Origin of the sequence: Streptomyces sp. NPDC088246, assembly GCF_044741025.1 — a bacterium.
GTDB lineage: Bacteria > Actinomycetota > Actinomycetes > Streptomycetales > Streptomycetaceae > Streptomyces.
Genome location: NZ_JBIURV010000021.1, coordinates 1 through 55,181 on the forward strand (window position 1 = coordinate 1; position 55,181 = coordinate 55,181).

Annotated in this window: 53 protein-coding genes and 6 pseudogenes; 34 read left to right on the plus strand and 25 right to left on the minus strand. The window is 69.4% G+C overall.

The features are described 5' to 3' along the window. Window positions 1-281: 281 nt before the first annotated feature. The 6 genes and pseudogenes from ACIPEK_RS26620 to ACIPEK_RS26645 form a co-directional block, all read left to right on the plus strand. Window positions 282-2,801, plus strand: coding sequence for a DUF4118 domain-containing protein (locus ACIPEK_RS26620; RefSeq protein ID WP_402000748.1), 2,520 nt, complete (start codon window positions 282-284; stop codon window positions 2,799-2,801). Between the two features lie 250 nt (window positions 2,802-3,051). Beyond that, on the plus strand, window positions 3,052-3,141 hold the full coding sequence (gene kdpF, locus ACIPEK_RS26625; RefSeq protein WP_093898595.1) for a K(+)-transporting ATPase subunit F: 90 nt from the start codon (window positions 3,052-3,054) through the stop codon (window positions 3,139-3,141). A gap of 12 nt (window positions 3,142-3,153) precedes the next feature. Further along, complete coding sequence (gene kdpA / locus ACIPEK_RS26630; RefSeq protein ID WP_402000751.1) at window positions 3,154-4,818, plus strand: potassium-transporting ATPase subunit KdpA; 1,665 nt, start codon at window positions 3,154-3,156, stop codon at window positions 4,816-4,818. Further along, window positions 4,818-6,947: a potassium-transporting ATPase subunit KdpB gene (kdpB, locus tag ACIPEK_RS26635; protein WP_402000754.1), complete on the plus strand. Its 2,130-nt coding sequence runs from the start codon at window positions 4,818-4,820 to the stop codon at window positions 6,945-6,947. Before kdpA ends, kdpB begins: the two co-directional genes overlap by 1 nt. 35 nt (window positions 6,948-6,982) lie before the next feature. Then, window positions 6,983-7,612 carry a potassium-transporting ATPase subunit KdpC gene (kdpC, locus tag ACIPEK_RS26640; protein WP_402000757.1) on the plus strand — a complete coding sequence of 210 codons (630 nt, stop codon included), beginning with the start codon at window positions 6,983-6,985 and terminating at the stop codon, window positions 7,610-7,612. Between the two features lie 120 nt (window positions 7,613-7,732). Then, window positions 7,733-7,903: pseudogene (locus ACIPEK_RS26645) on the plus strand (diaminopimelate decarboxylase); the annotation flags it as partial. Between the two features lie 164 nt (window positions 7,904-8,067). Here the strand turns inward: ACIPEK_RS26645 and ACIPEK_RS26650 are convergent. The 12 genes from ACIPEK_RS26650 to ACIPEK_RS26705 all read right to left on the minus strand — a co-directional run bounded on the left by ACIPEK_RS26650 (window position 8,068) and on the right by ACIPEK_RS26705 (window position 20,919). Then, window positions 8,068-8,694, minus strand: a complete 627-nt coding sequence (locus ACIPEK_RS26650) for a glyoxalase (RefSeq protein WP_402000760.1) — start codon at window positions 8,692-8,694, stop codon at window positions 8,068-8,070. A 5-nt stretch (window positions 8,695-8,699) separates the two neighbouring features. Next, window positions 8,700-9,164, minus strand: a complete 465-nt coding sequence (locus ACIPEK_RS26655) for a helix-turn-helix transcriptional regulator (RefSeq protein WP_402000763.1) — start codon at window positions 9,162-9,164, stop codon at window positions 8,700-8,702. Between the two features lie 336 nt (window positions 9,165-9,500). Continuing rightward, window positions 9,501-9,911, minus strand: a complete 411-nt coding sequence (locus ACIPEK_RS26660) for a VOC family protein (RefSeq protein ID WP_402000765.1) — start codon at window positions 9,909-9,911, stop codon at window positions 9,501-9,503. 189 nt (window positions 9,912-10,100) lie between these two features. Beyond that, window positions 10,101-11,777, minus strand: a complete 1,677-nt coding sequence (locus ACIPEK_RS26665; protein ID WP_402000768.1) for an IPT/TIG domain-containing protein — start codon at window positions 11,775-11,777, stop codon at window positions 10,101-10,103. 785 nt (window positions 11,778-12,562) lie between these two features. Beyond that, window positions 12,563-13,924 carry an aldehyde dehydrogenase family protein gene (locus ACIPEK_RS26670; RefSeq protein WP_402000771.1) on the minus strand — a complete coding sequence of 454 codons (1,362 nt, stop codon included), beginning with the start codon at window positions 13,922-13,924 and terminating at the stop codon, window positions 12,563-12,565. Window positions 13,925-13,961: 37 nt separating this feature from the next. Further along, window positions 13,962-15,737, minus strand: a complete 1,776-nt coding sequence (locus ACIPEK_RS26675) for an asparagine synthetase B family protein (RefSeq protein ID WP_402000774.1) — start codon at window positions 15,735-15,737, stop codon at window positions 13,962-13,964. A gap of 82 nt (window positions 15,738-15,819) precedes the next feature. Further along, on the minus strand, window positions 15,820-16,362 hold the full coding sequence (locus tag ACIPEK_RS26680; protein WP_402000777.1) for a hypothetical protein: 543 nt from the start codon (window positions 16,360-16,362) through the stop codon (window positions 15,820-15,822). A 99-nt stretch (window positions 16,363-16,461) separates the two neighbouring features. Continuing rightward, entirely contained in the window at window positions 16,462-17,373 is a 912-nt protein-coding gene (locus ACIPEK_RS26685; RefSeq protein WP_402000780.1) for a hypothetical protein, read from the minus strand. Then, entirely contained in the window at window positions 17,370-17,792 is a 423-nt protein-coding gene (locus tag ACIPEK_RS26690) for a hypothetical protein (protein ID WP_402000783.1), read from the minus strand. The genes ACIPEK_RS26685 and ACIPEK_RS26690 overlap by 4 nt, the downstream gene beginning before the upstream one ends. After that, window positions 17,789-18,853, minus strand: a complete 1,065-nt coding sequence (locus tag ACIPEK_RS26695; protein WP_402000786.1) for a hypothetical protein — start codon at window positions 18,851-18,853, stop codon at window positions 17,789-17,791. Before ACIPEK_RS26695 ends, ACIPEK_RS26690 begins: the two co-directional genes overlap by 4 nt. Continuing rightward, window positions 18,850-19,569: a cupin domain-containing protein gene (locus ACIPEK_RS26700; protein ID WP_402000789.1), complete on the minus strand. Its 720-nt coding sequence runs from the start codon at window positions 19,567-19,569 to the stop codon at window positions 18,850-18,852. The genes ACIPEK_RS26695 and ACIPEK_RS26700 overlap by 4 nt, the downstream gene beginning before the upstream one ends. Before the next feature lie 660 nt (window positions 19,570-20,229). Then, window positions 20,230-20,919, minus strand: a complete 690-nt coding sequence (locus ACIPEK_RS26705; protein ID WP_402000792.1) for a TetR family transcriptional regulator — start codon at window positions 20,917-20,919, stop codon at window positions 20,230-20,232. A 122-nt stretch (window positions 20,920-21,041) separates the two neighbouring features. On the opposite strand from ACIPEK_RS26705, the gene ACIPEK_RS26710 reads away from it, so the two are divergent. The 4 genes and pseudogenes from ACIPEK_RS26710 to ACIPEK_RS26725 all read left to right on the plus strand — a co-directional run. Further along, complete coding sequence (locus tag ACIPEK_RS26710) at window positions 21,042-21,926, plus strand: SDR family NAD(P)-dependent oxidoreductase (RefSeq protein ID WP_402000795.1); 885 nt, start codon at window positions 21,042-21,044, stop codon at window positions 21,924-21,926. After that, entirely contained in the window at window positions 21,923-22,081 is a 159-nt protein-coding gene (locus ACIPEK_RS26715) for a hypothetical protein (RefSeq protein ID WP_402000797.1), read from the plus strand. Before ACIPEK_RS26710 ends, ACIPEK_RS26715 begins: the two co-directional genes overlap by 4 nt. 525 nt (window positions 22,082-22,606) lie before the next feature. After that, window positions 22,607-23,749 (plus strand): alpha/beta hydrolase, encoded by a 1,143-nt coding sequence (locus ACIPEK_RS26720; RefSeq protein WP_402001113.1) that lies wholly within the window; start codon window positions 22,607-22,609, stop codon window positions 23,747-23,749. A gap of 133 nt (window positions 23,750-23,882) precedes the next feature. Continuing rightward, window positions 23,883-23,978: pseudogene (locus tag ACIPEK_RS26725) on the plus strand (IS5/IS1182 family transposase); the annotation flags it as partial. 262 nt (window positions 23,979-24,240) lie between these two features. Here ACIPEK_RS26725 and ACIPEK_RS26730 read toward each other — a convergent pair. Together ACIPEK_RS26730 and ACIPEK_RS26735 are read right to left on the minus strand one after the other, a co-directional pair. Beyond that, window positions 24,241-25,545 carry a cytochrome P450 gene (locus ACIPEK_RS26730; RefSeq protein ID WP_402000800.1) on the minus strand — a complete coding sequence of 435 codons (1,305 nt, stop codon included), beginning with the start codon at window positions 25,543-25,545 and terminating at the stop codon, window positions 24,241-24,243. 54 nt (window positions 25,546-25,599) lie between these two features. After that, window positions 25,600-26,955, minus strand: a complete 1,356-nt coding sequence (locus ACIPEK_RS26735; RefSeq protein ID WP_402000803.1) for a glutamine synthetase family protein — start codon at window positions 26,953-26,955, stop codon at window positions 25,600-25,602. A 354-nt stretch (window positions 26,956-27,309) separates the two neighbouring features. Here ACIPEK_RS26735 and ACIPEK_RS26740 point away from each other — a divergent pair, with 354 nt between their 5' ends. The 9 genes from ACIPEK_RS26740 to ACIPEK_RS26780 all read left to right on the plus strand — a co-directional run bounded on the left by ACIPEK_RS26740 (window position 27,310) and on the right by ACIPEK_RS26780 (window position 35,728). After that, complete coding sequence (locus ACIPEK_RS26740; RefSeq protein WP_402000806.1) at window positions 27,310-27,498, plus strand: ferredoxin; 189 nt, start codon at window positions 27,310-27,312, stop codon at window positions 27,496-27,498. 49 nt (window positions 27,499-27,547) lie between these two features. Continuing rightward, window positions 27,548-28,753 (plus strand): NAD(P)/FAD-dependent oxidoreductase, encoded by a 1,206-nt coding sequence (locus ACIPEK_RS26745; RefSeq protein WP_402001116.1) that lies wholly within the window; start codon window positions 27,548-27,550, stop codon window positions 28,751-28,753. 8 nt (window positions 28,754-28,761) lie between these two features. After that, window positions 28,762-29,568 carry an acetoacetate decarboxylase family protein gene (locus ACIPEK_RS26750; protein ID WP_402000809.1) on the plus strand — a complete coding sequence of 269 codons (807 nt, stop codon included), beginning with the start codon at window positions 28,762-28,764 and terminating at the stop codon, window positions 29,566-29,568. Window positions 29,569-29,602: 34 nt separating this feature from the next. After that, complete coding sequence (locus ACIPEK_RS26755; RefSeq protein WP_402000811.1) at window positions 29,603-31,060, plus strand: aldehyde dehydrogenase; 1,458 nt, start codon at window positions 29,603-29,605, stop codon at window positions 31,058-31,060. Continuing rightward, on the plus strand, window positions 31,060-32,025 hold the full coding sequence (locus ACIPEK_RS26760; RefSeq protein WP_402000814.1) for a 3,4-dihydroxyphenylacetate 2,3-dioxygenase: 966 nt from the start codon (window positions 31,060-31,062) through the stop codon (window positions 32,023-32,025). Before ACIPEK_RS26755 ends, ACIPEK_RS26760 begins: the two co-directional genes overlap by 1 nt. Window positions 32,026-32,029: 4 nt before the next feature. Beyond that, on the plus strand, window positions 32,030-32,875 hold the full coding sequence (locus tag ACIPEK_RS26765) for a fumarylacetoacetate hydrolase family protein (RefSeq protein ID WP_402000817.1): 846 nt from the start codon (window positions 32,030-32,032) through the stop codon (window positions 32,873-32,875). Between the two features lie 90 nt (window positions 32,876-32,965). Continuing rightward, window positions 32,966-33,619, plus strand: a complete 654-nt coding sequence (locus ACIPEK_RS26770; protein ID WP_402000820.1) for a TetR/AcrR family transcriptional regulator — start codon at window positions 32,966-32,968, stop codon at window positions 33,617-33,619. A 419-nt stretch (window positions 33,620-34,038) separates the two neighbouring features. Then, on the plus strand, window positions 34,039-35,505 hold the full coding sequence (locus ACIPEK_RS26775) for an APC family permease (RefSeq protein ID WP_402000823.1): 1,467 nt from the start codon (window positions 34,039-34,041) through the stop codon (window positions 35,503-35,505). 82 nt (window positions 35,506-35,587) lie between these two features. Then, on the plus strand, window positions 35,588-35,728 hold the full coding sequence (locus tag ACIPEK_RS26780; RefSeq protein WP_402000826.1) for a hypothetical protein: 141 nt from the start codon (window positions 35,588-35,590) through the stop codon (window positions 35,726-35,728). A 26-nt stretch (window positions 35,729-35,754) separates the two neighbouring features. Here the strand turns inward: ACIPEK_RS26780 and ACIPEK_RS26785 are convergent, their stop codons facing one another. Further along, window positions 35,755-36,465 carry a type 1 glutamine amidotransferase gene (locus ACIPEK_RS26785; RefSeq protein ID WP_402000829.1) on the minus strand — a complete coding sequence of 237 codons (711 nt, stop codon included), beginning with the start codon at window positions 36,463-36,465 and terminating at the stop codon, window positions 35,755-35,757. Between the two features lie 99 nt (window positions 36,466-36,564). On the opposite strand from ACIPEK_RS26785, the gene ACIPEK_RS26790 reads away from it, so the two are divergent. Further along, the gene (locus ACIPEK_RS26790) at window positions 36,565-38,061 is read left to right on the plus strand and encodes an aldehyde dehydrogenase (RefSeq protein ID WP_402000832.1); all 1,497 of its coding nucleotides are present in this window, start codon (window positions 36,565-36,567) and stop codon (window positions 38,059-38,061) included. Next, window positions 38,058-38,792, plus strand: a complete 735-nt coding sequence (locus ACIPEK_RS26795) for a gamma-glutamyl-gamma-aminobutyrate hydrolase family protein (RefSeq protein WP_402000835.1) — start codon at window positions 38,058-38,060, stop codon at window positions 38,790-38,792. The genes ACIPEK_RS26790 and ACIPEK_RS26795 overlap by 4 nt, the downstream gene beginning before the upstream one ends. 233 nt (window positions 38,793-39,025) lie before the next feature. Here the strand turns inward: ACIPEK_RS26795 and ACIPEK_RS26800 are convergent, their stop codons facing one another. Both ACIPEK_RS26800 and ACIPEK_RS26805 read right to left on the minus strand, forming a co-directional pair. Next, complete coding sequence (locus ACIPEK_RS26800; RefSeq protein WP_351254247.1) at window positions 39,026-39,598, minus strand: MarR family transcriptional regulator; 573 nt, start codon at window positions 39,596-39,598, stop codon at window positions 39,026-39,028. A 147-nt stretch (window positions 39,599-39,745) separates the two neighbouring features. After that, entirely contained in the window at window positions 39,746-39,967 is a 222-nt protein-coding gene (locus ACIPEK_RS26805) for a hypothetical protein (RefSeq protein WP_402000838.1), read from the minus strand. A 386-nt stretch (window positions 39,968-40,353) separates the two neighbouring features. Here ACIPEK_RS26805 and ACIPEK_RS26810 point away from each other — a divergent pair, with 386 nt between their 5' ends. The 5 genes and pseudogenes from ACIPEK_RS26810 to ACIPEK_RS26830 all read left to right on the plus strand — a co-directional run. After that, the gene (locus ACIPEK_RS26810) at window positions 40,354-41,700 is read left to right on the plus strand and encodes a discoidin domain-containing protein (protein ID WP_402000841.1); all 1,347 of its coding nucleotides are present in this window, start codon (window positions 40,354-40,356) and stop codon (window positions 41,698-41,700) included. Then, window positions 41,700-42,998 (plus strand): MFS transporter, encoded by a 1,299-nt coding sequence (locus ACIPEK_RS26815; protein ID WP_402000844.1) that lies wholly within the window; start codon window positions 41,700-41,702, stop codon window positions 42,996-42,998. The genes ACIPEK_RS26810 and ACIPEK_RS26815 overlap by 1 nt, the downstream gene beginning before the upstream one ends. After that, the gene (locus tag ACIPEK_RS26820; protein ID WP_402000847.1) at window positions 42,995-44,011 is read left to right on the plus strand and encodes a TolB family protein; all 1,017 of its coding nucleotides are present in this window, start codon (window positions 42,995-42,997) and stop codon (window positions 44,009-44,011) included. The genes ACIPEK_RS26815 and ACIPEK_RS26820 overlap by 4 nt, the downstream gene beginning before the upstream one ends. Before the next feature lie 315 nt (window positions 44,012-44,326). After that, window positions 44,327-45,109 (plus strand): SAM-dependent methyltransferase, encoded by a 783-nt coding sequence (locus ACIPEK_RS26825; RefSeq protein WP_402000850.1) that lies wholly within the window; start codon window positions 44,327-44,329, stop codon window positions 45,107-45,109. A 462-nt stretch (window positions 45,110-45,571) separates the two neighbouring features. Then, a pseudogene (locus ACIPEK_RS26830) lies at window positions 45,572-45,828 on the plus strand (hypothetical protein); the annotation flags it as partial. Between the two features lie 186 nt (window positions 45,829-46,014). Here the strand turns inward: ACIPEK_RS26830 and ACIPEK_RS26835 are convergent. Together ACIPEK_RS26835 and ACIPEK_RS26840 are read right to left on the minus strand one after the other, a co-directional pair. Continuing rightward, entirely contained in the window at window positions 46,015-46,293 is a 279-nt protein-coding gene (locus ACIPEK_RS26835; protein ID WP_402001119.1) for a substrate-binding domain-containing protein, read from the minus strand. After that, a pseudogene (locus tag ACIPEK_RS26840) lies at window positions 46,292-46,423 on the minus strand (hypothetical protein); the annotation flags it as partial. The gene ACIPEK_RS26835 and the pseudogene ACIPEK_RS26840, both read right to left, overlap by 2 nt. 224 nt (window positions 46,424-46,647) lie before the next feature. On the opposite strand from ACIPEK_RS26840, the gene ACIPEK_RS26845 reads away from it, so the two are divergent. Then, window positions 46,648-47,067 carry a molybdopterin-binding protein gene (locus tag ACIPEK_RS26845; protein ID WP_402000853.1) on the plus strand — a complete coding sequence of 140 codons (420 nt, stop codon included), beginning with the start codon at window positions 46,648-46,650 and terminating at the stop codon, window positions 47,065-47,067. On the opposite strand, the gene ACIPEK_RS26850 is transcribed toward ACIPEK_RS26845, so the two are convergent. After that, on the minus strand, window positions 47,057-47,575 hold the full coding sequence (locus ACIPEK_RS26850) for a molybdopterin-dependent oxidoreductase (protein ID WP_402000856.1): 519 nt from the start codon (window positions 47,573-47,575) through the stop codon (window positions 47,057-47,059). The two genes, ACIPEK_RS26845 and ACIPEK_RS26850, sit on opposite strands and share 11 nt — an antisense overlap. A 284-nt stretch (window positions 47,576-47,859) precedes the next feature. Here ACIPEK_RS26850 and ACIPEK_RS26855 point away from each other — a divergent pair, with 284 nt between their 5' ends. Further along, window positions 47,860-48,294 (plus strand): DUF4158 domain-containing protein, encoded by a 435-nt coding sequence (locus ACIPEK_RS26855; RefSeq protein ID WP_402000859.1) that lies wholly within the window; start codon window positions 47,860-47,862, stop codon window positions 48,292-48,294. Here ACIPEK_RS26855 and ACIPEK_RS26860 read toward each other — a convergent pair. The 3 genes and pseudogenes from ACIPEK_RS26860 to ACIPEK_RS26870 form a co-directional block, all read right to left on the minus strand. Beyond that, window positions 48,178-48,537, minus strand: a pseudogene (locus tag ACIPEK_RS26860) (serine hydrolase); the annotation flags it as partial. The gene ACIPEK_RS26855 and the pseudogene ACIPEK_RS26860 sit on opposite strands and share 117 nt — an antisense overlap. Before the next feature lie 73 nt (window positions 48,538-48,610). After that, window positions 48,611-49,087 (minus strand): Clp protease N-terminal domain-containing protein, encoded by a 477-nt coding sequence (locus ACIPEK_RS26865; RefSeq protein ID WP_402000862.1) that lies wholly within the window; start codon window positions 49,085-49,087, stop codon window positions 48,611-48,613. Beyond that, window positions 49,074-49,319: a hypothetical protein gene (locus ACIPEK_RS26870; protein WP_402000865.1), complete on the minus strand. Its 246-nt coding sequence runs from the start codon at window positions 49,317-49,319 to the stop codon at window positions 49,074-49,076. Before ACIPEK_RS26870 ends, ACIPEK_RS26865 begins: the two co-directional genes overlap by 14 nt. Before the next feature lie 227 nt (window positions 49,320-49,546). Between ACIPEK_RS26870 and ACIPEK_RS26875 the strand changes: the two genes are divergently transcribed. From ACIPEK_RS26875 to ACIPEK_RS26890, 4 genes are all read left to right on the plus strand, one after another. Beyond that, window positions 49,547-50,068, plus strand: coding sequence for a recombinase family protein (locus ACIPEK_RS26875; RefSeq protein WP_402000868.1), 522 nt, complete (start codon window positions 49,547-49,549; stop codon window positions 50,066-50,068). Then, the gene (locus ACIPEK_RS26880; protein WP_402000871.1) at window positions 50,065-50,820 is read left to right on the plus strand and encodes an SDR family NAD(P)-dependent oxidoreductase; all 756 of its coding nucleotides are present in this window, start codon (window positions 50,065-50,067) and stop codon (window positions 50,818-50,820) included. Before ACIPEK_RS26875 ends, ACIPEK_RS26880 begins: the two co-directional genes overlap by 4 nt. A 157-nt stretch (window positions 50,821-50,977) precedes the next feature. Beyond that, entirely contained in the window at window positions 50,978-51,856 is an 879-nt protein-coding gene (locus ACIPEK_RS26885) for an ABC transporter substrate-binding protein (RefSeq protein ID WP_402000874.1), read from the plus strand. A 95-nt stretch (window positions 51,857-51,951) separates the two neighbouring features. Then, window positions 51,952-52,683 (plus strand): SDR family oxidoreductase, encoded by a 732-nt coding sequence (locus tag ACIPEK_RS26890; RefSeq protein WP_402000877.1) that lies wholly within the window; start codon window positions 51,952-51,954, stop codon window positions 52,681-52,683. A gap of 113 nt (window positions 52,684-52,796) precedes the next feature. Here the strand turns inward: ACIPEK_RS26890 and ACIPEK_RS26895 are convergent, their stop codons facing one another. Then, window positions 52,797-53,048 (minus strand): hypothetical protein, encoded by a 252-nt coding sequence (locus tag ACIPEK_RS26895; RefSeq protein WP_402000880.1) that lies wholly within the window; start codon window positions 53,046-53,048, stop codon window positions 52,797-52,799. A gap of 764 nt (window positions 53,049-53,812) precedes the next feature. Here ACIPEK_RS26895 and ACIPEK_RS26900 point away from each other — a divergent pair. Both ACIPEK_RS26900 and ACIPEK_RS26905 read left to right on the plus strand, forming a co-directional pair. Further along, complete coding sequence (locus ACIPEK_RS26900) at window positions 53,813-54,031, plus strand: hypothetical protein (RefSeq protein WP_402000882.1); 219 nt, start codon at window positions 53,813-53,815, stop codon at window positions 54,029-54,031. A gap of 15 nt (window positions 54,032-54,046) precedes the next feature. Then, a pseudogene (locus ACIPEK_RS26905) lies at window positions 54,047-54,169 on the plus strand (helix-turn-helix domain-containing protein); the annotation flags it as partial. 16 nt (window positions 54,170-54,185) lie between these two features. On the opposite strand, the gene ACIPEK_RS26910 reads toward ACIPEK_RS26905, so the two are convergent. Continuing rightward, entirely contained in the window at window positions 54,186-54,593 is a 408-nt protein-coding gene (locus ACIPEK_RS26910) for a molybdopterin-binding protein (protein ID WP_402001122.1), read from the minus strand. Between the last annotated feature and the right edge of the window lie 588 nt (window positions 54,594-55,181).

Consider the following 55,181-nt stretch of genomic DNA (forward strand, 5'->3'; position numbering starts at 1 on the left):
ATGGTCAGCAGGCTGACCGCGAGCCCGAGCCAAATCGGGCAATACCTCCGCCCGAAACCGCCCGCGGCAGCATGAAACGGTACCGAACACCCTCTGAGATCCGAGGACTGGCTCCCGTCTGCGCGGCCTGCACGAGTCACCGCAGTCCGCCGAGGACGCGATACACCCCGAGGGTGCCCTTGAGGGCTCCGGGCCGGTGTCGTCGAGTGGAACGGCTTTGAGGGGCGCACCATGGAAGGGCGCGAGCACGACATGGGGGCGACCTGGGCAGGAGTCCGCCGGTGGCACGTGGACGGTTGCGGATCTACCTCGGGGCCGCCCCCGGGGTCGGGAAGACGTACACCATGCTCGCCGAGGGGCAGCGGCTGCGTTCACGGGGCGCGGATGTGGTCGTCGGCTTCGTCGAGCCGCACGGGCGTCGGCCGACCGCGGCCATGGCCGACGGTCTGGAGACGATTGCCCGCCGTACGCTGAGCCACCGCGGTGCGCTCTTCACCGAGATGGATCTCGACGCGGTGCTGGCCCGCAGTCCCCAGGTCGCGCTGGTCGACGAGCTGGCCCACTCCAACGTTCCGGGGGCCCGCAACGCCAAGCGATGGCAGGACGTGGAGGAGCTCCTGGCCGCCGGCATCGATGTCGTCACCACGCTCAACGTCCAGCACCTGGAATCCCTCAACGACGTGGTACGGCAGATCACGGGGGTCGCGCAGCGGGAGACCCTGCCCGACGAGGTGGCCCGCCGGGCCGACCAGATCGAACTGGTCGACCTGCCACCGGAGGTGCTCCGCCGCCGCATGGTCCATGGCGACATCTATCCGCCGGACCGCATCGAGTCCGCCCTCACCCACTACTTCCGGGTCGGCAACCTCACCGCCCTGCGCGAAATCGCCCTGCTGTGGCTCGCCGACCGGGTGGAGGAGGGGCTGCAGCGCTACCGCGCGGAACACGGCATCGTCGCTCCCTGGGAGACCCGGGAGCGCATCCTGGTGTCCCTGAGCGGCGGGCCGGAGGGCGAGACCCTCATCCGCCGTGCCGCGCGGATCAGCGCTCGTACCCCCGGCACCGAGTTGCTGGCCCTCCACGTGGTCCCGGAGGACGGGCTCACCGGCGTCGACCCGGCGGTCCTGGACACCCAGCGCACCCTTGTGGAGTCGCTCGGCGGCACCTACCACCAGACCACTGGCGAGGACGTTGTCGACGCCTTGCTCCAGTTCGCCGAGGCGGAGAACGTCACCCAGATCGTGCTGGGCGCGAGTCGGCACGGCCGTCTCGCCTCCCTCCTGAGAGCAGGTGTGGGAGAACGGACGATCAAGGGGTCCGGCCCTATTGACGTGCACATCGTCACCCATAGGGAGGCAGCAGGGTCTGCTGTGGTGAGGATTCCGCATCCGATCCGTGGCACGGGCCCAAGACGGTACTGGGCCGCGCTGGCCGGCGCCGTGATGCTGCTGCCCGTACTGACGGTCCTGCTGACCGCGCTGCGTGGCCATCTCGACCTCTCCAGCGACCTGGTGATCTATCTGCTCGCCGTCGTCGTGGTCGCGCTGGTCGGCGGCCTCTACCCCGCGCTGTTCGCCGCCGTTGCTGCAGCACTGCTCGCCGATTACTACTTCACCGCACCGGTGCACTCGCTGGCCATTGAGCGCCCGGACGAGATCACCGCGCTCGTGGTCTTCATCGCCACAGCCGCTCTCGTCGGCACGGCAGCGGGAACGGCTGCGCAGCGTACGTACCAGGCCGTACGCGCGAAATCGGAGGCGAGGGCGTTGAGCCGTCTGGCCGCCGCCATGATGCGTGGCCAGGATCTGACGGCACTGGTGGAGCAGATCCGGGAGAATTTCGGCCTCAGCGCGATCAGCCTGCTCGAAAGGGATCCGGAAGCATCCCCCGTGCCCCGCTGGTACGTGGTCGCCAGCGCCGGGGAGCGGCCGCCGGAGAAACCCTACGAGGCGGATGTGGAAAGCCCCGTCGACGACAATCTCACGCTGGCTGCTCGCGGCTCGGGACTGAGCACGGAGGACCAGCGCGTTCTCGCCGCATGCGCCGCCGAATTGGGGCTGGCCCATGCCCGGGGGCGGACCGCCGGGCGTTCCGGCGGCACGGACACCTTCGCCGACGCCGAACGCACCCGGGCATCCCTGCTTCTCGCGGCAGGCCGTGATCTGCGTGCTCCGCTGCACACCGCTGAAGCAGCGCTCGTGCGCTTGCGGCGTCGACGCGCCGACGCGCCTGCCCCGGAGGAGGCACAGTTGTTGGACGCTGCCCGCGCGGCGGTGCACCGTGCGGCGCAGTTGGTCACCGATCTCGACGATGTGAGTCGTCTGCACGCCGGGGCACTCGATCTCTACCTCCGCCCGGTCGACCTCAACGAGGTGCTGGGCGCTGCCTTGGACGACCTCGGGCCCGGCGGCCATTCGATCGTTCTGCATCTGCCGGAACAGCTGCCCGACGTGATCGCGGACGCTGCTCTCCTCACCCGCGCCCTGGCCGCACTGGGGGCCGACGCATTGCGTCACAGTCCGCCGGACCGGCCCCCCGTCTTCACCGCCGAGGTCCAGGCCGGCTGCGTGAAGATTCGGGTGAAGGACGGCGTGCCCGTCCGAGGTCCGGAACTGATCGCCGCGGCCTCCCGGGCTCCGGGTACCAGGGCCGACAGCCTGGCTCTGCGGCTGTCGCGCGACTTGGCCGAGGCCATGGACGGGACCCTGGAGACGACCGCTGAGGGCCCCGCCTTCACGGCGATGCTCACTCTTCCGAGTTCCGCGCCCGGCGGCAGCGCGACATCGGGCCGCGTCGAGTGAATCCCTGCACTCCACCGTCATCCCATCGGCGCACAGGACGGCAGGGCATTCTCGAAGTCAACTGATATAGCGTCAGAAATGAATCAACCTCGTATTCCGGATCAACCCCCTATTCCAACCGGGAAGGCTGAACAAGCCTGCCCCTGATGACTCTGCGGGGTGCCTCGCGCATGTCGGACGTCGCGTACATCGGCCTCACGGTAGTGGTGTTCGTCCTCATCGGCCTGGCCGCCAAGGGGGTCGGACGCCTGTGAGCGTGGAAAACATCGTCGGCTTGATCGTTGCCGCGTGCCTCGTCATCTACCTGGTCATCTGCCTGATCTTCCCCGAGAAGTTCTAGGAGAAGGTCCGGATGAACGACACTCTCGCGGGATGGCTCCAGGTACTCGCCCTGGTGGTCGCGCTAGGTCTCTCGTTCCGCCCGCTGGGCGGCTACATGGCCCGCGTCCTGACCACCGATCACCATTGGCGGGCCGAGCGCCTGATCTACCGGGCAGGCGGAGTGAACGGCGACGCCGACCAGAAGTGGTCCGTCTACCTGCGCAGCATCCTGGCCTTCGCCGCAGTATCGGTCCTGTTCCTGTACGCATTTCTGCGCCTGCAGAACCATCTCTTGCTGTCCCTGGGAATGAAGCCGGTCACCACGGACCAGTCGTTCAACACCGCGGCATCCTTCGTCACCAATACCAACTGGCAGTCGTACTCCGGCGAGTCGACCATGGGCCACTTGGTCCAGATGGCGGGCCTCGCGGTGCAGAACTTCGTCTCCGCGGCCGTGGGTATCGCCGTCGTGGCCGCGCTGATCCGGGGTTTCAGCAGGAAGCAGACCGATCGCGTCGGGAATTTCTGGGTGGACCTGACGCGGATTGTGCTGCGCGTTCTGCTGCCCCTTGCGTTTGTCTTCGCGATCGTTCTGGTGGCCGCCGGTTCCGTTCAGAATTTCCATGGAATCCACGACATCACCACCATCGCGGGCGGGCACCAGGGCGTGACCGGTGGCCCCGTCGCCTCCCAGGAGTCCATCAAGGAACTTGGCACCAACGGCGGCGGTTTCTACAACGCGAACTCTGCACACCCCTTCGAGAACCCCAACGCCTTCACCAACCTGATCGAGATCTACCTCATGCTGGTCATCGCGTTCTCGCTGCCGCGGACTTTTGGGACGATGGTCGGCGACAACCGACAGGGCTACGCGATTGTTGCCGTGATGGCATTGATCTGGGCCGCATCGGTCGCCATCGTGACCGCCAACGAACTGCACAGCGTCAGCAGCACGGCCGGTCACGCGGCCGGCGGAATGATGGAGGGCAAGGAGACGCGGTTCGGGATCTGGGCCTCGGCCCTGTTCGCCGTGTCCACCACCCTTACGTCGTGCGGAGCGGTCAACTCCTTCCACGACTCGTACACGCCGGGCGGCGGCGGAATGACGATCTTCAACATGATGCTGGGGGAGATCGCGCCCGGCGGCACCGGCTCCGGGCTCTACGGGATCCTGATCCTGGCGATCGTCGCGGTCTTCGTCGCCGGACTGATGGTCGGCCGTACGCCCGAGTACCTGGGCAAGAAGCTCCGGGGCCGGGAGATGAAGTTCGCCTCGCTCTACATCCTGACCACGCCCGCACTCGCGCTGGTCGGTGCGGGGCTCGCGATGGCATTCCCGGGTGAAAGGGCCGCCATGCTCAATTCCGGACCGCACGGCTTCTCCGAGGTCCTGTACGCCTTCGCGTCGGCTGCGAACAACAACGGCTCGGCGTTCGCGGGGCTGAGCGTGAACACCGTCTGGTACAACACCACACTCGGTGTGGTCATGCTCGTCGGCCGGTTCCTGCCGATGGTGTTCGTCCTGGCACTCGCCGGCTCGCTCGCCGGGCAGCAGCCGGTTCCGGTCACCGCGGGCACCCTGCCCACTCACCGGCCGCAGTTCGTCGGGCTGTTGACCGGAGTGATCCTCATCGTTGTCGGTCTGACGTACTTTCCCGCGCTCGCACTCGGCCCCCTTGCGGAGGGTCTGCACTGATGTCCACGACCACCACTCCCGTTCCCACCCCACCGGGCGCAGGGCGTCAGCAGTACCGGGTCTCGGGCGGACTGCTCGATCCCAAGCAGCTTCTGACGTCCTTCCCCGACGCTCTGCGCAAGCTGGATCCGCGCTCGATGGTCCACAACCCCGTCATGTTCGTGGTGGAGGTCGGGGCGGTGCTGACCACACTGTCGGCCATCAGGGCGCCCAGCGTCTTCGCCTGGGTGATCACGGCATGGCTCTGGCTGACGTCGGTCTTCGCCAACCTTGCCGAAGCCGTGGCCGAGGGACGCGGCAAGGCCCAGGCGGAGACCCTGCGCCGCACCAAGACGACGACGAAGGCCCGCCGTCTCACCGGCTGGCGGCCGGGCGCGACCGACGCCGCCGAGGAGGAAGTTCCGGGCGCCGACCTTCGTCTGGGCGATCACGTCGTCGTCGAGGCCGGGCAGACCATCCCCGGCGACGGCGATGTGATCGAGGGCATCGCGAGCGTCGACGAATCGGCCATCACGGGCGAGTCGGCGCCGGTGATCCGCGAATCGGGCGGCGACCGGTCGGCGGTCACGGGCGGCACCAAGGTGCTCTCGGACCGGATCGTTGTGAAAATCACCTCGAAGCCGGGGGAGACCTTCATCGACCGGATGATCGCCCTCGTGGAGGGGGCCGCGCGGCAGAAGACGCCGAACGAGATCGCGCTCAACATCCTGCTGGCATCCCTCACGATCATCTTTCTGATCGCGGTGGCGACCCTGCAGCCCTTCGCCATCTTCGCGGGGGCCGAGCAGCCCATCGTCATCCTCGCGGCCCTCGTGGTGGCCTTGATCCCTACGACGATCGGCGCGCTGCTGTCGGCGATCGGCATCGCGGGCATGGACCGGCTCGTGCAGCGCAACGTACTGGCGATGTCCGGACGCGCGGTGGAGGCCGCGGGCGACGTCAATACCCTCCTGCTCGACAAGACCGGCACCATCACCCTCGGCAACCGCCAGGCCGCCGAGTTCCTGCCGGTGGACGGGGTGAGCATCGAGGAGCTCGCGGACGCCTCCCAGCTGTCGTCGATCGCCGACGAGACGCCTGAAGGCCGCTCGATCGTCGTCCTCGCCAAGCAGCAGTACGCGCTTCGTGGCCGTAGCGAAGGAGAACTGGACCGGGCACAGTTCGTACCTTTCACCGCTCAGAGCCGGATGAGCGGTGTCGACCTCAACGATCCTCAGGAAACCCTGTCTTTGCGCAAGGGAGCGGCGACGGCAGTGATGCGCTGGGTCCGTGACAACGGCGGCCACCCCACGGCAGAGGTCGGCGGCATCGTCGACGGAATCTCTGCGAGCGGCGGCACCCCGCTGGTCGTCGGCGAGGTGTCCCGGCGCGGCGGTACGCCGACCGCCCGCGTCCTGGGCGTCATCCACCTCAAGGACGTAGTCAAGGAGGGCATGCGGGAGCGGTTCGACGAGCTGCGCCGCATGGGCATCAGAACCGTCATGATCACGGGTGACAACCCGCTGACCGCGCGCGCCATCGCGCAGGAGGCGGGCGTCGACGACTTCCTCGCCGAGGCCACGCCCGAGGACAAGATGGCCCTGATCCGCCGCGAACAACACGGCGGCAAGCTGGTCGCGATGACCGGCGACGGTACGAACGACGCGCCCGCGCTCGCCCAGGCGGACGTCGGCGTGGCGATGAACACCGGTACCTCGGCCGCGAAGGAGGCCGGGAACATGGTGGACCTGGACTCCAACCCGACCAAGCTGATCGAGATCGTCGAGATCGGCAAGCAGCTGCTGATGACCCGCGGCGCGCTGACGACGTTCTCGATCGCCAACGACGTGGCGAAGTACTTCGCGATCATTCCGGCGATGTTCGCCATGGTCTACCCGGGCCTGGACAAGCTCAACATCATGCGCCTGCACAGCCCGACCTCGGCGATCGCCTCCGCGATCGTCTTCAACGCGCTGATCATCATCGCGCTGATCCCGCTGGCGCTGCGCGGCGTGCGCTACCGGCCGTCCTCCGCCGCGACACTGCTCAGCCGCAACATCTGGATGTACGGGCTCGGCGGGCTGGTACTGCCCTTTGTGGGCATCAAGCTGCTCGACCTCTTCATTCAGTTCCTCCCCGGCCTGCGCTGACAGACGGCCCGACGAGAGAAGAAGGCGATCCCACGGTGCGCACCCACCTTCCCCCCGTACTCCAGCACCATCTGACCGCCTTGCGGATGCTGCTGGCGTTCACCGTGATCACCGGCATCGCCTATCCACTGCTCGTCACCGGCATCGCCCAGGCCGGTCTCTCCCACCAGGCCAACGGTTCCCTGCTGACGACGAACGGCACGCCTGTGGCCTCCAGCCTGATCGGCCAGAACTTCGCCCTGCCGAAGAAGAATCCCCAGGACGCGAGGGAGCCGCTGCGCCCCGACCCCAAGTGGTTCCAGCCCCGCCCGTCCGCCGGCGGCTACGACCCCACGATCTCCGGCGCCTCCAACCTGGGCCCGAACAACACCGACCTGATCGAGACCGTCAGGGACCGCCGTGCTGCCGTCGCCGCCTTCGACGGGGTCCCGCCCACGTCCGTCCCCGCGGACGCCGTCACCGCCAGCGGCTCCGGGCTCGACCCGGCGATCTCCCCGGCGTACGCCTACGAACAGGTCGACCGTGTCGCGAAGGCCCGCCGCCTCGACCCCGTCGAGGTCAAGAGGCTGGTCGCCCACCACGTCCAGGGACGTGTTCTCGGATTTCTGGGTCAGGAACGCGTCAATGTCGTCGAACTCAACCACGATCTGGCCAGGCTGATGTGACCAGAATGTGGGGGTGCCGAGGCGTGACGGGTCCGTGCCGTCAAGCGTGGGCGTGGCCGGACGTGTCGAGTTCCGCCCCGACCTGGTTGGCCAGGTCACCGTGACCAGACGCGCGGTGACCCGGGCGACCTGGTCGCCATCCCGGTCGCGGGCGCCTACCACCTCTCCATGGCGTCCAGTTGCAACGCGGTCGGCCGCCCGCCGGTGGCCGCCGTCCACGACGGCCGCGCGCGGCTGCTGGTCCGCCGCGAATCCCTCGCCGACATCAACAGCCGCGACGTCGGTCTCTGAACCGCGCGCCCCGAACCCCACAGCCGGCAAGGCGTGCGATGGACCCGGTCCGAGTGACGATGGCGGTCGGCCGCGGCGGGCGCATCAGCTCGGCACCCGGCACCGCCCCGAGCCAGGCTGCCGTCTCGTGACCGGCGACCAGGCAGGGCAGGCAGCAGGGACACTCAGGGCGCGAGTGCCGGCGATGCGGCCTCCCATGCAAACCCGTCCGGGTCGGTGAAAGGCCCGGCATCGCCACCGATCGTGATGCGGTGCGCTCCGGTGCCGTCGGGAGAGATACCGGCGTCCTTGGCAAGGGCGCGGCGCCTGTACAGCGCCAGCTTGACGGGATTCGACCCAGCAGCGAACTCGACGTACATGCCGCCGAAGCTCTTCGCCACGGCGAGGCCTCGGCCGACGTAGAACCGCTTGCTCGCGGTCACGTCCGCGACTCCCAGCAGGAGCACGATCTCGTCGAACTGCCGGGTGGCCGGGCCGGTGTCCTTCTTCGCCGAGGTCGCGACCTTCCAGACCGTCCCGTCCGGGGCTTGTACGACGCCGCCGTAGCCCCAGAGCGACTTCGCGGCAGGCTTCAGCGGCGTGGCGCCGGCGTCGAGGGCGGCGTCGATGAGGCCGTTGACGGTGGCCGGCTGGGACACCGTGAGCGACAGCGTGAACCCGCGGAAGCCGGTCGTCGGTGCCTGCGAGGCCCGCAGGCGCACCTGTGTGTCCAAACCGAAGGCCGTGGTGTAGAAGTGGTTGGCGGCCGTGGGGTCGGCCACGTCGAGGGTGACGGATTCGATGGATGCCATGGCCATCACGCTAGTTGCGGCTCGGCGACCGGCGCTTCTCGATTCCTGACCGGTCTTGTCACTTGTTTTGCCACACACGGTGGCATCCCGGCCGCAGCGCCCGTTGCGCGGCGCCGGTAGTCGCTGGGCGGCATGCCGACCAGCTCGGTGAAACGGGTGCTGAAGGTGCCCAGGGATGAGCAGCCGACCGCGAAGCAGACCTCGGTGACGCTGAGGTCGCCACGACGCAGCAGTGCTGCCGCGCGCTCGATACGACGCGTCATAAGGTATGAGTACGGCGACTCGCCGTAGGCCAGCCGGAACTGGCGGCTGAGGTGGCCGGCGGACATGTTCACGCCGCGGGCGAGCGCCTCGACGTTCAGCGGCTGCGCGTACTCCCGGTCGATCCTGTCGCGGACGCGGCGCAGTCGCGCAAGGTCGCTCAGGCGCTGCGCCGTGGTGCGTGCGCGCCCCCACGAGGGGTGACACATGAGAGAACTCCTTTTCATCGATGACCACGAGCACCTGGGTTGCATGCCGGGGCAGGCGGCGAGGTGCTGACCGGCTTGCCGGAGTCGTCGAGCCGGTCGAGCAACTGCTCGACGTCGGTGGGATGGAGGCCGTGGTCGGCTCGGCGGGGATGTGGACGCCGCCCTTGTGGGCGGCCGGCGTGCGCGCCTCGGCCTCGGCGGCCGACCGCGAGCACCTGTGCGATGGTGCGGTCGCCGAGGGGTGGTCGAGGACAGCGGCCCGGAAGCGCCGGCCGCCGCATTCTTCGCAGGTGGTCGCGACGCCGGCCATCATGGCCGAATCGATGACCGGACGGCTCAGCGAAGCTCCTGGATGCGGACCAGGTTGCCCGCGGGATCGCGGAAGGCGCAGTCGCGGATGCCGTACGGCTGCTCGGTCGGCTCCTGGACGACCTCGGCGTCGCCGGCCTGCAGCTTCTCGAAAGTACTGTCGAGGTCCCGGGTGGCCAGCAGGATCCAGCCGTAGGTGCCCTTGGCCATCATCTCGGCGATGATGCGGCGCTCGTCCTCGGTGACCCCGGGGTCGGCGGCCGGCGGCGCCAGGAGGATGGACGTGCCGGGCCGGTCGGCGGGGCCGACCGTGATCCAGCGCATCTTGCCCTGTCCGACGTCGCTGCGGACCTCGAAGCCGAGGGCGTCGCGGTAGAAGGCCAGGGACGCGTCCGGGTCGTCGTGCGGGAGGAAACTCGTGTGAATGGTGATGTCCATGACGGTCAGACTAGATGCGGCTTCGTGACCCGCGCTTCTCGATTCCTGATCGATCCGGCCACCTGTTTCGCCACACACGGTCGCATCCCCGCCGTCGCGCGCGGCCATCCCTCTTGCCGGGGTGCGCGGGCCGCCGTGCCGGGGCTGGGCGCTTTGCGGCGGGGCCCGGGAGGCTGTCCGACTTGCTTTTCAGACGGACGGGTTGTCCTGGTAGGTGAAGGAGTTCCAGGAGGTGCTGCCGCCGGCGGTGGTGACCGAGATGGTGATGTTCTGGCCTGCCGATTGTGGTGGGGCGATGGCACTGATCTGGGTGTCGGAGATGACGGAGAAGTCGGCGGGGACGTTCTCGAAGGTGACCTGTTGCGTGGTGGCGAGTCGGATGCCCGTGAGGGTTACGGGGGTACCGCCGCTGGTCGATGCGGTGTTGGGGGTGACGTTGGTGATGGTCGGCTGGGGCCAGTAGGTGTAATCGGGGCCGGCCGCAATTCCACCGGGGGTGGTCACGGTGACCGGGACCGTGCCCGGGTTCTGGGCGGAGGCGACGGTGACGGTGAGCTGGGTGTCCGTGGCGGACTGGATGGTGGCGGGGTTGGGGCCGAAGGAGGCGGAGATCGCGCCGGCGAGGTTGAAGCCGGTGATGACGGCGGTGTTGCCGCCGTCGGAGGGGCCTTCGGTGGGGCTGACGTCATTGACCTGGGGGGCTGGGAAGTAGATGAAGTCCCCCAGGAAGCCGGTGCCGCCGGGGGTGGTGACTGTCACGGGGACCGCTCCGGCCCCGGCAGGGTTGACGACGGTGATCGAGGTCGCGGTGTTGGTAAGGATGGTGGCGCTGGCGGTGCCGAAGTGGACGGCGGTGGCGTTGGCGAGGTTGTGGCCGTTGGCGGTCACGATGGTGCCGCCCGCGGTGCTTCCCTCGTTGGGGATCAGGGTCAGCGGGATGACGCTGAGTGTGCCTGCGTCGGTGTTGGTCACGTAGAGGCGGGAGTCGTCCGGGGTGACGGCGACGCCGGTTGGTCCTTCCCCGACGCGCAGGTTCCCGGCGAGCGTATTGGTGGCGGTGTTGATCACGCTGACGGTGTTGGAGCCGTAGTTCGCCACGTAGACGTGGGCGCCGTTCTGGCTGACGGTTACGAAACGCGGCTGGTCCCCCACCACAATGCTGCCAGTAATGGTGTTCGTCGCGATGTCGACCACGGCAACGGTGTCGCTGCCATCATTGCTGACGTAGCCGTGGGCGCCGTCCGGGGTGATCCCCACAACAGCGGGTCCGTCAAGCCCGGTGATGGTGGTGGCAACGGTGTTGGTGGCGGTGTCGATCACGCTGATGGTGTTGCTGGCGAGGTTGCCCACGTAGACATGGGCTCCATCCGGCGTGACCGTCACACCGGTCGGCCCATTGCCCACCGCGATGGTCGCGATGACGGTGTTGGTGGCGGTGTCGATCACACTGACCGTGCTCGCGTTCTGGTTCGCCACATAGACGCGGGCCCCGTCCGGGGTGACCGACACACCCGTGGCTCCCGCCCCCACCGCGACGCTCGCGGTGACGGTGTTCGTCGCTGTGTCGATCACGCTGAGCAGTGCAGCGTCGGCCACGCTCACGTAGACGTGGGCCCCGTCAGGTGCCATCGCCACGAGCGTGGGCCCCGCGCCTGTGGCGATGGTTGCGGTGACGGTGTTGGTGGCGGTGTCGATCACGCTGACCGCGTTCGACGACCTGTTGGCCACATAGGCGCGTGTCCCGCCGGGCGTGAGAGCCACCCCCAGGGGATTGCCACCAACAGGAATCACGGCGGCGAAGAACGCGGTCAGTGAGAAACGCTTCTCACTCTGCGGAATTGAGCGGACATCGGTCAGGACAGACATGGCATACCCCTTGTTCGCGATGCGGGATGCCGCCCATGTCTCGTGCAGGCGAGAGCCGCATCGCCGTGTGAATCGGACGATGGAGACCAACTCGCCTTTGGGCCGGAGACGATGAGTCGATTCAGAATTACCCTGACAGTCGAGACTTTCAACACATACTCCCAAAGTGTGATGATCGGTCAAATAGTTCGGAGGTCATCAGGTGTACATGCAGGCGCCTGGAGTGGTGGTGTCGTCAGGGACGAGTGGATCAGGCGGTTGACCAGGCCTCGGTCGTAGGCATCGCTGCCGCGGACGCTGTGGCTGTGCGTGCTGCTCACCGCTGTGATCGGCTGGGACCTCTCGCTGACTGTCCCCGTCGCAATCGCGATATGGGCCGGAGCGGCTCCGGGAGGCTTTTGGGCATGTGGGCCGGATCGAAGACAACTTCCAGGTGACGGCCAGTCACCGCCCCGCTGAGTAGGTCCGAAGCGCGGTGCCGGGATTGCTCCCGGTCCGCTTCTCCGGACCTCTCGCTGAACCCGCGGCGCCTCTCAACGCAACGGGCTCTCCACGGTTTCTGCCGTCAGACGGGGTTCGCAGGCTGCCATGGGTTGGGGATCGTGCCGGCCCGGTATCGGTAACGGCTGACCGTGACCGATGCGATCCGGAACAGCTCGACCCCGTCCGCCGCGATCGGAAGCCACCGCCCGTTGGGAGTGGTGAACCGGCGGCGGACGTCGCCCCAACTCCACCGGTGACGTGCCCGCAGCATGCGGATCAGACGCCACCACACGAAGCCACCCTCAGCTCTCGGGTACGCCGGGCGACAGCCGTACCGTCACCGTCTTGGGCCGTTGGTACTCCTGGAGCGCCAGCGTGCTCAGGTCCGTGCCGTGGCCGGACGAGCCACGCCCGCCGTGCGGGAGCTCCGCCGTCTGCACCAGATGGCAGTTGAGCCAGGCCTCGCCCGCGTCGAGGCGGGCCGCAAGATCGAGCCCTGTGCTGAGACCGGTCGTCCAGACACTGGCCGCCAGGGCCTGGGGGACGCTGTTCGCCAGGCCCAGGGCCGCCTCCACGGTGTCCGCGTGCTGGACCGTGAGGAGCGGGCCGAAGACTTCCTCGGTGACCGTCGGGTCGTCGTGCGGGAGATCCGCGAGGAGAAGGGCCGCGCGCCAGTGGCCGTGCTCCGCGCCGGGCGGGGCTGCGATGTCGGCCGCCAGCTGTCGCTTCGCCGATGAGGAGGCGACGAGGGAGTCGTAACGCGCCACCTGGTCCGGGTTGTTCAGCGGGCCGAAGTCGCGGCCTGCCAGCCGAGCACCCATCGCCTTCGTCAGGTGGGCCACCGTCGACTCGTAGTTCTCGGTGAGAGTGATGACCCTGGCCGGCGCCGCGCAGCTCTGGCCCGCGTTGTACGTGGCCGCTTCCGCGAGCGACGCATACGTGTCCGCCGGGGCGTCCGGGAGAACGACGGCCGGGGCGTTGCCGCCCAGCTCCAGGCTGATCCGGCGCGTGCCCGCCCGCGCCGCCACATCCAGGCCCGCCCGGCCGCTGCCCGTGAACGCGACCATGTCCACCGGGGACTCCACCAGCAGCCGACCCGTCCGCCGGTCTCCCGGAAGCGACTGGAGCACGCCCTCGCCCAGGGTCCGCGCGGCGTGCTCCGCCAGCAGTTCCAGCGTGTCCGGAGTGGTCTCCGCAGGCTTCACCACCACCGTGTTGCCCGCGGCGAGTGCCGGGGCGCAGCGCCAGGCCGCCATCATCAGCGGGTAGTTCCAGGGGACGATCACCCCGACCACGCCCATCGGCTCCCAGCGCACCCAGCTCTCGTGCCCGGACACCAGCCGGCCCGCCGCCGGGGCCGTCCGGGTCCGTGCCGCCGTCGCGTAGAAGCGGAACAGATCCGCCACCTGCTCGATCTCGCCCGCCGTCTCCGTATCCGGCTTGCCCGTTCCGGCCCGCTCACGAGCCGCGTACTCTGCCGCGCTGGCCTCGATCAGCGTCGCCAGCCGGTCCAGGCGCCGCGCCCGGTCCCTGGGGGTCAGGGCGCGCCACGTGCCCAGCGCCGTACGGGCCGCTGCCACGGTCACAGCCACCTCGGGCTCGCGGGAGACGGGCGCCGTGCCGCGGGAACGGCCCGTGCGAGGGTCGGTGAGTTCAGTGTTCATCGTTGCTTCCCGCTCGTCGCTTCCTGCTGCTCGTTCCTCACAACGCGTACGATCGCAGCCACAGTTCCAGCGTCAGCACCAGCCACAGCTTGCCGCCCTGACGGGGCAGAAGCGTGCCCTCGCCCTTCATCCAGGTGCGGACCGTGTCCGGGCGGAACAGGCCTCGGCCGGCCGACTGCCGGCTCAGCAGCAGATCGTTCCCGAGATCGCGCAGAGGACCCGTCAGCCACTGCTGCACCGGCACCCGCATCCCGCTCTTCGGGCGGTCGACGACCGTGTCGGGCAGGAGGTCGCGCACGGCCTCCTTGAGGATCCACTTTTCCACCGAGCCACGGAGTTTGTACGTCGGCGGCGTCGCGAACGCGTGGTCGACGACCCGGCGGTCGAAGAGCGGTGCCCGGCCTTCGATGCCCTGCGACGCCGTCAGGCGCTCCACCTTTGTCAGGATGTGGTGCGCGCCCTTGGTCCGCAGGTTGCAGTGCAGAAGCTGGTTGAGGAGATGGCCCATGCGGTGCGGACTGTCGGCGCCCGGAGTCAGATACGGCTCCACGAACCGCTGGGGGCGCGGGGCGTCCCGCAGCGCGTCGAGCGTCTGCGCGGTCAGCAGCGTCGGGAGGTCCGTCCAGCACTTGCGGTACGAGCGCAGATACGCCGTCGCCCGGTCCTCGTCCCAGGGCGCCCCCGGTTCACGGTGCATCTCCTGCACCAGCATCGGGAGGTTCTTCGGGCCGCCGAACACGGGGTCGCCTCCCTCGCCGTTGAGCACCACCGAGGCGCCGTCCGCGGCCACGGCCTCCGCGAGCAACAGGTTCGGGACCGTCAACGGATCGCCCACCGGACTGTCCAGGAGCGCAGCTGCCTCCGCGAGCCGTGAGGCGACCGTCTTTCCCGACACGTTCAGAACCCGGTGGCGGGTACGGCAGTGGGCGGCCACCAGGCCCGAGTAGCCCAGCTCGTTGGGGAGTTCGTCGCCGAAGCTGATCGAGTATGTGTGCACCGGATGGCTGTGGAGCTTCGCCGCCAGCGCGGTGACGAGGGAGCTGTCGATCCCGCCGGAAAGAAGGACCGCAGCCGGCTCCGCCTCCGGGAGCCTGTCGCCCGTCGCCCGCTCCAGGAGCGCCCGCAGGGCCAGGACATGCTCCGTCGGATCCTGCGGCACCGGCTGCGCGATGTGCTCGCGGGGCTCCCAGTGCACTGCTTCGGTGACCGTGCCGTCCTGCGACAGCCGCAGCACCCGCCCTGGCAGGACCTCCCGCACGCCGGTCAGGAGCGTCTCCTCGCCAGGCAGATAGGCGAAGGTGAGGAACGCACGGACCGCGGACAGATTCATCGATGTGCCGAGCGCGGGCCAGCGCCGCAGCGCCCTCAGCGAGGTCGAGGCCGCCCAGGCTCCTTCGGCGCGGGCGTAGAAGAGAGTCCGGGCGCCCACCTGGTCGCGGATCAGGATCAGGTCCGTACCGTCCAGCACGGCCAGCACGAACATGCCCTCGGCGAGCGCCACCCCCGCGTCGCCGAGCCGCGCCCAGCAGCGCAACAGCAGTTCACCGTCGGAGCACCGGGCGGGTACGCGGGTCCCCTCGGCGTGCAACGCGGACAGGAGGGCAGGGCGGTTATGGAGGGTGACCTCGCCCACCGCCGTCAGGCCGCATGCCGTGAACGGGCCTTCGGCCCGGCCGGGTTCGCCCGAGATCAGTCCCAGATCAGCCCCGGCGACGTCGACGGCTGCGCGGCGGGTCCCGGCCGCACCCATCGCCTCGACATGGGCCCGGGCCTGCCGGGTGGTCGGGGCCAGGCAGACGCAGAAGCGTGCCATGGACGGCTCCTTTCCTTTGTGTTCCCTGGTCCGTACTGCTACCGCCGCCGCTACGGCTTCCGGTGGTGTCGATGCGGCCGGCTCAGCCGAAGTCGTCGTCGCTCCAGGCGTCGTCGTCGTTGTCCCAGCCCGCGTCCCAGTCATCCGTCCCGTTGTCACCGGAATCGCTGCTCCCGCCTCCGCCGGAGTCGCCCGAGGACGACGACTGGCTCTGTGCCTGCTGCTGGCGGAGCTCTTCTTCCTCCTCCGGGCTCATGCTCAGCGGCGGCAGCTGGGCGGCGGTGATGGCGAGGCCCGCCACTCCCAGGCCCGCGAGCATGACGCCCATCCTGCCGCCGAACGATGTCCGGTTGACCATCACCGTCTCGCCGCGGCCCCACAGGGTGCGGCCGTATCGGATGTCGCGGGCATACATCACCGTGCCATCGGCGAGGGTGCGCTTGATGATGCGGTTGCCGAGGAGTTCGTCGGTGCCGGAGGCGTTCCGGTTGTCGTGCCAGCGCACGAGGGCGCGGTGGGATCCCTCGCGTTGGCGCCACTCCTCCCGGCCGTCCTCGTAGCGCCGGTGGACACTGCCGTCGGCGAGCAGTTCGTCAAAGTAGCCGATCTCTTGAGGTCGGATCATCGTGTGCGTTCCTCGGGTCTGTGGGGCGGTCGTGGCCGCGGGAGCCAGGGCCCGCTCGGACGGGTCACCCCGCGGTTCGCGGGCGGGTGACGCGGTGGATCACGAGGCGGGCCAGGTCAGGAAACCCGTGGTACGCAGCTCGCGCAGTTCGGTCCGCATGGAGTTCCGGGGCGGTCGGGGTCCCCGTGTGAGACGCAGCACCGTACGCACCAGGCGGGGCGGTGACACCGCCGCGATCTGCGCGAACCGTCCCCGCGCCAGCCACGCGGCCTCCTGGGGCCGCAGCGCCGGAGGCCAGGGGCCGAGAGGCGGAGCCGGCGCCGGGCCGCGGCCGGTGGGAAGTCGCAGGGCCGCCGCGTGACGGGGTACGAGTCCGATCGACGCCACCCGTATGCCCGGGACGTGGCCGAGAGCGGCCCTGATCCGCGCCGGGAGCTCGATGCCCTCAGGGCTCGCATCGTGCAGCACATGGACCGTCGCGCCCTCCGCCCGCTCCAGCGCCGCGACGAGGCGAGGGGCGGGCGGCAGAGCATCGACCGCCGCGAGGACGGGGCAGGCCGCCTCCAGATGCACATGGTTGGCCAGCAGCATGCGGGCGATCGAGCGGTCCTGGCAGACGAGAAGGCGGGGCAGCCCGTAGGCGTAGACGTCGGGTTCGGAGGAACCGGGCGTGGCCGGGGGCCGTGGCGGCGCCGATGGTACCGGCGGGAGCAGGCCCTCCACGGTCTCCCTGCCCCGCGCCTCCAGGGCGCGCGTGAACGTGCGCAGGCGCAGGGGAGGGGCCGGGGTCCGCGGTACGCGGGTGAGCAGGGTCGCGGCCGGGCTCAGGACGCGGCAGGTCTCGTAGTAGAGCTGCCGTTCCGTGAACCTGATGCCGCCGGGGCCCGCGGCGCGGGCGGCGGCCCCGGTGATCGCGAGATCGAGGAGGCGGGCGCCCGGCCCGCGGCCGGTTCGGGGAGCCGGGGCGATGGAGGTCCCGTTTCCGGGAGCCTGGGGGCGTCGCGTGGTCATGCGGAACTGGTGCCTTCCTTCTTGGACGCGCCGGTGCCGGGTCGGCCGGTGTCCCGCGCCCGTGGGGTCTGCGGTGCCGGCGGCCAGGTGAGGAAGCCGTTGGTGTGGGCGTGCCGGGGGCCGGGCGGCGGGGCGGCCAGGGGCCGTTCCACCGCCCGGCCACCGGCAGAGCCACGAGCCAGCGGATCCGGGTCGGCACACGCGTAGTTGCGGGTGCGGGACGGGTACCAGAGCTGGGTGAGGGTGATCTTCAGGCGGCCGTGGTCGGTGGCGCGCCCCGCGATGCGCCGGATGCGGATGTGGTGCATGCCCGTGCCGTGGACCGCAGGGTCGAGTGCGAAGCGCTTCCCGCAGCGCGCGCACACCCGGCCGGTGCGCTCCTTGCCCGTGAGCGAGGCGGCGCAGGCGGGGCAGATCACTGCTCACCCGCCCGGTCCTGGGCTGTCGGGCCGGGCCAGGTCATGAAGCCCACGGACGCGGCGCGGCGCCGTTCCGGATCGACGTTGCGGCTGACCTGTTCGGCGATCCGGGTGACGGCGGCGAGAAGCCGGGCGGGAGGCATGCCGACGAGCGGGAACCGCCAGCCCTTTCCCAGCCACTTCAGCTCCTCCTCGGTGAACTCGCCGAGCGCGGTGAGCCGCGCCATGGTCTCCCGGTCGGGCCGACCGCCGCGGTCGCGGCAGGGCACGGCCTGGGCGAGACCGCGGACGGTGCGCAGCGGCAGTCCGGCGTCGATCACCGTGCGTTGCCCCAGACTCTCGCGGACACGCCGGACGAGAAGCTCCCCGTGCGCGTCGGCGTCGTGGAGCACGATCACCGGGCCCTGCGTGGGCAGGGCGCGGACCGCGTCGAGATCCTTGGCCGGCGCGATTCCGTAACGGGCGGGCAGGCCATCGGCGATCAGGAACGCTGTGATGGAGCGGTCGGGGCACAGGAGTACGGCACCGGGCCGAGCGTCGGAAGGTGTACGAGCTCCGGCCCGAGAGGGAACGGGAGGGGTGTCGTCGACCACCCCGGGCGGCAGCCCGCCGTACACGTTCCGCCAGGGCGCCAGCGCCTCCGAACGGAACGCCGCACGGCTCATGACCGGGAAGCCCCGGCTCACACCGGCGGCTCGTGCGAAGGCGAACCCCGCGGAGACGAGCAACAGGGCGCCCGAGACGAGGGCGAGGTACGCGATCTGGGTGAAGATGGCGAAGACGCCGACGAACAGGCCCGCGCCGAGCGAGGCACCCGCACACCCCGGCGCGAACCGGCTCTCCTTGAGGCGCTTGCGAGAGAGCGCGTACCACAACTGGTCCGGCGCCACTGCGATCCTGCCCTCCTCCGTCACCTTGGCGAGGATCCTGCGCACCCGCATGTCACTGAGGCCGAGGGAGTTGGTCTTGGGGTCGAGCGCGTACGTGCGCCTGCAGTGGGAGCAGGTGTTGTTGGGACGCTCCTTGCGGAGCAAGTTCTTCTCGCAGTGCGGACAGATCACCGGCGGGCCTCCAGTGCGGTCGCCACACGGCGCAGTCGTTTGGCCAGACGCTCGCGGACGGTGGTGGTGGCGATGCCCCGGTCCTGCTGAAGGTGCTCGATGTCGCGCAGGGCGGCGGCGAGTGCGCGGTAATCGGTGGCGGTGGCCACGGCCACCTGGCCGGCCGGCAGGGTGTCGTCCGAGGCGCGGCGCTCCGCCTCCCCGGCGGTTATCGCGTAGTCCTCATGGTCGATCCCGTAACCGGTGTTGGCTGCGAGGATCGTCAGCGGATCGGTGCCCCTGTTCGCGAAGGAGTGGGGCATCATCTCCGGAATCCGTATCAACATCCCGGGAGTCAGCGGGACTTCGGTGACCCGGCCGCGATCCGCGTCGTGGAGGCCGCACGCCGCATGGCCCAGGCTGAGGACGAAGTGTTCACCGCCGTGGGCATGCGGGGTGAAGGCGCTGCGCGGCCCCACGACACCGAGTTTGACCGTGGCGTTCGAAGGACGTTCGGGGGAGGTTGCCGCGTCGCCCACCAGGTAGTGGGCGAACTGCCCGTCATCAATGAAGCGGAGGAAATGCCGCTCGGGCCCCAGCTCGCGGGCGCCCTCGCGGTCGGCCAGCTCGATGCCTCCGTCCGGCCTCAGGTGGTACAGCTCCACACCCTCGGGGAGCGTGGCCCACGCTCCGCCCGGCATGGCGTCGGATATGCCGTCATACGGTCTCCCGGACATCGCGCCTCCCCCTGTGTTCCTGTGCGCGGCGCGCGCTTCGCAAGCGCATCGTATGGCCTTGATTCACAACAAGGGGAGCCTCTGGAGCGACTCTTGGGCAACGTGCGCAGGAATGGTGGGTAAACGCGCGTCGGGCGGACGGCAGTGCACGCGGGGTGTGGACCACGGTCGTTTGGGCGCCGTGCTGTCACTTCCGGGTGGGTGCGGGCCGGTGTGCGCAGCGGTGCGTCAGGGCGATGACGGGTCAGGACGTGGGTGCCGACCGGACCGGTTGTCTCCAAGAGGGCGCACATGCCCGTGGGGTCGATGAAGGAGTGGGATCGGGACTCCGTCGTCGTCTCGGGGAGGTCGGAGAGGCGCGTGGTGGTGGTCACTCAGCAGGGCTCGGTGCTCACCGAGTCGTGCCGTACGTGCCAGAGTTCGCGTCCGCGCTCGCGCCGCGCAGGCCGGGGTCCTGGAGCGAGGCGAAGGCGATGCTGCGGGCAGATGCGGTCGGTGTTGTGGCACAGGCGGCGGTCGGCGGGCAATGCTCAGCACATCGTCGGCGGCCCGTTCATTCCGAGGCGAGGAGAACGCCAGGGGCAGCGGGCCTGAAGGGCGGCCCGGCGGCCGATGCGGAGGTCACGCTGGGGCATGGGGTGCACCTTGTTCGTGGTCCGGTCAGGTCGAGCGGGTGGCGTAGCCGGTGAGCAGGGCGCTCAGGACGTCGGTCAGCCTGGGTTCGACATCGACGACGGAGTGGGACAACTCGGGGTCGGTCTCGTAGAAGGTGCGCAGTTGGGTGCCGGGGGCGGCCATCTGCCACAGGGCTCCGGCCATCGAGGTGGCGGTCGTCACGACGGTGCGCGCCTGGTCGGCGTTGAGCGGAGTGATCGCGCAGAGCGTGTCGCCGATGTTCGCGACCTCCGCGATGGCGCCCTTCTTGAACGTTCGGACGGTGTCGGTGGAGACGTTGCGTTCCAGGTTCAGCGGGGTGTGGGCCAGCAGGTCGCAGAACAGCGGGCGGGCCACCAGCGTCCGGGCCAGCGTGCCGGCGATCGAGCGGGCGGTCTGGTCCCACTTCTGTCCGCAGGCATCGGGGCAGGGCGTGATGGCCTCGAGGCGGCTGCGTACCTCGGTGGACCAGTCGTGCCATGCGGTGCCGGCCAGGCGCAGGAAGATGTCCTCGCGCGTCTCGAAGTAGCGCAGCATCGCGGACTTGTGCATGCCGACCTCGTCGGCGATGGCGGTCATGGTTACCTCCCTGACCCCTCTGGTCGTGGCGAGGTGTGCCGCTGCCGCGAGGATCTCGCCCTCGCGGGCGGCTTTGGCCTCTGGGCTGCGGGCGCGCAGGAAATCGGCTTTGGTCATGACTGCAACCTAACAAAACCAGGTTGCAGTAATACCGCAACGGCGTTGCGATAGTGAGCGATGGCGTGGAGAGTTACCGAAACCAGGTTGCATTAATAACGCAACCGTGTTTCGGTAGAAGTGTGAACGCACACACCCACACATGGTTCATCGCCGGTTCCTCGCGCGGCTTCGGCCGCAACCTGGCGATCGCCGCGCTCGAGGCCGGCGACAACGTCGTCGCCACGGCACGCAAGCCGGCGCAGCTGGACGACCTCGTGCAGCAGTACGGAGACCGCGTCCTGCCCGTTGCCCTCGACGTCACCGACCGGTCGGCCGCCGTGGCCGGCCTGCAGGCGGCACTCGACCGGTTCGGCAGGGTCGACGTGGTGGTCAACAACGCCGGATACGCCAACGCGTCGGCCGTCGAGATCACGCCCGAGGACGACTTCCGCCGGCAGTTCGACACCAATTTCTGGGGGGTCTACAACGTCTCGACAGCGGCGCTCCCGGTCCTGCGGGCGCAGGGCGGCGGCACGATCGTGCAGTTCTCCTCCATCGGCGGCCGCGTCGGCGGCACGCCCGGCCTCGGCTCCTACCAGGCGGCCAAGTTCGCAGTGGACGGCTTCACCCGGGTGCTTGCGGCCGAGACCGCGCCGTTCGGCATCAAGTACCTGGTCGTCGAACCGGGCGGGTTCGCCACCGACTGGGCCGGCTCCTCGATGCAGACCCCGGACGTGACGCCGGAGTACGACGCGACGGTCGGCGAGATGGTGCGCCTGTTCAGCGGCGCGACCGCCCAGGGCGACCCGAAGCGGGCCGGCGAGATCCTGGTCCGCGTCGTCAAGCACCCCACCCCGCCCACGCACCTCGTCATCGGGGCCGGCGCCGTCCAGATGGCGCAGAACTACTCGCGCAGCCAGCTGGAGGAAGCGGCCACCTGGGAAGCGGTGAGCCGGTCGGCCGACTTCGACCAGGACCCGGTCGAACTCCCCGCCCCCACGCAGGAGGCGGGGGCCCGGTCATGACGCAGTTCACCGACAAGGTGGTGTTCGTCACCGGCGGTGGGAGCGGCATGGGCGCGGCGATGGCTCGGCTGCTCGCCGGTGCGGTGGCGCAGGCGCGCCACCGGCATCGGCTTCGCCTCGCGACTGGAGCGCAGGGCCGCTTCGAGTACGGGTGAGAGCGTGCCGCCCAGCGCGACAACGCCGGCGGGGTGGAGCGGGCGCCGGTGGCAGCCACCTGGCCGGTCAACCACTGCACGGCCTGACCGGCAGCCCGGACGTTCTCGGCGTGCAAGGCCTCGACCGCTGCCGTGATCGCCGCGGCAGCAGCAGCCGCGTCGTCGGGAGCGAAGTGGCTGTGAAGGTCAAGGCGCCGGGTGTCCGGTACGCGCCACGATCCCGCGGGCAGAGGTCGGTGCGGTGGCGCTCCAGCCGATCGAGGACCTCCGGTCCGGCCACGGCGTGCAGGTCGCTGGGCTTCGCAGAGGGATGTCATCCCCCATTCGTTCACGCGGCGGTGTGCGAGGTCCAGGCTTCCGCCGACCTCTGAGATATCCTTTGACCTGCAGTTTTGAGGCCTTGCCGGGGGCGAGGGCGGGGTGTCGATGGCAGTAGCACGACGTCCCGCGGTCTCTCGCGTCCGACGTAAAAAGGTGGAAAGGCGGGTAAACCAACGCGGTGCATACGGCATCCTCTCAAGCGTGATGAGCCTGACGGGGACACCCTTCTTCCTGGCCACGATCGCGCTGGCCGTGGTCACCGTGCTGCTTCCCCTGGTGCTGTGGGGTCGGGTACGCGGCCCCGCCGTGGTGCGCGGCGCGGTCCGCCTGGTGATGGTCGTCCTCGCGCAGGCGGCAGCCGTGCTGAGCGTCTTCGTGATGGTCAACAACACCAACGGCCTGTACGACAGCTGGGCCGACCTGCTCGGCACCGGACACCACATCGTCGCCGCGCCCGATCTCGGGCGCGACGGACTCGGGGATCACAGGCACCTGGCGAACGAGTCGAAGGCCGTACAGGACTTCAGCCTGACGCACGACGCCCGGATGGGCCGGGGCGTCCGCGTCACCCAGCTGAGCGGTCGGGTGTCCGGGGTGCGCGGAGAGGTGTACGTATGGCTGCCGCCGCAGTACGGCCAACCGGCCTTCCGACACCGGAAGTTTCCTGTGGTCGAGCTCCTCGGCGGCTTCCCCGGATCGGCGAAGGCGTGGTTCGGCAGCCTGCAGGTGCAGTCGCAGCTGGAAGCCGGGATGCGGAGTGGGGAGATTGCCCCGTTCATCCTCGTGGAGCCGCGGACCAACCTGCTGGCGGGTCAGGACACCGGGTGCGCCAATGTGCCGGGCGTCGTGGACGCCGAGTCCTGGCTGAGCGTGGACGTCCGGCAGATGGTGACCGATACCTTCCGCGCGCAGAGCCGTGCGAGCGGCTGGGCGGTGGCCGGGTACTCGGCCGGGGCACACTGCGCCGTGAAGATGGCGCTCTCCCACCCCGACCGGTACCGGGCCGCCGTGGGCCTCTCCGGCTACAACGACCCGGCCGCCGAGCGGGTTTCCCTCACGGGCCGGGACCCGGAGCTGCGGCGGGTCAACAACCCGCTGTGGATCCTGCGCCACGCCGCCACCCCGCCGTGCGTCGCGCTCTACCTCTCGGGCGGGCGCAATGACGGCTACCGTGATGGCCTCGCGCTGCGGCGGGCGGCAGCGCCTCCGACGCGGGTGGTGGTGGCCGAGGTGAGCGGGCCCCACACCATCGGGCTGTGGAAACGTCAGGTGCGGCACGTCTTCCGCTGGCTGACGGCCGAACTGTCGCCCTGCACGGGGCGGACCGCTCCCCCGACCGGCATCTGATCGATGGGGGCAGGCCGGACCGGGGCGCCCGGGTACGGCGCGCGGTTCATCTGCGGTGAGCCCTGTCGGTAAGCGCGTGTACGTCCTGCGCCCCGCCTGCCTGGCCATCCAGACGTATCGGCGTGCGCATGGCCGCAAGGGGATCGAGTCCAGCGAACGACTGGGACGCCGCAGGTGGGGCGTCGAGCGAACCATGTCGGCGAAAATCGCTCGCACATCCCGGTCAGCGGCCGAGTCGTCGTGGGGTGTCGAGCGGCCGAGTGTCCCAGGCCGCCGACGGAAACGGTCCTGAAGCCACACCCGACACCCCTGGGTGAGCCAACCCTGCGCATGGCTCGCCCAGCCGGGGCAAGAAGGGAGGACGGTCTTGGCTCATGCGGTGGTTGCCCCGGATGAGGGGAGGGGCGTTCTGCGGTAGGGGTGGCCGCAGAACGACCTGCCGGCGACGCCTGGCGCATTGTCCGCACCGCGTGCAGATCCCCGCTCAGTGATCAGACGAGGCTGACCTCGACCGGGAGCTTCTTGATGCCGTTGACGAAGTTGGAGCGAACACGGGGGACGTCGCCCGCGAGGCGGATGCCGGACAGGCGCGGGATCAGTTCCTCGAACATGATGCGGATCTCGGTGCGGGCGAGCAGGTTGCCCAGGCACAGGTGCGGGCTGCCCTTGCCGAAGGTGACGTGGTCGTTGTCGGTGCGCGTGACATCGAAGTCGTACGGGTTGTCGAAGACCTTCTCGTCGCGATTGCCGGAGGCGTACCACATGACGACCTTGTCACCCTCCTTGACTCGCTTGTCCCCGAGTTCGACGTCCCGGGTGGCGGTGCGGCGGAAATGGTAGACGGGCGAGGCCCAGCGCAGGAACTCCTCGACCGCGGTGGGGATGAGGGAGGGGTCGGCCTGGAGCCTGCCGAGCTGTTCGGGGTGCTGGATGAGGGCCAGCATGGAGTGGGTGATGGTGTGCCGGGTCGTTTCGTTGCCGGCGACGACCAGGAGCAGGAAGTAGTTGTCGAAGTCCTGGTCGGAGAGGGGGATCCCGTCGCGCGGGGTCTCGTTGACGAGCTTCGAGATCAGGTCGGTGCCGTTGCCGCCGCGGCGTCGGCGGGCGAGTTCTCGGCCGTACTCGAAGACTTCCAGCGAGGCTGGGGAGCGGAAGGGCAGGTCGCGGTACTTCTCGCTCTCCTTGCTGTGCAGGAGGACGTCGGCGTAGTCGGGGTCGGTGTTGCCGATGATGCGGTTGCCCCAGTCGATGAGCTGCTGGTTGTCCTCCGGCGGCACGTCCAGCAGTCGGGCGAGGACGTTGATGGGGAAGTCGGCGGAGACATCGGCGACGAAGTCGAAGGTGCCCTTGGCGAGGGCCGTGTCGAGGGTCTTGGCGGTCAGGCCGCGCAGGAAGTCCGCGTAGCTGTTGATGACGCCCTGGCCGAACTGGCGCTGCAGCAGGCTGCGCATGGCGCGGTGGCGTACGCCGTCCAGCTCCAGTATGGAAGCGCGCTTCTTGATCTGGTCCTCGTCGACCTCTTCGAGGTTGACGAACTTGGTGGAGGTGAAGGTCTCGGCGTCGCGGTCGACGCGGGCGATGTCCTCGTGCCGGGTGACGGCCCAGAAGCCGGAGTTGGGAGACTCTTCCGGCTGCCAGTGGACGGGGTCCTCGTGGCGCAGGGTGTGGAACATGCGCCAGGGAGTGACGCCATCGGTGAAGTTGTCGAGGTCGGCGAGGTCGACGTCCTTGAGCGCCAGCGGTTCGGTCATGGCTTCGCGGACGGTCCTGTCCGGGGCGGGGAGGTGGGTGGTCATGGTGGTTCGTCTCCTTGACGTCAGGGGTGGCAGGCCATGGGCCGGGGTCATGGGTCACATGTGGTACGCGTACTCGGCGAACTCCCAGTCGGTGACATGTCGTTGGAAGCGGTCTGCCTCGTCCTGCTTGTAGGAGAGGAATGAGGCGGCGAAGTCCTTGCCGAGGACCTCCGTGAGCGCGGTGTCCGCCTCGAACGCGTCGAGGGCTGCGGGCAGTGAGGTGGGGAGCATCGCGGCCTTGGCGGTGTCGTAGCCATAGCCCTCAAGGGGCGCGGGCGGCTCTTCGGCGGCCTGGATGCCCAGGAGTGCGGCGGCGAGCGTTCCGGCGATGGCCAGGTACGGGTTGGCGCCGGCGTCGCCCAGGCGCAGTTCCAGCCGGGAGCCGGAGCCGCGCTCGGGCGGGATGCGCACCATGGCACTGCGGTTGTCCAGGCCCCAGTCGATCAGCCAGGGGGCAAGTGTGTCGGGGCCGAAGCGTTTGTACGAGTTCACGGTCGGGTTGAGGAGCGCGGCGAGTGCCGGGGCATGGGCGAGAATGCCCGCGACGGCGTGGCGCGCGGTGGCGGACAGGCCGTGCGGGCCCGCCGGGTCGTCGAAGGCGTTGCGGCCCGCCTCGTCCCGGCAGGACAGGTGGAGGTGGAAGCCGGAGCCGCCCGCGCCGTTGAACGGCTTGGCCATGAAGGTGGCGAGGCGGCCCTCCTTGCGGGCCAGTTCCTTGACCGCGGTCTTGAGGCGGAAGGCGCGGTCGGCGGCGTCCATCGCCTCCGAGTGATCGAGATTGATCTCGAACTGCGCACCGTCGAACTCGTGGTTGCCGTTGGTGACGCCGATGTCGAGGTCGCGCAGCAGGCGAAGGGTGCGCAGCAGGTGGTTGTCGGGGTCGGCGCGCAGGCCCGCCGTATAGACGACGCCGGCCACCTCCGAGTAGCGGCGCCAGCCGCTCGGTGATGCCGGGTCGGGCTCGCAGAGGAAGTACTCCAGCTCCGGGCCGACGACAGGGCGCAGACCGTGCTCCGAACATCGTGAGAGGACCGCACGCAGCAGATCGCGGGGTGATTCGGGGGCGGGGGCGCCGGTGGCCGGGTCGGTGACGTCGCCCAGGCAGGTTGCGACGCCCGGCTCCCAGGGCAGGGCCCTCAGCGTGGTCAGGTCGGGGCGTACGGAGATGTCGGGCAGGCCCGCATCGAGACCGCCGGTGACCGGGACGACGTCGCCGTGCGGGGTGGTGTGGTAGACGGCGCGGCAGAAGGCGAGGCCATGGGCGCAGGCCGAGGGCAGGTGGTCGAGCAGGACGTCGCGGGCGCGGTCGGTGCCGATGAGATCGGGGTAGGTCACCCGGATCACGTCTATGCCCTGCGTGGCGAGCCGGTCCATGTGCTGCCGGAGTTGTGGGGTGTCAGATGCGCTCACCGATGTCTCCTCGGACGGATGATGGGGCGCCTCCCGGCCCCAGGGCGTGGGGGAGGGCGGCGTGGTGAGGACGACGGCGTCCGGGGCGCAGGGTGGGAGCGGCGCACTCCAGGCCTATCGTTTGGCATCAAACGGTATGGATGGCCGTCACTTCTCCGCAAGGGGTTCGACTCAGAAATTTATCCATCCGGATAACTCTTGACCAGGCCTCGCCGGGTTCTTATGTTGTTTGAAGCCAAACGAGTTGGGGTCGGCTCTCCGCACCCCTTGGCTCGGGGCCCGGCCCGAGGGCCGGGCCCCTCTCTCTCCCACTCCACACCGGCTCGATGCCCCTCATCCCCAGGAGGACCGGCCATGAAGGTCGTCGTCGACATGGACAAGTGCCAGGATCACGGTCAGTGCGTTTTCGCGGCCCCCGACGTCTTCCAGCTGGACGACAACGGACGGCTCGCCTACGTCAGCGACCCCGACGACGCGTTGCGCGAAGAAGTCGAGGACGCCGCCGACGTCTGCCCTCTGCAGGCGATCCGGATCGAGGCCTGACGTGGCGGCAACGAAGCCCGGCCCGGGGGCCGGCCCGTCAGCGGGCCGCATCGTCGTTGCCGGCGCCTCCATGGGCGGGCTGCGCGCCGCCGAACAGCTGCGCGCGGCCGGCTGGACCGGGGCGGTCACGCTCATCGGCGACGAACCCCGCATGCCGTACAACCGGCCTCCGCTGTCCAAGGAGGTGCTGGCCGGCCGGGCACCCTTCGAGTCCCTCGCCTTCACGCCGAAGGCGAGCGTCGACGATGTCGAGTGGCGCCTCGGCGCCACGGTGGTCCAGGCCCGCCTCGACGATCGCGTCGTCGTCCTCGACGACGGCGAGGAACTCCGCTTCGACGGCTTGGTCGCCGCCACCGGCATGCGGCCCCGGCGGCTGCGCTGCGAAGGACCCTCCGGACCGGGCAGCGGGCGCCACACGGTGCGTACGCTCGCTGATGCGCAGGCGCTGCGTGACGAGCTGACCCTGCCGGGTGCGCGGGTAGTCGTGGTGGGCGCCGGGTTCATCGGCTGCGAGGTGGCCGCCACCGCCATCGGCCTCGGTGTTGCGGAAGTGACCGTGGTCGACCCCGAACCGCTTCCCATGCTGCGCCCGCTGGGCGAACTCCTGGCCCGTGCGCTGCACCGGCGGCACGAGGAGCGCGGGGTGCGCTTCGCTCTCGGCACGGGCGTGAAGGACTTCGAGGGAGAGGGCCGCGTCACCGGCGTCGTCCTGAGTGACGGGACCGTCCTGCCGGCCGATGTGGTCGTGGAGTCCGTCGGATCCCTCGCCAACACCGAATGGCTTCAGGGCAACGGCCTCGACCTGTCCGACGGAGTCCTCACGGACGAGCAGCTGCGGGTCGGCGGCCTCCCGTACGTCGTCGCCGTCGGGGACGTCGCCCGCTTCCCCAACGCCCGCTACGACGGGGTGCCGCGCCGCGTCGAGCACTGGTCCGTCCCCGGCGACACCGCCCGACACGCGGCGAAGACCCTGGTCGCCCACCTCGCCGGAAACGAAGCGGACTCGGCGCCCTTCGCGCCGCTGCCCACATTCTGGAGCGACCAGCACGAGTTCCGGCTCCAGTCCTTCGGCGCCCCCGCCCTCGGCGTCGGCGACGTTCGCGTACTCGACGGCGATCCGGAGGGCGACGTCCTCGTCGGCTACCACGCCGACGGCCGCCTCGTCGGTGTCGTCGCCCTCGGCGGTCACGCCGCCACCGCCGGCGCCGCCCGCTACCGCGCCCAGCTGATGAAGCAGCCCGCCCTCACCGTGTAAGGAACGCCATGACCAGCCTCCGTGGTTACTTCCACCCCAAGACGGCGAGCGGTGCCTCGTCGCTGATCCCCTCTCCGCCGTGGCTCTACTCCGGTGACCTGCTCACCGTCGAGTACCGCACCGACCCCGCGCGTGTGCGTGAACTCCTGCCCGCTCCACTTGAGCTGGCAAACGAGGATCCGGGTGCCGTCGCGTTGATCTGGGCCGACTGGCAGTCCTGTTCCGCCTCGGGCGAGGAGCTTCTGGACCCGGTGCGCTCCCAGTACAAGGAGGCGTTCGCGGTCGTCCGCTGCTCCTATCGGGGGCGGACCTACTCGCGCTGTGTCCACATCTGGGTGGACAAGGACTTCGCGATCGCCCGTGGGCTCCACCAGGGTTACCCGAAGAAGCTCGGATCGATCCACCAGACCCGCCCGCATCCGTACGGGCCCGCCCCGCGGATCGAGGCCGGGGCGCGCTTCGGTGCGACGCTGGCGGCGGCCGACCGGCGCCTGGCCCAGGCCCTGGTGACCCTGCGCGAACCGTCCGGGACGAACGGGTTCGTCAACGGTCACCCGATGGCTCACCACCGCTGGCTGCCCTCCATCGAGAAGGGCGAGGGCTTGGCGCTCGACGAGCTGATCGAGACCGGTGCGGCTTCCTTCGAGGCCGGGCCAGCATGGGTCGGCGATGCCGAGCTGGAGCTGTTCGAGGCGCCCACGGAGGAGCTGGCGCGCCTGGAGATCAGGGAGCCGATAGCGGCGTACTACCGGCAGGTCGGGGTCGTCTGGGACGGGGGTCGCCTCCTGGAGTCCGGCACCTCCGGCACCGAGTAACACCCGTACACCATTGAGTAGTTGGAGACCCGACATGACCGAACACATCACCCCTGTCGCCGGGGTGGCCGTCGACGCGCGGCACTGGATCGGCGGCGAGCGTGTGGCGTCCGCGGCGACGTTCACCGACGTCTCTCCGATCGACGGCGCCGTACTCGGTGAGATCGCCCGCGGCGGGCAGGCGGAGGCCGATGCCGCCGTCGCCGCAGCCCTCGCCGCCTTCCCCGCCTGGGCCGCCACTCCGCGCACCGAGCGTGCCCGCATTTTGCACGCCGTCGCCGACGGCGTCGACAAGCGCATCGAAGAGCTGGCCGTCGTCGAAACCCACGACAACGGCGCCCTGCTGCGCTCCCACCGCCGGGGCGTCATGCCCCGCGTCGCCCACAACTTCCGGTTCTTCGCCGACTGGCTGTTGAACCTCGAACACGAGGACTTCGAGACGCGCGGCCACACCAACCATGTCTCCTGGGACCCGGCCGGCCCCTGCGTGCTGATCACGCCATGGAACGCCCCGCTCATGCTGGCCACTTGGAAGGTCGCACCCGCGCTGGCCGCGGGGAACACGGTGATCCTCAAGCCCGCCGAGTGGTCCCCCCTCACCGCCTCGCTGCTCGCCGACATCGCTGCCGAGGCGGGGCTGCCGCCCGGGGTCCTGAACGTCGTCCAGGGGTACGGCGCCGAGGCGGGAAGCGCCCTCGTCGCGCACCCGGACGTACGGCGCATCAGCTTCACCGGATCCGTGCCCACCGCGAAGACCATCGCCGCCTCCGCCGCCGCGAACCTGGTCCCGGCGAGCTTCGAACTCGGAGGAAAGTCACCGCTGCTGGTGTTCGCCGATGCCGACATCGAGCTCGCGACCGACCTGGCGGTGGAGCAGTACGACAACGCGGGACAGGTCTGCCTGGCCGCGACGCGGCTCCTCGTCGAGGAGTCGGTCGCGGACGAGTTCACGCGCCGTTTCGTCGAGAAGGCCGCCCGGCTCACGCAGGGCGACCCGCGCGACGAGGCCACCGACATCGGCCCCAACATCCACCCCCGCCAGCTGGAGAAGATCGACGGCTTCGTGCGGCGCGCCCTCGCGGCCGGGGCCCGCGCCGTCATGGGCGGCGCACCGGGCGAAGGCCAGTACTACCGTCCCACCCTCCTCGCCGATGTCGCCCAGGACAGCGAGATCGTGCAGGAAGAGGTCTTCGGTCCCGTCCTCACCCTCCAGACCTTCACCACCGAGGAAGAGGCGGTCCGCCTCGCCAACGACACCCGTTTCGGGCTCGCCGCCACCGTCGCGACCGGCGACCAGGAACGTGCCGGGCGGGTCACGGCGCAGCTCGTGGCGGGCACGGTGTGGGTCAACTGCTTCTTCGTACGCGACCTGCAGGCGCCGTTCGGCGGCTCCCGTCACTCCGGCGTCGGACGCGAGGGCGGCACATGGAGCTTCGACTTCTACTGCGACGTCAAGAACACCGTCACCGCACCGAAGGGATGGGCCGACTGATGGGCCGACAGAAGGGCGAGATCGTCGGCGCGGGTCTGCTCGCGCACGTCCCCACCATCGTCCTGCCCCACGAGACGCGTCTGGAGCTCAACGAGGGCAAGGAGATCACCCTCGTCACCGGCCTCGAACAGCTCCGCAAGGACGTCTTCGAGACCGCCGACTACGACACCGTCGTCGTCCTCGACTCGCACTGGGCCACCACCGTCGAGTTCGTCGTCACCGCGCAGGACCGGCGGGCCGGCCTCTTCACCTCGGAGGAGCTGCCGCGCGGTATGTGCCGCATGCCGTACGACTTCCCCGGTGACCCCGAACTCGCCCACAACATCACCCGGTTCGCCGACAAGCACGGCACCTGGATCACGGCGATCGACGACGCGTACCTGCCGATCTACTACGCCACCATCAACCTGTGGAAGTTCCTCGGCGAGGGCCTTCCCGACAAGCGGTGGGTGACCATCGGTGTCTGCCAGACCGGCGACATGGAGGACCATCTGCGCCTGGGCCGGGCGCTGGCGGACGGCATCGCGGCGACCCCCGGCCGCAACGTGCTCCTCGTCGCCTCGGGTGCCCTGTCGCACACCTTCTGGCCGCTGCGCGAACTGCGCGACCACGAGTCCAGCGACCCCTCCCACATCTTCACCGCCGGGGCGCGCGAGGCGGACCGGGAGCGCATCGCCTGGTTCAAGCAGGGCCGCCACGACAAGGTCCTGCAGACCATGCCGGAGTTCTCCGAGTTCAGGCCGGAAGCCAGGTTCTTCCACTACCTGATGATGGCGGGTGCGCTCGGTGAGGAGAAGTGCACGGCCAGGGGCCGTCAGTACGGGGAGTACGAGAACTCCATCGGCACCGGCCAGGTACACCTCTGGTTCGACCGCCCGGCCGGTGGCTGGACCGCCCCACGCACCCATGGCCGCCCACCTCGCCCCGACCTCGTCCACCACCACTCCGACCCTCAGGGGGACTGACACCATGCCCGAGTACCGCCGCATCCTCCTCGACGGCGCCGCCGTCGACACCATCCGTGACGGAACCGAACTCGTCGCGGGCGACGGCCGCCGCGTGAAGACCGACGAAGCCCAGCACCTCCCGCCAATCGTCCCCTCCAAGATCGTCGCCGTGCACCTCAACCACCGCAGCAGGGTCGACGAGTTCCGGATCAGGCTGACGCCGACCCCCACCTACTTCCACAAGCCGACCTCCGCCCTCAACTCCCACAAGGGCGCCGTCGTCCGTCCCGAGGGCTGCAAGTGGCTCAACTACGAGGGCGAGGTCGCCATCGTCATCGGCAGGACCTGCCGCAACATCTCGCAGGAGGATGCGGGGGAGTACATCGCGGGCTACACCGTCGCCAACGACTACGGCCTGCACGACTTCCGCGACACCGACGCCGGTTCCATGCTGCGGGTGAAGGGCTCCGACACCCTGTGCCCGCTCGGCCCCGGCCTGGTGACCGACTGGGACTTCCGCGGGAAGTACCTGCGTACGTACGTCAACGGCGAGGTCGCCCAGGACGGTTCGACGGACGAGATGGAGTGGGACATGCACTATCTCGTCGCCGACATCGCCCGCACCATCACCCTTCACCCGGGCGACGTCCTGCTGTCCGGCACACCGGCCAACTCCCGCCCCGTGCAGCCGGGAGACATCGTCGAGGTGGAGGTCGAGGGCCTCGGCCGCCTCACCAACCACATCGTCACCGGTCCGACCCCGATCCGCAGCGACGTGGGCGCCCAGCCCACCGAGTCCGAGGAGGTCCTGTCCACAGCCCTCGGCGGTGACTGGGAGTTCCGCGGCATCCGGGCCCCGAAGCGCTGAGGCCGCCATGCACCGCGCCGCACCGGGTCTGCCGCGTCGGGCGCCCCGTGCGGCGCCCGGGCCCGAGTGCCCCCGGGTAGGGTCACCGGCATGACCGAATCCGCCGAGAGCGCCGACGCCGAAAGCGGGAGCAGGGGCGGCCGCTCCCGCAAGCGGGTGGACTACGGAGCGGGCCGTGAAGCCCTCCTTGCCGCCGCCGTGCGCGTCGTCGCCCGCGGCGGTCTGCGCAAGCTCACCTACCGCGCGGTCGCCGAGGAGGCCGGGGTCACCCACGGCCTGGTCGTCCACCACTTCGGCTCCCGCGACGCGCTCATCGAAGCGGCTCTGGCTCACACCGTGCGTACCAGCCTGAACACCAGCGCGGTGGAACCCGGTACCGGCAGGACGGAGGACTTCTCGACCGGGCTCTCGCAGATGGTCACCGCCGATCCGGGCATTCAGGCGTTCCAGTACGAGCTGCTTCTCGAAGCGCGCCGCAGACCGGAGCTGCTGCCGCCGCTGCGCGCGCTGTACGAGGAGTACTTCGGCGCCACCGAGCGTGAACTGTCCCGCATGCTGCCGGGCGGGGCGGGCCGGCCACTGACACGACTCGTCTTCGCCGCCCTGGACGGTCTCGTACTGCATCAGCTGACCATGGGTGAGCCGGAGGTCACCGATGCGGCCCTTGAGGAGCTGCGCTCCCTGCTGAGGCTGTTGGCCGACACGAGGACCTCGCCCGGCCGGGAGGGGGATCCGGCACCGTAGCCGCCCCGGTGAGCGGCCGTGCGGACGGCCCATGGATGCATGAACCCGGCCCTGGGCGCACGCCGCCCAGGGCCGGGTCCGGCTCCGGGCGGGCAAGGAACGACTGGATGCCGTCCTCGACGAGGTGGAGCTCGGCGTGCCGAGTCCGGTCGTATACGGCCGAGGTGTACGAGGCCGACGCGGACATGCCCCCGGCTGCGGAGTTCCGGGGTGCGGCGGACGTCTGCCGGCCGGCAGCCCTCGCCGTGCACGAGCAGCCGCAGTGGCTCCCGCCTGCGGATATCGGCTCGGTTACGGATGCGTGAGCAACCCGCAGGGGTCCGGGAATCGTCGTGCAACCCCTTGCCAAACGGATAGTTCAAGCCCACTATGAGGCAACTCGTTTGGCCTGAAACGAAAACCTACTCCCTCTCTGGCAGGTGATCCGAGTGGAAAGTCGGACGGTCGCGGTGCAGCAGCCCGCGCAGGACGCCCCCACCGCAGGCAAGCTCAAGCCCAACGCCCTCGGCGTGTTGGGCATCCTCTTCTTCGTGCTGTCCGCGCAGGCGCCGCTGACGGGCATTGCCGGGGCCGTGCCGATCGCCGTCGCCCTCGGCAACGGCCCGGGAACCCCGGCCGCATACGCCGTGGCCGGGGTGGTGATCCTGCTGTTCTCCGTGGGGTTCGTCGCCATGGGCCGCCATGTTGTCGACGCCGGCGCCTTCTACACATACATCGGCAAGGGGCTCGGCCGGACCGCCGGCACCGGAAGCGCCGGCGTCGCGCTCTTCGCCTACTGCACCATTCAGGCCGCGATGTACGGCCTGTACGGCTCCCTGGTGAGTGGCCTGGTCACCCACTACACGGGCCTTGACGCGCCGTGGTGGGTCTGGGCCCTGGTCACCATGGTCGTCGTGCAGGTGCTCGGCGCCGCGGGCATCGAGATGGGGGCCAAGGTCCTCGGGGTCTTCGTCCTCGCGGAGTTCAGCATTCTGCTCGTCTTCGGTCTGGTCACCCTCTTCAAGGGAGGTGGCCCCCAAGGGCTCGGGTTCGGCGACAGCTTCTCGCCGGGGGCGGCCCTCAAGGGTGCTCCCGGAGTGGCGCTGATGTTCGCCGTGGCATCGATGTTCGGCTTCGAGGCCACCGCGATCTACGGGGAGGAGGCACGGGAACCACGCAAGACCGTCCCCCGCGCCACCTATCTCTCCGTCGTCGTCATCACCGGTTTCTTCGCCTTCACCTCCTGGATGCTGGTCTCCGCCCACGGTGCCTCGCACGCCGCAGAGGCTGCCGGGAAGGCCCTCGAAGGCGGCGACGCCACCGCCTTCGTCTTCGCGCCGGTCACCGCGCAGTTCGGCTCCTGGGTGGGTGAGGTCCTGCCGATCCTGCTCGCCACCTCGCTCTTCGCGGGCATCCTCGCCTTCCACAACTCCGCCAACCGCTACCTGTTCTCGCTCGGTCGCGACGGACTGCTGCCGCGCTCTCTCTGTGCCCTCAACCGACGCCACTCGCCGTGGGCGGCGGGCGGCGCGCAGACCGCGATCGCGGTCGTCCTGGTCGTGCCGTTCGCGCTCGCGGGCAAGGACCCCGTGCTGACCCTCTTCTCCTGGTTCAGCGGGGTGGCCGTGCTCGGCATGATGCTCCTGTACTTCCTGACCTCGGTCTCGGTGGTCGTCTTCTTCCGCCGCGAACGTCTCGATACCCGGCCCTGGAACACGCTGATCGCCCCGTCACTCGGCGCGCTCGGCATCGCGGGTGCCATCTGGCTGATTCTGGCCAACTTCACGACGCTCATCGGCGGCGACCCGGCCACGGCGTCATGGCTGGCGCTGACTGTGCCGGTGGTCCTTGCGCTGGGTGCGGTAGCGGCGCGGGTGGTCGTTGGCAGGCAGCCGGTCACCGACTGATCCCCTGCTCCGGCTTGCGGCGCACACCGAGGACGCCCCCCCGGTGTGCGCGGTCCGGGTGGCGGCCGACTGGGGAGAACCCATGAGTACTGGATGCATGCGGCGGATCTGTCCGGCCCGGCCGGCAGTGGCGGCCGTATCCCGGCTGTGCGGGCTTTCCGTCCGGGCCGCGGGGCCGCCGCCGGTCACGGTCGCGGCGGTGGCCCTGCCCCGGTCCGCATGACGCGTATGCGTACGCATACGTCCACGTCAGTCGGTCGCGTGCGCCACCTCGTCAAGGAAGCTGTCCACCAGCCGCCGCGCACGGGCATGCGCCGCTGGTTCCATCGCCTCGGTCCGCGCGAGGAGTCCGCGTGGGTCGACGCCGTGGCGTACGCACTGCTCATCGCCGCCGAGGTCGAGCCAGTCGCGGACCATCCGCGGGGTGATCTCCGGATGGAACTGCACGCCCAGGCTGCGCCCGTAGCGGAATGCCTGTGGCCCCACGTCGGTGCGGGCCAGTTCTTCGGCGCCGGGCGGCAGGACACAGCGGTCGAAGTGCCACTGGAACCAAGGGCCTTGTGGGATCACGGAAGGGGTGTTCGTCATGATGGCGGTCCAGCCGATCTCCGGGCGCGGTGCCGCCTCGACCGAGCCGCCGAGAGCGGCGGCCAGAGCCTGGGCGCCGAAACAGATGCCCAGCACCGGTATGCCGAGGCGGTGGGCCTCGCGCAGCAGTCCGAGCTCGCCGCTGATCCAGCTGCCGACGGCTGCCTCGTCGTACACCGACCAGGGGGCGCCGAACGAGACGATCAGGTCCGAGTCGGCTGCGTCGGGGAAGGTGAAGTCCACGCCCGGCGCGCGGTGGTGGGCTTCGGGGACGACCGTCACGCCGGTGAGTTCGTAGCCGCGTTCGGCGAGGCGGTCCCCGACCGGGCCCGGTTCGGTGACGTGCTCGTGCAGGACGACGAGTGCGCGCACAGTGCGTTCTCCTTCCCTGACGGATCCTCCCTTGTGGAGGCCTCCTCGGGATCATATCGTTTGGAATCAAATAAGCTAAGCCTGAGCTGGAGGTCCCCCATGCTGGATGTCACCCACGACGAGTGGTTGAGCCGCGCGAAGGAGCTGGTGCCGCAGCTGAGCGGCGCGCATCACATCGACGGCATGGACGAGCCCGGGGGAGGGGGGAGTTACGCAGCTGTCTCACCCCGCGACGGCCAGGTGCTCGCCGAGGTGGCCGACGCCACCGCCACCGAGGTGGACGCGGCCGTGGCGGCCGCGCGCCGGGCCTTCGACTCCGGCCCCTGGCCGCGCCTGGCGCCCACGGACCGCGGCCGCGTCCTGCTGCGGATCGCCGACCTGCTCCAGGAGCAGCGTGAGAGGCTCGCGCTCACCATCAGCCTGGAGATGGGCAAGCCCGTGACGGACGCGTACGACATCGAACTGCGCGCTGCGATCAACACCTTCCGCTGGTACGGGCAGTTGGCCGACAAGCTCACCGATGAGTCGCCGCACACGGCTCCGGACGCTCTCGCCCTGATCACCCGTGAACCGGCCGGGGTGGTCGGCGCGGTCGTGCCGTGGAACTTCCCGCTCACCCTCGCCTCGTGGAAGGTCGCCCCCGCACTCGCGGCGGGCTGCACCGTCGTACTGAAGCCGTCGGAGTCCTCGCCACTGTCCGCGCTGCTGCTCGGCCGCCTCGCCACCGAGGCAGGGCTCCCGCCGGGCGTCCTCAACGTCGTGACCGGCGACGGACCGACCGCCGGGCGTGCCCTGGGCCTGCACCCGGACGTGGACGTGCTGGCCTTCACCGGGTCCACGGCGGTCGGCCGCCACTTCCTGCGCTACGCCGCCGCCTCCAACCTCAAGCGGGTCTGGCTGGAGCTGGGCGGAAAGTCACCCAACATCATCCTCCCGGACGCCCCCGACCTGGACGGGGCCGCTTCCACCGCCGCCTGGGGCATCTTCTTCAATCAAGGCGAGATGTGCACCGCGCCCTCCCGACTCCTCGTGCACTCCTCGATCGCCGAACGCGTCACCGAGGCCGTCGTGGAGCGGGCCCGCACCCTGCGTGTCGGCGATCCGCTCGACCCGGCCACCGAGATGGGCGCCATGGTCGGCGAGGCCCATCTCGGCCGCGTACTGGACCACATCGCCACCGGCCTCGACGGCGGTGCGCGGCTGCGCGTCGGCGGCGGCCGTACTCTGGCCGAGAGCGGCGGCAGCTATCTGCAGCCGACGGTCTTCGACCAGGTCGACCCGGGCGCGCGGCTGGCCCGCGAGGAGATCTTCGGGCCTGTCCTGTCCGTCCTCGCCTTCGACGACCTCGACGAGGCGGTCGCTCTTGCCAACGCGACCGAGTACGGGCTTGCCGCCGGACTGTGGACCAGTGACCTGAGCACGGCCCACAAGGTGTCGCGTGCGTTGAAGGCCGGGACTGTGTGGGTGAACTGCTACGAGGAGGGTGATCTGACCGTCCCCTTCGGCGGAATGAAGCAGTCCGGCAACGGCCGCGACAAGTCCGCGCACGCCCTGGAGAAGTACACCGAACTCAAGACCACCTGGATTCAGCTGTGAGCCACGCGACCCCGCGTCCCTTGATCGCGGTCCCCGCCCGTTTCTCCGCCACCACATCCGCCCTGCGTTACACCGCTGAGGTCACTGCCCGCGCCCTGGTCGAGGCTGTCTGGCGGGCAGGCGGCGAACCCGCCGCCATCCACCCGTGTGCGCCCGACGGCGCCGCGGACCCCGCCGAAGTCGCCGCTCGCCTCGCCCGGTTCGACGGCGTCCTCCTGCCGGGCGGTGGCGACCTCGCCCCGCACCGCTACGGCGAAACGGACTTCCACGCCAGCGTCTACGACGTCGACGACGTCCAGGACGGCTTCGATATCGAAGTCGCCCGCCAGGCCCTGGACTCGAGGCTTCCGCTGCTTGCCGTCTGCCGCGGTCTCCAGGTGGTCAACACTGCACGCGGCGGCACCCTGTACCAGGACATGGGCGGCCCCGGGCGTGAGCACCGCCATGTCGTGCACCCGGTGGCCGTGCAACGCGGCACGCTCCTGGAACAGGCCACCGGCGCGGAGAAGATGGAGGCCTCCTGTTACCACCATCAGCACGTCGACCGCCTTGGCGAAGGCCTCACGGTCGCCGCCCGCGCAGCCGACGGCACCGTGGAGGCACTTGAACTCCCCGGGCTACAGGGCTGGTTCACCGCTGTCCAGTGGCACCCCGAGGACACTGCCCACCAGGACCCCGCTCAGCAGGGGCTCTTCGACGCTCTTGTACGCGCCGCCCGCCGGAGGCGCTGAGCGCCGCGCGGCATACGGCACACATGGCGAGGGTCGCAGCGGCCGGACTGTCCGGGCCTTCGTACGTGTCCCCCGGTGGACCTGGCGCCAGGCTTGCCCGGCCGGCATCGGGCCGAACGGGCGGCCGACCGTGCTGCCGCATCCGATGACGCGGAACCCCGCCCCGGTGATGGGTACGTGGTTGCAGCGCAGCAGGTCCTGCCTAACGGCCCGAGACCGTACCTGCTGGTGGCTCAAGCTTTCGGGCGGCGCCCGCTGCGGCGTCGCGCGGGCTCAGCCCCGTCGAGCAGGGCGAGGCGTCGTTCCTCACCGTGCTCCTCGACCTGGAGCACGACCCGCCGCAGCCCCTGCGCGACATTCCGGCATTCCTCGTCGCTGAGCTGCCCGGCGACGAACGCCTCCTCCTCATTGAACTGCGGAAACACCCGCTGCATCAGGGTCTCGCCCTCGTCGGTGAGCCGGAGCAGCACCAGCCTTCCGTCGGTGGGGTGGCTGTCGCGCTCGACCAGCCCCCGGGCCTCCAGTGTCCGTGCGACCCCCGTCAGCGTGCCCTTGGAAATGCCCGCCTCCTCTGCCACGTGGCGGGTCTCCGACTCCCCCCAGATCCAGATCACCCAGAGCACGACGAAGGCGGTCCAGGTCAGATCCGAGCCGCGCAGCACGGAGTTCTCCAGGTGCTGGCGGACAGCCGAGGCGGCGCGGTAGATGTTGGCCACCACGGCCATCTGCTCATGACGGATCGGTACACCGCCGAGCTTGGCCTCTACCAGCTTCTCGGCTTCGCTGATGGATCGCTGGCCGGTCACGGCACACTCCTTCGACGCCCGGGCGGCGCCATGGATCGACGGCATCGTTCGGATTCGAATTGTACGTGGGACAGGACCCGCAGGCGGTTCGTATGTGGCACGAGCGGGCAGGGCCGGCGGGTGCTGTCCCGAGAGCAACAGTCAGCATCACCTGTCCACCGGCGGATGCCGCCCACAGCGTCGCCGCGCCGCGGACGCGCACATGGCCACGCGCTGCAGGCGGCCGGTGAGCGTCCGCAGGTGTGCCCCCATCTCGGCCGGCTCCTGGATCTCGAACTCGAAGCCGAACGCGGCGATCCACACCACGAGATGGTCCAGGCGCTGGGAACCGTTGCGCAGGATGCGGGTGCGGTCATCGACCGGCTCCATCACCCCCGGGGACGGGGCACTTGGCCGGCCATCTGTCGAGCCGCCCTGCGCCGCCACGGCCCTGTGCGGCCGCCACGCCGACACGGTCATCGCCGGCCGGGTGCGGCTCATCCTCAGCGAGGCCGCTGCAGGGTCGGTAGCCGGATGCGCCGGGTGCTTAACGAGGTACGGAGCAAAGGGAGTTGGGGGACTGGTAGGAAAGTTTACTGTTCGCTAGCATTCCGGGCGGTGGCTTGGCGCGGTGTCTGACCCCCGTAGGCATGACGCGCTCAGTGAGAGCTCTGGCCCGGCCACCATGATGCCGCCTCCTGCCCGCACGAGGGTCGGGGTGCGAGGTCACGCACCAATGCCCAGCTCTCGCCACCCCCAAGGCCAGGAGTCCAGGGATGTACCTGAACGGTTCAGCTCCGCTCTTCACGCCCACGCGGCGCCGTACGGTAGGCGTGGTCATCGCCGCCGTACTCCTCCTCGTCGGAAGTCTGTTGCTCGCCTACCCCGACCGGGCCGACGCCGCCGCCGACCCCCTTATTTCGCAGGGCAAGCCCGCCACCGCCTCCTCCAGCGAAGCTTCCGGCCTCGGCCCGCAGAACGCCTTCGACGGCGACCCGGCCACCCGCTGGGCGAGCGCCGAGGTCGAGGACCCGCAGTGGATACGTGTCGACCTCGGTGCCACCGCCAACGTCACGCGGGTGGAGCTGAGTTGGGAGGCCGCGTACGCCAAGGCGTACCGGATCGAGATCTCCGCCGACGGCACCACTTGGACCCGGCTCGCCAACGAGACGGCCGGGAACGGCGGCACCGACGACTGGTCCGCCCTCTCCGGCAAGGGCCGCTACCTGCGCGTGTACGGCAGCGCGCGCGGTACTGCCTACGGCTACTCGCTGCACGAGGTCGAGGTGTACGGCATTCTCGACGGCGCGCCCCCGCAAACCGGTGCCTTCACCGTGGTCGCCGCCGGTGACATCGCCGCTCAGTGCACCGCCTCCGACAGTGACTGTGCCCACCCCAAGACTGCCGCACTGGCCCAGAAGCTCAATCCGAAGTTCTATCTGACGATGGGCGACAGTCAGTACGACGACGCCCGGATCGCCGACTTCCGCGCCTACTACGACAAGACCTGGGGTGCCTTCAAGGACAAGACGCATCCGGTACCGGGCAACCACGAGACGTACGATCCGGCCGGGTCGCTCGTCGGCTACAAGACGTATTTCGGGGCGATCGCATACCCCCAGGGCAAGAGCTACTACAGCTTCGACGAGGGCAATTGGCACTTCATCGCCCTCGACTCCAACTCCTTCGACCAGAGCGCCCAGATCGACTGGCTCAAGGCCGACCTCGCCAGGAACAGCAAGGCGTGCATCGCCGCCTACTGGCACCACCCGCTGTACTCCTCGGGCGGGCACGGCAACGACCCGGTCAGCAGGCCGGTCTGGAAGATCCTGTACGGGGCCAAGGCCGACCTTGTGCTCAACGGGCACGACCACCACTACGAGCGGTTCGCCCCACAGAGCCCCGACGGGAAGGCCACCACCGACGGAATCACCGAGATCGTCGGCGGCATGGGTGGCGCCGAGCCATACCCCATCGAGAACGTCCAGCCCAACAGCCAGAAGCGGATCAGCGGTGAATACGGCGTCCTGAAAATGGACTTCACCGACTCCGGCTACAGCTGGAGTTACGTCGGCACCGACGGCAAGACCAAGGACACCAGCCCGAAGTACGCCTGCCACTGATGTATCTGGCGACCACAGGCCGCCGGGACGCGCCGGCCCCGCCCCGCACCGGCGGGGCGGGGCGACGCGTCCCCGGCACCGTCCTGGCACTCGGCACGGTCAGCCTCGTCACCGACATTTCCTCCGAGATGGTCACCGCGGTGCTGCCGCTCTACCTCGTCCTCGGACTCGGTCTCTCACCTCTCCAATTCGGATTCCTGGACGGCTTGTTCAATGGCGCCGCCTCCGTCGTGCGGCTGCTCGGCGGGCACGCCGCCGACCGCGGCGGCCGGCACAAACGGGTCGCGGGCATCGGCTACGTCCTCTCCGCCTGCTCCCGGCTCGGCCTGCTGCTCGCGGGCGGTGCCACCGCCGGGATCGCGACCGCCCTGGCCACTGACCGGGTCGGCAAGGGCATCCGAACGGCGCCCCGTGACGCGCTGATCACCCTGAGCAGCCGACCCGAGGCGCTCGGCCGGTCCTTCGGCGTGCACCGGGCGATGGACACCACGGGTGCCCTGCTCGGCCCGCTCGCCGCGTTCGCCCTGCTCTGGGCGACCGCCGACGCCTACGACGCGGTGTTCGTCGTCAGCTTCTGCGTCGGCCTGCTCGGGGTACTGATCCTCGTCCTGTACGTTCCCGGGGATCACCCGGCACCACCCACGAAATCGACTCCCCGTACACGAAAGACATTTGGGGCACTGCGTGATCCCGCCTTCCGGCGGATTCTCGGAGCCGCCGCCCTGCTGGGTGCCGCCACCGTCGGTGACGCCTTCGTCTACCTCCTGCTCCAGCGCTGCCTCGGCCTCTCCGTCGGCTGGTTCCCGCTGCTGCCGCTGGGCGCGGCGGCGTGCTATTTGCTGCTCGCGGTCCCGGCGGGCCGGATCGCGGACCGGTTCGGCCGACGGCTGCCGTTCCTGTACGGACATGTCGCGCTACTCGGCGTGTACGCCACGCTCCTCGCCCCGACCGGCGGCCCGGCCCCGCTTCTCCTTGTGCCCGTCCTCGTGCTGCTGGGCGTCTTCTACGCCACCACCGACGGGGTGCTGATGGCCCTGGCCGGACCAGTGCTGCCCGCCGACGGCAGGGCGGGGGGACTTGCCCTGCTCCAGACCGGTCAGGCGTTGGCCCGGATGCTCGCTGCCGCGGGCTTCGGCGCGGCGTGGACGGTGTGGGGGCCACGCCCCGCGCTGTGGGCGGCGATATCGGCTCTGCTCGCTGCGCTCGCGGGCGGCTGGGCACTGCTGCCGCGCGACCAGTCCGGCACCCCGGCCTCCGGGGGGCCGGGAGCCCCGATTCCCGAAAGGCGGACCGCATGAGTGCCAGGTTCAAAAGACCCGCGACCCCGCTCGGCCCACGGGCCCGTATCGCCGTGGTGGTGGCCGCGGTGCTACTCCTCGCGGGCGGCTCCGTCTGGTACGCCCTGCGCGCGGAACAGCGGTCGGAGGGGCAACGAGCCGACGCGGACGTCTCGTTCACTCTCGGTGGGCCCGCGCTGTACTTCCGGGACACGGTCACGGGACGCGTCGCGCATCAGCCGCTCGCCGGAACCCCCGGCGCCCGCACCACCGGCGGCCCGGCCTGTGACCGGTTCTACGCCTCAGGCGGTACCGCGCTCTGCCTGCGCGCCGAGCCCGGGGTGCTGCCGAAGACATACGCAATCGTTCTCGACCGGCAGTTGCGCGAGGTGCGCCGGATCACCGTGCCGGGCGTTCCCACTCGTGCCCGCGTCTCCGCCTCCGGGCGGATGCTGTCCTGGACAGTGTTCGCCACCGGTGACTCCTACGCCACCACCGCCTTCTCCACGCGGACCGCCGTCCTCGACCTGCGCACCGGCTACCTCATCAAGTCCATGGAGGAGATCCCCCTCACCATCGACGGTGTCCGCCACCACGCTCCCGACGTCAACTACTGGGGGGTGACCTTCGCCCGCGACGACAACCGCTTCTACGCGACCGTCTCCACCAAGGGCCGCACCTACCTTGTCGAGGGGAACATGAGGGACTGGTCGGCGAAGGCACTGCGGCAGAATGCCGAGTGCCCCTCGCTGTCGCCCGATAACACCCGGATCGCCTTTAAGAAGAAGGTTTCCGACGACCCGGCCGCGCCCTGGCGGCTGTATGTCCTCGACCTGCGGACCATGCGTGAGACGCCGCTCGCCGAGACACGCAGCGTCGACGACCAGGCTGCCTGGCTGGACGACGGCACGGTCGCCTACGCGCTGCCGGGCGCGGCCGGCCGGGCGAGCGACATCTGGACCGTCCCCGCAGACGGCACCGGGGCACCCCGCGTGGCCGCGGCGGGCGGATCGTCACCGGTGGCGGTGGGCTGAGCGAGACGGCCCGGGCCGGAAGCATCCCACCCGGCAGGGCTGCCGTCGTCCCTGCCGAGCGGTACACCGGAGTCGTGGTTTCGAGGGCCGGCGGACTCCAGCTCGGAGGCTGTTTTCTCCATTCTGCATCTACCGACCATTACTGCTTCAGGACCATTTCAGAGCGCTGTTCCGCTCTGACGTGCACCGCCCCGCTCGGATCGAGGTGAGTCTCTTCTTCGTGATCTACATGCCGAATGCGGTCGCGAGCCGTTGCCGCCTGACAGGCCGCCGCAACGGCGTGAGGCGTTAACAACCGTGATAGAAGAGGGTGTTATGAAACACGAGGAATACAACGCAGACCAATTCCACAGCGCTGTTCCGCACTCAGCCCGCGTCTGGAACTACTGGATCGGCGGCGAGGACCACTACCCAGCGGACCGGGAGCTGGGAGATCAAGTAATCGCGAGCTACCCCCAGACGCGGGAACTTGCCCTGGCGTCACGGACCTTTCAGGCGCGTGCGGTGCGGTATCTGGCCGAAGCGGGAATATCCCAGTTCCTTGACATCGGGACCGGGCTTCCCGTGCAAAACAGCACGCATGAGGTCGCGCAGAGCGTCGAGCCGAAGGCTCGCATCGTGTACGTCGACAACGACCCGCTCGTATTGGCACACGCCCGCGCCTTGCTGACAAGTGCACCAGACGGGATGACTGACTACGTGCACGCGGACATGCTGGAAGCCAAGCAGGTGCTCCAGGAAGCGGCGCGCACCCTGGACATGACACGGCCCGTGGCCGTGATGGTGCTGTCCACACTGGGACACCTCCAGCCCCAGGCCGGCATCGACCTCATGCACCAGTACATGGCCGGCACAGTGACAGGCAGCTGTCTGGTCCTCTGCGACACGGTCGCCACGCCCCAGACGCTGGCTGCGCAGCAGGCTTACGCGGCGGGCGACACTCCGCCATACCTGGTGCGCCAGCCGGAGGAGATCCTCGCGAGCGCCGACGGGATGGAGTTGGTCGAGCCCGGATTCGGGTCGATCACCCTCTGGCGAGCGGACGAAGAGGACCTCGAACCGGTCGACCAGTGGGGATTCGTCGCGCGCAAGGTGTAGAAGTCGGCGACTGCACCGGTCGATGCACTGAGCCCACGTTCGCATGTGGCTGTCCGAAGCGGTCACTGCATGCTTCAGCGCGCACACGGCGTCGCTCGGCGACCCCCGCCCGGTGCGTGCCGTCGTAGGCCGAGCCGGTGTTCCGGCACGCACAGGATCTTGGCCATGGCGGCGGCTCCTGATCCTTTGTTGCGGGAAGGAGCCGTTCACGGTCCTCACCCGGGCCGCGCGTGGTCGAGGCGGACGCATCTATGTGCCGATAGACGGCAACTATGCGCGCTCTCAGTGCTGTTGACCGAGGTGGGTGGCCACAAGGCCGTCGAGGGCCGCCCGTACGCGTACGGTGCGTGCGACTAGACCCACGCACGGCCCCGGCGTCGGCCCGGTCACCGCCGACCGCAGCCCCCAACATGTGTGGCCAGGCGTGGGAGATGACGCAGAACCAGCGACCCCCGGCCAGGTGTGCGTACGGGCCGGCGCGACGGAGTCGGTCTCGATGGCGAGGGTGACGGTGGCGCCTTGAAGCTGTCGCTGCTCGTCTCCGCCTGGGCGCTCGGCCTCTCCCTCGTCCTCCTCGTCCTCGGCGTCCCGCCGGCCTGGCTGCTGGCCCGCATCGACTTCCCCGGCAAGGCATTCGTCCGCTCCCTCGTCCTCCTGCCGATGGCCTGCTGCCCACTGTCGGCGGCGTCGCCCCCCTCCTCGCCTTCGGCCGCCGCGGCCGCGGGCGAGGATCCCGATCAGTGGCAGCATCAGGACGGCGATGGCCAGCAGTGCGGGGATCGCCAAGGCGACAGGTGCGCGGGGCGCGGCTGCGGAGGCGTCTCATCGAAGATCCCTGATGCGCGAAGTACCTGTGAGGGCCGCCCGGTCCGGGGGAGCGGGCGGCCCTCACAGGTGGAAACCGGCTACGGCTGTTGGAAGCCGGCGTCCTGGAGGATCTTCTGGGCGTCAGGGGTGGACAGCCACTTCACGAACGCGGTCGCGGCCTCGGTGTTCTTGGAGGTCTTCAGGGTCGCCGCTTGACGGCGGTGACGATGCCGGGGAAGGCGTTGCGGGCCGGCGCGTACGACGCGTCGTCTTCGTCGTGCCGCCCCGGGCCACCTCGATGGAGAACGCGGCCGGGTCCCGGCCGTCGATGAGGCGGCGCCCGCTCTCCTCGCGGTGGGTCGCGACCCGCCCGGCATCCGCCCAGCGGCGGGCTGTGTCGGGACTGACACCGAGCAGACGTGCGGCCTGTCCGATCGTGTAGGACTGCATATGCGACAGATTGGGGGATGTAGGCTCGCAATCACAATCTGTAATGCGAAACTCCATAGCAGATGCGTGGTTATTCGGAGGAAGACCCAAAGCTCCTGTGGGCGGGACTCGCCGTCCCGAGGTGCAGGTCGCGAACCCGTCTCCGGTTCGCCAGGCGGCTCGCCGGGATCGCCCTCGCGCCTGCGGCAGCTGTTCCGGTCGGCAATGTGACGGATGTCTACAGTGAAGACATCGGGTCAGGAAATATCTGGTATTCCACCCCGGATTGGAGGCGCTTCTTCATGAGCCTGAGCATCCGCAATCAGATCCCCGGAATCGTCACCGCCGTCAAGGCCGGCGAGGTGATGGCCACCGTGAAGGTCCGTTTGACGGGCGGTCAGGAGATCACGGCCGCGATCACGCTCGAAGCCGTCAGAGAACTCGGTTTCGCCGAGGGGTCCTCGGTGCGCACGCTGATCAAGTCCACAGAGGTGTCTGTGTCCACGGCTGCCGTCGAGGGGCTGAGCATCCGCAACCAGATTCCCGGCACTGTCACCGATGTCGTCATCGGGGGTGCCATGGCGAGCGTCAAGATCTCCGTCGAGGGCGGCGAGCTGACTGCCGCGATCACCAAGGACGCGGTCGCCGATCTGCAGCTCGCGTCCGGGGCGTCCGTCGTCGCGCTGATCAAGTCGACGGAGATTTCCCTGGCTACGGTCTGATCTTCGGGCGGGAGGAGATTTCGTTCTCATCGGGAGCTGTCCACGCCCCGACCCATAATTGTGTGATGGCGCTGATGTAGCGGGCGCCGCAGCGGTCGGCGGGAACCACGAGCTGGCTACCGACCGCGTCCAGTTCCTGATTGTCCATCCGCGTGGCGAGCAGGACAGGGACGTTGCCGAAGTCGGCGTCGATCTCCGCCCAGGACAGCACCGTGTGGTGGCCGTCACCGCTGGTGACAGCCAGCAGGAAACGGGAACGGTCCTTGCGTCGTTGCGGGTCGAAGGCAGGGCCGGCATTCAGGATCACCTCGCGCAGCAGTGGACCTTCGAAGCTGTGGCGCTGCAGGCCGCTGGTGGCACAGTCGAAGGCAACCTCGGTTCGGTGCTGCTCCCATCCTTCCCGCAGGTCCCGCACCGTCAGTGTGGCCGGCCGGTCGACATCCCCGCGCAGGGCGAGAGAAGTGGTACGTACACGAGGTGTGCGGGGTGGCGGGCTGAGTCGGTTCATCGGATTCCCCAGGTCGGACGGCCCGCAGGGCGGCTGCCAGAAGATATGCCCCGCCATCTGCTCATGGAATCGCAACTATGAGGCAATATCCGTTTGCAGCCTCGCTTTTGTGAGGCCCTGTCGAGATGCTCTGTGGCATCCTCCGGTCAACCGCTCACGGATCGCCCGGCCCGGGCACGTGCGTGCGCCGGGTAGCTTCTGGGGTACCTCGGGCTGCGGTTTCCCTGCTGTGGTCTGTCCCGTTGGGCCGAATGAGTGGGGTCCGCGGCAAGGAAGGGCGGGGCATGCGGCAGGAGTGGTCACCGGAAGACGTGGTGGCGTGCTGGACGCTGGTGGACGGCGACTGGGCCCTGGTGGCCAACAAGAGCGGCCCGAGGCGGCTCGGCTCCGCCCGGACTCTGAAGTTCTTCGAGCAGGAGGGCCGGTTCCCGGAGTTCGTCGAGGAGATTCCGCAGGCCACGGTCGAGTACGTCGCGGAACTGGTGAGGGTGCCGTCCGCGGAGTTCACGAAGTACGCGTTCACCGGCCGGACCGAGGCTCAGCAGCAGCATCCTGATGGCCACCCTGCCGCCGTCGTGGTTGTGGCCGCGGACTACGCCGGGCAGCCACTGTTCCACTGTGTCGTCCGGACTCAGCCTGCCTTCGGCCGCCAGTTGCAGCATCACGGTGGCCACGAACGTCTTGCTGATGCTGCCGATGCGGAACCGGTCTTCCGGTGAGCGCTTGCGGCCGGTTGCGGTGTCGGCCGCCCCTGCTGTGCCGAACCACCGCTGATCGCCGTCGCAGATCTCGGCAAGGATGCCGGGAAGGCCGCCTTGAGCCACCACCTGGTCGAGTACGCGCTGGATCGCTGGGTGACCGTCGACCACTGAGATCGGTGCAGGTGCAGACACGGTGCCCGCGGCCTTGGCCGCTGAGGCGCCCGGCTGGCCGCCGTCTGTGTGAGCGGAGTGTTGGTGCATGCGGGGACCTCTCCTTGTCGGTGGGCTGAGCCGGACATGGCCGCGCGGACCCGGTGTCAGCCGTCCCTGATGGTCAGTCGTCCTCGTTGCTGAGTGCCTGCCGTACGTGGTCCACCAATTCGGCCTGATCGACGTCAGCCAGGGCGAGAGCGCGTGGCACGGTGCCGACCTGAGCCTGCAGGATCCCGAGCAGCAGATGCGTCGGCCGCAGTTCCTTCTTGCGGACGGAGGAGAAGCTTCGTTGCAGCGCGAGCTTGGCGGACGCGCCCATCTTGGGTTGCTCGGAAGCATGGCTCGGCCGGGGAAGGTCATAGGTCGCCGGAGACACTCCGATTGTGCGCAGGCTGTGCTCGAACTCCCGGTCCAGTGCGTCGCGGACGGCTCTGTGATCGAGTCCGGCCGAGGCCAGGATCTGATGTGCGACGGCCCCCTGCTCGGCGGCGATCGACAACAGGAGATGGTGGGCCTCGATCGTCGCCGATCCATCCTCGCGGGCTTCGTGTGTCGCCCGCACGATGACCGCGTGCAGATACTTGTCAAACGCGGTCATCGGCGCGCCTCTTCAGCTTGACTCCGGCGGTGATGAGCCTCTTGGCGTGCTTCTTGTGGACGGCTTGGCGTGTGACACCGAGCGCCTCGGCTACCTGCGGCCAGCTCCAGCCTGCTCGCATGGCCTGCTCGACTGCGGCGTCCTCCAGTTGATCAGCAAGGCGCCGCAACGCCGCGACGGCCGCCAGGGCGTCAGCTGACTCTTGGGGAACGGGACTCTCAGCGGCAGGCATGCAAGCAAGTAACCATAGTTGACTATTGGAGGTAGTCAATGCGAGTTGCTCATCGTTGTGGCAGGGGTGGTGGGCGATGCCGGGCACCCGTGATCACGGGCCGGGGTGTCGAGAGATGAACGTCTGCCGACACTCGTCCCCGTGATCACGAACCCGCAGATGGGCGGTGTCGGCAACCCGCGTCGGAAATCAACGTCGGAGAACGGTGCTTGGGGTAGTTTCCGACAGTGCATATCGGCTACTGCCGCATCTCGGCGGCCGACCAGAGCCCTGATCAGCAGATCGACGCCCTGCTGCGGGCCGGCGTCGACCGCGACAACATCCACGTCGACACCGCGAGCGGCGCGAAGGCGTCCCGCCCGAAGCCCGACCTCGTCATGCAACTGCTGTGCGAGGGCGACACTCTGAAGGTCACCCGCCTCGACCGGCGCTCCCGCCCCGTGCTGCACGTTATCGAACAGGGCATCGACACCTCCACCATGGAGGGTCGGGCCCGGGACGGGCACCGACGGGGACTGCCGCAGGCGCCGTCTGAGCTGCTGAGTGAGATCACCCGCGGCGCGTTGGAGCGGGTGCTCTCCTCGCGGTTGCCGCGCGAACTCGACTTGACCGCCGCCGATCTGCCGCGGGCGACCGTCGACACTGTGCTCCACGGGGCGATCCGCTCAGCACACCCCGGCATCGACGTTGAACAACTCCGGGCGGTCATGCCGACGGCCCGCGATGATGAACAGGAGGTGGGTCCGTGACCGGGGCAACCGGCAGGGTGGCGTTGGTGACGGGGGCCAGCAGCGGAATCGGTGCGGCCACCGCGCGCCTTCTGGCCGCGCGAGGGATGCGCGTGGTGGTCAACTACCTCCGCAGCGGCACGGCAGCCGAAGAGGTCGTGGCCGGCATCGAGGCCGCAGGCGGCCAGGCCATGGCCGTGCAGGCCGACGTGCGCGAGGCAGCGGCGGTCGAGAGCATGATTGAGCAGGTCCAGGCGGCATGGGGCGGCATCGACGTGCTCGTGCACAACGCGCTCACCCCGTATGTGATCAAGCCGTTCCAGGACATGACGTGGGAAGAACTGGGCGGCAAGCTCGACGACGAGATGCGTGCGGCGTTCGCGGTCACCAAAGCCGTCCTGCCTGCCATGACCGAACAGGGCTGGGGACGCATCATCTATCTCGGTACCGGGCTCGGCCGTCGGCCCCGGGAGGGCATGATCGCACTGGGCACGGCCAAGGCCGCACTGGCGCAGTTCGCCCGGTACCTCGCCCAGGAACTGGGCCCGCGGGGCATCACGGTCAACATCGTCGAGCCCGGCCCGGTGGAGGACACCCGCATGGCGCATGTGCTGGACGAGGAGCACAAGCAGCGGCAGGTGGCCGCTACCCCCCTGGGCCGCCTGGCACACCCGGGCGACGTCGCCCAAGCGGTCGCCTTCTATGCCGGCGAGGACAACGCCTTCATGACCGGCACCACGGCCGCGGTCAACGGTGGGATGGCCATGTACTGACGCCCCGCTGTCCTCCGTATACGGGGCCATACCGCCCCGGTGCAGCCGACGGCCGGACCGCATCCGGCACACCGTCACCTCAGCACCATGGGCCGCAGCGGCCGGGCCCGCGGCACGCGCGGGCGCACGGCGGTGACACGATCAAGGGAAACCGTTCATGTACACGATCGATCTCGCCTACGTCGGGCGGGGCCTGCACGAGGAACTGGTCGCCTACATTGCCGACCAGCAGGGCTACTACGCCGACGAGGGAGTCCACGTCGCGCTGCGCGACGGCTGCTCCTGGGACGAGGAGCGGCTGCGCCACGGCGCCACCATCGGGCTCGGCCGGGCGCTGCTGTCCCGACTGGTCAACGGCATCCCCTGGGTCGCACTCAACGTCAACACCCACCGCCCGCTGTTCTGGTTCCTCGCCCGCCCCGGCCTGACCTCCCTGGCCGACCTGGCCGGCCGACGGCTGGCGGTGCACGCCCCCCACACCGCACCCGGGTGCTTCGCCCGGATCGTACTGCGCCAGGCCGGCCTCGACCCGGACCGCGACATCCACACCATCGTCCGCCCACCCGGCGACTACGGCATGGACCTGCGCCGGCTGCACGACGGCAGGATCGACGCCGCCCTGGTCGGCAGCACCATGGCACCGGAGGCGATGGCCGCCGAGCACGGCTGGCAGGTGCTGGCCTGGGTCGGCGACCACTTCCAGATCCCCACCGTGGGTGTGGCCGTCGACCCCACCTGCATCCACCCGGACGGCCCCGCGGTCCAGGCCGTCGTACGAGCCCACCGGCGCGCCCTGCAGGTGATCCACAACGAACCCGACACCACGGTGCGGCACATCCAGACGTTCCTCGGCCGACACACCGCAGACGAAGCCCGAGCCCACTTCGAGACGTTCATCGCACCGTATTTCACCACCGACGGCCAAGCCGACCTCGCCGTCGGCGCCACCGCGATCACCGCGGTCGCCGCCGAACTCGGCGTTCCCGCCACCGTCACCGCAGCCGAGTTCTACCGCACCGCAACCAGCACACCCTAGGAGCCCGGCGACGCCGAGGCGCCGCCGTTATCCAGGCAATTCAGAGCCTCATAAGGCGTATATGGGGCGCCAATCATCGAAAGAAGGCGCGTGCCATGAAGTTCGCAGTCATTGGCGGAACCGGGCTGATCGGGTCACGGGTCGTGGAGAACCTCAACGCGGCCGGGCACCAAGCCGTACCGCACTCCCTGTCCACAGGCGTGGACATCATCACTGGCCAGGGGCTGGAGGCGGCCGTGGCGGGCGCCGACGTCGTCATCAACCTGACGAATTCCCCGACCTTCGACGACGCCTCGCTCGCCTTCTTCCAGACCTCGATGGACAACCTTCTTGCCGCGAGCGAGGAGGGCGGGGTCAGGCACTTCGTCATCCTCTCGATCGTCGGCGCAGACCAAGTGCCCGATCTGGATTACTACCGGGCGAAGGTGCTTCAGGAAGACATCCTCAAGGCCGGGCCGATCCCGTATTCCATCGTCCGCGCCACGCAGTTCATGGAGTTCATGGACGCGACCCTGTCCATGACCACCTACGGCGACATCGTCCGCCTGCCACGCACGCCCATCCAGCCGATCGCCGCCGCGGATGTCTCCGCCATTGTCGCCGAAGTCGCCGCAGGCAGCCCTCTGAACGGTGTCGTCAACATCGCAGGACCCGACGTCCATCCCCTCGACGAACTCGGTCGTCTCACGCTGACCGCCAAGAGCGACGGGCGCTCTGTCGTCACCGATGACACCGCCGGCATGTTCGCCGCCGTCCACGGCGACGTCCTCACCGCCCGAAGCGATGCCCGCATTGCCACCACCCGCTACACCGACTGGCTCTCCTGAACCAGCCCCTCCAGCGGAATCACCGAGTGGGTCGGACAGGACGGATCGCTCACCAGGACAGACACGGCCGGGACACCTTCGGGCGTCCCGGCTGCTTCATGAACAAGGGGCTTTCAGAACACGGCACCGGCATTCCCGCCCTCGCAGCTCGCCAGGGGATCGGGCGCTATCGGAGCACCGATCAGTGGCGTCCGAACCGCACGCAGCACCTCAAGACCGCCCACGAAGAGACGCCCGCGGCCGCTGGGCCGGCCTCCTGCTCCACGCGCTCCCTCAGCGATCAGCCGGGTGATGACCCGTGCCACGGGCAACGTCAGGTCCGACGCGAAGGTGAAGTCCTCGACCTGCTTCTCGACGCTGTCCATGCCGGTCCGAGGCCCCGCTGACAACCACCGCTCTGGTCAGCGGGGCAGGGCCTATGAGATGCCCGACAAGGCTTCTCGTAAACGGTCCTTTACCCGAGCAAGATCGATCAGAGGCCGGGAGACCCCCGAAGGCCCCGGATCGGTTCGCACAACTCGTTCTCACTCAGAACCGGGTCGCACCCTTTTCTGAGAACTGCATCGTGCGAAGAACCGGGGTCATGACGGACCCTCAAGAGCCTTCGCCGCCAGACACGGACGACGTCGAGCGCCACCCCTGACTGCGGTGCGGTGCGATGCCGAGCCCGGCTCGCCGTGCGGCTCGCGCGGCGGCGCGGTCGCCGGCACCCACACCTCAGGATCAACCAAGAGATGTATTGGTTACTTGGCCTGGCATTTACGATGACTCGATTCGCAGCCACCTCGTGAATATGACCACGAGCGCCGATGGAACGTTGCTGCGCGCCGCACTCCACGCCTGCGGCCTGCCGGGCGTGGGCCCATACCAGGTCGTCGCGGCACGGTTCACTTACGATGAGGACGGACGCGGAGCAGCCGAGCCCTGGCCGAAGCCCTGCGCCACCACCCCGACCAGCCGTTCGCTGTCAGCCTGCTCGCGGAAAGGGAGGCCGCGGCCGTCGTCCACGGCAAACCGGGCGAGGGAGGAAACCAGCTGGACACTGCTGCACGCGTGCCACCCCAGAGCGGCGCTCCACGACGGTGTGGGGGCAGTAGCCACTGGGCCTGAGGGCCTCCATGGCAGTCTCGTGCAGGCCCGCTATGCCCTGAACGCGCCCCGCACGACAGCACCTGCGGCAACCCGGCTGTCCTCGGTGGACGACCTCACCACCCTGAACGCGATCCTTGCCGACGTGCGCGAGGTCCGCAGCGCCCGCACCCTGGGACCGCTGATGGACAGGCACAGCGCCTGGCAGCAGGTGCTGCTGGAGACCCTTGAAGTCTTTCCCGCGCACAACGGCTCCTGAGTACGCACCACCGAAGCCCTGCGCCTGCACGTCAACACGGTGCACTACCGTGTCCGGCGCATCGAGCTGCTCACCGGCCGGGACCTGTCGCGCCTCGACCACGAACTCGACCTGCAGGCTGCACTGCTGTGCCGCTGACCGAAGTGGTCCCGGTTCAGTTCTGGCTGCCCAGCCGATCGATGTGCACGTTCGTCGACTTCACCCGCGCCGTTGCCATGACCCCGACCTCAAGGCCGAGCTCGTCTACTGACTCGCGGCTGATCAGCGACACCAGCCGGTGCGGCCCGGACTGGATCTCCACCTGAGCCACGATGTCGTCGACCTTTACGGCGGTGACGATCCCGGCGAATGAGTTCCGCACCGACGTCAGCACCTCACCGGGCACCGGATGCAGACCTGCGGCGCGCTCTTTGGCGAATGCCGCCAGACTCACACCGTGGATCACCCGGTTCCCCGACCCGCCCCTGTCCATCGCGAGGAGGCCACCGTCGGCCCAACGGCGAACGGTCTCGGGACTCACAGCCAACAGCTCCGCTGCCTGGCCAATGCTGTACGAAGGCACCTGGGCACTGTAGGCCAATGCGGGGTTCACCAGCGCACCGGCTCTGCTTGCCAGGCCGGACGCCAGCCGCTCCCCTCGCGTATGAGCCCGCGTCGCCCACCGTCCGGACCAGCGACGCCACCGACGCGCCGACGCCGGTGGATGTGCCTCCCGGCCACCCTCGCGAAGACTCCTGCGCAACCCGAACGACAGATCGCGCCGGCAGCACAGTTGCTACCCGGGGCAAGAGCTCCACGCCGGACGCCGAGTCGAACGAGCCGCCCAGGCCTCAAAATCATCTCGCGGCGAGTTTCTGGTGTATCCGGGTCATGCCCCGTAGCGGCTTGAGCTGCGCATGAACGGCTGGAGATCCTCGGCGCGGGGCTCAGGGATTTCCGGCAGCGACGGCGAGTTCGCAGCCTTCGAGCCACCGCCGTCGCCACCCCCGCTCCCTGTCCGACAGATCTCACGCCCCCGTGCCGACCCTACCGAGCGGGCACCTGCGGAGTTCCCCCGACCACTTTGAGGTACGGCGAATCCCGGCCAGATCGGCATGTGTGTCAGCTCCACCTGGGAAGAGGGAAAGCGACTTGTCCCTTGAAAGTCAGT

Excerpts from the sequence above, each read along its gene's own strand:
- ACIPEK_RS26670 (WP_402000771.1), bottom strand. The coding sequence starts at position 13,924 with ATGAACACTGAACTCACCGACCCTCGCACGGGCCGTTCCCGCGGCACG.
- ACIPEK_RS26765 (WP_402000817.1), top strand. The coding sequence starts at position 32,030 with ATGCCCGAGTACCGCCGCATCCTCCTCGACGGCGCCGCCGTCGACACC.
- ACIPEK_RS26650 (WP_402000760.1), bottom strand. The coding sequence starts at position 8,694 with ATGGCATCCATCGAATCCGTCACCCTCGACGTGGCCGACCCCACGGCC.
- ACIPEK_RS26885 (WP_402000874.1), top strand. The coding sequence starts at position 50,978 with ATGTACACGATCGATCTCGCCTACGTCGGGCGGGGCCTGCACGAGGAA.
- ACIPEK_RS26700 (WP_402000789.1), bottom strand. The coding sequence starts at position 19,569 with ATGTCCGGGAGACCGTATGACGGCATATCCGACGCCATGCCGGGCGGA.
- ACIPEK_RS26815 (WP_402000844.1), top strand. The coding sequence starts at position 41,700 with ATGTATCTGGCGACCACAGGCCGCCGGGACGCGCCGGCCCCGCCCCGC.
- ACIPEK_RS26805 (WP_402000838.1), bottom strand. The coding sequence starts at position 39,967 with ATGGAGCCGGTCGATGACCGCACCCGCATCCTGCGCAACGGTTCCCAG.
- kdpA (WP_402000751.1), top strand. The coding sequence starts at position 3,154 with ATGAACGACACTCTCGCGGGATGGCTCCAGGTACTCGCCCTGGTGGTC.
- ACIPEK_RS26780 (WP_402000826.1), top strand. The coding sequence starts at position 35,588 with ATGAGTACTGGATGCATGCGGCGGATCTGTCCGGCCCGGCCGGCAGTG.
- ACIPEK_RS26865 (WP_402000862.1), bottom strand. The coding sequence starts at position 49,087 with ATGACCGCGTTTGACAAGTATCTGCACGCGGTCATCGTGCGGGCGACA.
- ACIPEK_RS26850 (WP_402000856.1), bottom strand. The coding sequence starts at position 47,575 with ATGAACCGACTCAGCCCGCCACCCCGCACACCTCGTGTACGTACCACT.
- ACIPEK_RS26680 (WP_402000777.1), bottom strand. The coding sequence starts at position 16,362 with ATGATCCGACCTCAAGAGATCGGCTACTTTGACGAACTGCTCGCCGAC.
- ACIPEK_RS26895 (WP_402000880.1), bottom strand. The coding sequence starts at position 53,048 with ATGGACAGCGTCGAGAAGCAGGTCGAGGACTTCACCTTCGCGTCGGAC.
- ACIPEK_RS26855 (WP_402000859.1), top strand. The coding sequence starts at position 47,860 with ATGCGGCAGGAGTGGTCACCGGAAGACGTGGTGGCGTGCTGGACGCTG.
- ACIPEK_RS26730 (WP_402000800.1), bottom strand. The coding sequence starts at position 25,545 with ATGACCACCCACCTCCCCGCCCCGGACAGGACCGTCCGCGAAGCCATG.
- ACIPEK_RS26665 (WP_402000768.1), bottom strand. The coding sequence starts at position 11,777 with ATGTCTGTCCTGACCGATGTCCGCTCAATTCCGCAGAGTGAGAAGCGT.
- ACIPEK_RS26825 (WP_402000850.1), top strand. The coding sequence starts at position 44,327 with ATGAAACACGAGGAATACAACGCAGACCAATTCCACAGCGCTGTTCCG.
- ACIPEK_RS26685 (WP_402000780.1), bottom strand. The coding sequence starts at position 17,373 with ATGACCACGCGACGCCCCCAGGCTCCCGGAAACGGGACCTCCATCGCC.
- ACIPEK_RS26820 (WP_402000847.1), top strand. The coding sequence starts at position 42,995 with ATGAGTGCCAGGTTCAAAAGACCCGCGACCCCGCTCGGCCCACGGGCC.
- ACIPEK_RS26655 (WP_402000763.1), bottom strand. The coding sequence starts at position 9,164 with ATGTGTCACCCCTCGTGGGGGCGCGCACGCACCACGGCGCAGCGCCTG.
- ACIPEK_RS26675 (WP_402000774.1), bottom strand. The coding sequence starts at position 15,737 with ATGGCACGCTTCTGCGTCTGCCTGGCCCCGACCACCCGGCAGGCCCGG.
- ACIPEK_RS26760 (WP_402000814.1), top strand. The coding sequence starts at position 31,060 with ATGGGCCGACAGAAGGGCGAGATCGTCGGCGCGGGTCTGCTCGCGCAC.
- ACIPEK_RS26810 (WP_402000841.1), top strand. The coding sequence starts at position 40,354 with ATGTACCTGAACGGTTCAGCTCCGCTCTTCACGCCCACGCGGCGCCGT.
- ACIPEK_RS26660 (WP_402000765.1), bottom strand. The coding sequence starts at position 9,911 with ATGGACATCACCATTCACACGAGTTTCCTCCCGCACGACGACCCGGAC.
- ACIPEK_RS26835 (WP_402001119.1), bottom strand. The coding sequence starts at position 46,293 with ATGCCGGGCGGGTCGCGACCCACCGCGAGGAGAGCGGGCGCCGCCTCA.
- ACIPEK_RS26890 (WP_402000877.1), top strand. The coding sequence starts at position 51,952 with ATGAAGTTCGCAGTCATTGGCGGAACCGGGCTGATCGGGTCACGGGTC.
- ACIPEK_RS26790 (WP_402000832.1), top strand. The coding sequence starts at position 36,565 with ATGCTGGATGTCACCCACGACGAGTGGTTGAGCCGCGCGAAGGAGCTG.
- ACIPEK_RS26750 (WP_402000809.1), top strand. The coding sequence starts at position 28,762 with ATGACCAGCCTCCGTGGTTACTTCCACCCCAAGACGGCGAGCGGTGCC.
- ACIPEK_RS26740 (WP_402000806.1), top strand. The coding sequence starts at position 27,310 with ATGAAGGTCGTCGTCGACATGGACAAGTGCCAGGATCACGGTCAGTGC.
- ACIPEK_RS26720 (WP_402001113.1), top strand. The coding sequence starts at position 22,607 with ATGAGCCTGACGGGGACACCCTTCTTCCTGGCCACGATCGCGCTGGCC.
- ACIPEK_RS26770 (WP_402000820.1), top strand. The coding sequence starts at position 32,966 with ATGACCGAATCCGCCGAGAGCGCCGACGCCGAAAGCGGGAGCAGGGGC.
- ACIPEK_RS26705 (WP_402000792.1), bottom strand. The coding sequence starts at position 20,919 with ATGACCAAAGCCGATTTCCTGCGCGCCCGCAGCCCAGAGGCCAAAGCC.
- ACIPEK_RS26870 (WP_402000865.1), bottom strand. The coding sequence starts at position 49,319 with ATGCCTGCCGCTGAGAGTCCCGTTCCCCAAGAGTCAGCTGACGCCCTG.
- ACIPEK_RS26715 (WP_402000797.1), top strand. The coding sequence starts at position 21,923 with ATGACGCAGTTCACCGACAAGGTGGTGTTCGTCACCGGCGGTGGGAGC.
- ACIPEK_RS26755 (WP_402000811.1), top strand. The coding sequence starts at position 29,603 with ATGACCGAACACATCACCCCTGTCGCCGGGGTGGCCGTCGACGCGCGG.
- ACIPEK_RS26845 (WP_402000853.1), top strand. The coding sequence starts at position 46,648 with ATGAGCCTGAGCATCCGCAATCAGATCCCCGGAATCGTCACCGCCGTC.
- kdpB (WP_402000754.1), top strand. The coding sequence starts at position 4,818 with ATGTCCACGACCACCACTCCCGTTCCCACCCCACCGGGCGCAGGGCGT.